52 protein-coding genes, 2 tRNA genes, 1 other RNA gene and 1 pseudogene (1 of these 56 only partly in view) are annotated in these 57,671 nt (G+C 50.4%); 33 read left to right on the top strand and 23 right to left on the bottom strand.

The genetic code is table 11. The annotated features are described in order from the left end of the window. Positions 1–563: 563 nt before the first annotated feature. The 4 genes from AC3G3F_RS04740 to AC3G3F_RS04755 all read left to right on the top strand — a co-directional run bounded on the left by AC3G3F_RS04740 (position 564) and on the right by AC3G3F_RS04755 (position 4,203). Positions 564–2,036, top strand: coding sequence for a hypothetical protein (locus tag AC3G3F_RS04740; protein ID WP_488394554.1), 1,473 nt, complete (start codon positions 564–566; stop codon positions 2,034–2,036). A 245-nt stretch (positions 2,037–2,281) separates the two neighbouring features. Then, the gene (locus tag AC3G3F_RS04745) at positions 2,282–2,989 is read left to right on the top strand and encodes a hypothetical protein (RefSeq protein ID WP_049269369.1); all 708 of its coding nucleotides are present in this window, start codon (positions 2,282–2,284) and stop codon (positions 2,987–2,989) included. A 293-nt stretch (positions 2,990–3,282) separates the two neighbouring features. Further along, positions 3,283–3,618 (top strand): DUF8087 domain-containing protein, encoded by a 336-nt coding sequence (locus tag AC3G3F_RS04750; RefSeq protein WP_049269370.1) that lies wholly within the window; start codon positions 3,283–3,285, stop codon positions 3,616–3,618. Between the two features lie 201 nt (positions 3,619–3,819). Continuing rightward, the gene (locus AC3G3F_RS04755) at positions 3,820–4,203 is read left to right on the top strand and encodes a hypothetical protein (protein ID WP_099660065.1); all 384 of its coding nucleotides are present in this window, start codon (positions 3,820–3,822) and stop codon (positions 4,201–4,203) included. 538 nt (positions 4,204–4,741) lie between these two features. On the opposite strand, the gene AC3G3F_RS04760 is transcribed toward AC3G3F_RS04755, so the two are convergent. From AC3G3F_RS04760 to pth, 5 genes are all read right to left on the bottom strand, one after another. Continuing rightward, positions 4,742–5,365 (bottom strand): restriction endonuclease PLD domain-containing protein, encoded by a 624-nt coding sequence (locus AC3G3F_RS04760; protein ID WP_488394556.1) that lies wholly within the window; start codon positions 5,363–5,365, stop codon positions 4,742–4,744. A 314-nt stretch (positions 5,366–5,679) separates the two neighbouring features. After that, positions 5,680–6,573, bottom strand: coding sequence for a hypothetical protein (locus AC3G3F_RS04765; RefSeq protein WP_049269376.1), 894 nt, complete (start codon positions 6,571–6,573; stop codon positions 5,680–5,682). A gap of 138 nt (positions 6,574–6,711) precedes the next feature. After that, positions 6,712–7,905, bottom strand: coding sequence for a tyrosine-type recombinase/integrase (locus tag AC3G3F_RS04770; protein ID WP_488394559.1), 1,194 nt, complete (start codon positions 7,903–7,905; stop codon positions 6,712–6,714). Positions 7,906–8,119: 214 nt separating this feature from the next. Further along, positions 8,120–9,211 (bottom strand): redox-regulated ATPase YchF, encoded by a 1,092-nt coding sequence (gene ychF / locus AC3G3F_RS04775; RefSeq protein WP_000505853.1) that lies wholly within the window; start codon positions 9,209–9,211, stop codon positions 8,120–8,122. A gap of 116 nt (positions 9,212–9,327) precedes the next feature. After that, complete coding sequence (pth, locus tag AC3G3F_RS04780) at positions 9,328–9,912, bottom strand: aminoacyl-tRNA hydrolase (RefSeq protein WP_079813867.1); 585 nt, start codon at positions 9,910–9,912, stop codon at positions 9,328–9,330. Positions 9,913–10,188: 276 nt separating this feature from the next. Between pth and ychH the strand changes: the two genes are divergently transcribed. Further along, a complete protein-coding gene (ychH, locus tag AC3G3F_RS04785; RefSeq protein ID WP_023247657.1) occupies positions 10,189–10,467 on the top strand; it encodes a stress-induced protein YchH in 279 nt (92 codons plus the stop codon). Positions 10,468–10,511: 44 nt separating this feature from the next. On the opposite strand, the gene dauA is transcribed toward ychH, so the two are convergent. Together dauA and prs are read right to left on the bottom strand one after the other, a co-directional pair. After that, positions 10,512–12,197, bottom strand: a complete 1,686-nt coding sequence (gene dauA, locus AC3G3F_RS04790) for a C4-dicarboxylic acid transporter DauA (RefSeq protein WP_023247656.1) — start codon at positions 12,195–12,197, stop codon at positions 10,512–10,514. A gap of 124 nt (positions 12,198–12,321) precedes the next feature. After that, the gene (gene prs / locus AC3G3F_RS04795) at positions 12,322–13,269 is read right to left on the bottom strand and encodes a ribose-phosphate diphosphokinase (RefSeq protein WP_001518537.1); all 948 of its coding nucleotides are present in this window, start codon (positions 13,267–13,269) and stop codon (positions 12,322–12,324) included. 98 nt (positions 13,270–13,367) lie between these two features. On the opposite strand from prs, the gene AC3G3F_RS04800 reads away from it, so the two are divergent. Then, entirely contained in the window at positions 13,368–13,538 is a 171-nt protein-coding gene (locus AC3G3F_RS04800; protein WP_154707545.1) for a hypothetical protein, read from the top strand. Here the strand turns inward: AC3G3F_RS04800 and ispE are convergent. Both ispE and lolB read right to left on the bottom strand, forming a co-directional pair. Beyond that, positions 13,535–14,386, bottom strand: a complete 852-nt coding sequence (ispE, locus tag AC3G3F_RS04805) for a 4-(cytidine 5'-diphospho)-2-C-methyl-D-erythritol kinase (RefSeq protein ID WP_000988253.1) — start codon at positions 14,384–14,386, stop codon at positions 13,535–13,537. The two genes, AC3G3F_RS04800 and ispE, sit on opposite strands and share 4 nt — an antisense overlap. After that, on the bottom strand, positions 14,383–15,006 hold the full coding sequence (gene lolB / locus AC3G3F_RS04810; protein ID WP_000174484.1) for a lipoprotein insertase outer membrane protein LolB: 624 nt from the start codon (positions 15,004–15,006) through the stop codon (positions 14,383–14,385). The genes ispE and lolB overlap by 4 nt, the downstream gene beginning before the upstream one ends. 313 nt (positions 15,007–15,319) lie before the next feature. Between lolB and hemA the strand changes: the two genes are divergently transcribed. Genes hemA through kdsA form a run of 6 tightly spaced genes read left to right on the top strand, consistent with a single transcriptional unit; the run spans position 15,320 to position 20,623 of the window. Next, a complete protein-coding gene (gene hemA / locus AC3G3F_RS04815) occupies positions 15,320–16,576 on the top strand; it encodes a glutamyl-tRNA reductase (protein WP_000173208.1) in 1,257 nt (418 codons plus the stop codon). Positions 16,577–16,616: 40 nt separating this feature from the next. Next, complete coding sequence (gene prfA, locus AC3G3F_RS04820; RefSeq protein ID WP_000804703.1) at positions 16,617–17,699, top strand: peptide chain release factor 1; 1,083 nt, start codon at positions 16,617–16,619, stop codon at positions 17,697–17,699. Continuing rightward, a complete protein-coding gene (prmC, locus tag AC3G3F_RS04825) occupies positions 17,699–18,532 on the top strand; it encodes a peptide chain release factor N(5)-glutamine methyltransferase (RefSeq protein ID WP_023247653.1) in 834 nt (277 codons plus the stop codon). Before prfA ends, prmC begins: the two co-directional genes overlap by 1 nt. Further along, a complete protein-coding gene (gene sirB2 / locus AC3G3F_RS04830) occupies positions 18,529–18,918 on the top strand; it encodes an invasion regulator SirB2 (protein WP_079795899.1) in 390 nt (129 codons plus the stop codon). The genes prmC and sirB2 overlap by 4 nt, the downstream gene beginning before the upstream one ends. Positions 18,919–18,921: 3 nt before the next feature. Continuing rightward, complete coding sequence (gene sirB1 / locus AC3G3F_RS04835; protein ID WP_023247651.1) at positions 18,922–19,731, top strand: invasion regulator SirB1; 810 nt, start codon at positions 18,922–18,924, stop codon at positions 19,729–19,731. 37 nt (positions 19,732–19,768) lie between these two features. Next, the gene (gene kdsA, locus AC3G3F_RS04840; RefSeq protein WP_000811044.1) at positions 19,769–20,623 is read left to right on the top strand and encodes a 3-deoxy-8-phosphooctulonate synthase; all 855 of its coding nucleotides are present in this window, start codon (positions 19,769–19,771) and stop codon (positions 20,621–20,623) included. A gap of 53 nt (positions 20,624–20,676) precedes the next feature. Here kdsA and chaA read toward each other — a convergent pair whose 3' ends face one another. After that, positions 20,677–21,777: a sodium-potassium/proton antiporter ChaA gene (gene chaA / locus AC3G3F_RS04845; protein WP_053528995.1), complete on the bottom strand. Its 1,101-nt coding sequence runs from the start codon at positions 21,775–21,777 to the stop codon at positions 20,677–20,679. A gap of 267 nt (positions 21,778–22,044) precedes the next feature. Here chaA and chaB point away from each other — a divergent pair, with 267 nt between their 5' ends. Both chaB and AC3G3F_RS04855 read left to right on the top strand, forming a co-directional pair. Then, a complete protein-coding gene (gene chaB / locus AC3G3F_RS04850) occupies positions 22,045–22,275 on the top strand; it encodes a putative cation transport regulator ChaB (protein ID WP_023176685.1) in 231 nt (76 codons plus the stop codon). Positions 22,276–22,471: 196 nt separating this feature from the next. Next, positions 22,472–22,549: pseudogene (locus AC3G3F_RS04855) on the top strand (gamma-glutamylcyclotransferase); the annotation flags it as partial. A gap of 85 nt (positions 22,550–22,634) precedes the next feature. Here the strand turns inward: AC3G3F_RS04855 and AC3G3F_RS04860 are convergent. Then, positions 22,635–22,988: a DsrE/DsrF/TusD sulfur relay family protein gene (locus AC3G3F_RS04860; protein WP_001179794.1), complete on the bottom strand. Its 354-nt coding sequence runs from the start codon at positions 22,986–22,988 to the stop codon at positions 22,635–22,637. A gap of 176 nt (positions 22,989–23,164) precedes the next feature. Here AC3G3F_RS04860 and AC3G3F_RS04865 point away from each other — a divergent pair, with 176 nt between their 5' ends. Continuing rightward, complete coding sequence (locus AC3G3F_RS04865) at positions 23,165–24,589, top strand: YchO/YchP family invasin (RefSeq protein WP_488394563.1); 1,425 nt, start codon at positions 23,165–23,167, stop codon at positions 24,587–24,589. Here the strand turns inward: AC3G3F_RS04865 and narL are convergent, their stop codons facing one another. After that, positions 24,590–25,240 carry a two-component system response regulator NarL gene (narL, locus tag AC3G3F_RS04870; protein ID WP_001064598.1) on the bottom strand — a complete coding sequence of 217 codons (651 nt, stop codon included), beginning with the start codon at positions 25,238–25,240 and terminating at the stop codon, positions 24,590–24,592. It abuts the gene before it with no gap. Next, the gene (narX, locus tag AC3G3F_RS04875) at positions 25,233–27,029 is read right to left on the bottom strand and encodes a nitrate/nitrite two-component system sensor histidine kinase NarX (protein ID WP_203438230.1); all 1,797 of its coding nucleotides are present in this window, start codon (positions 27,027–27,029) and stop codon (positions 25,233–25,235) included. Before narX ends, narL begins: the two co-directional genes overlap by 8 nt. 339 nt (positions 27,030–27,368) lie before the next feature. On the opposite strand from narX, the gene narK reads away from it, so the two are divergent. From narK to narI, 5 genes are all read left to right on the top strand, one after another. Continuing rightward, positions 27,369–28,766: a nitrate transporter NarK gene (gene narK, locus AC3G3F_RS04880; protein ID WP_070803905.1), complete on the top strand. Its 1,398-nt coding sequence runs from the start codon at positions 27,369–27,371 to the stop codon at positions 28,764–28,766. A gap of 387 nt (positions 28,767–29,153) precedes the next feature. After that, positions 29,154–32,897 carry a nitrate reductase subunit alpha gene (locus tag AC3G3F_RS04885; protein ID WP_053507915.1) on the top strand — a complete coding sequence of 1,248 codons (3,744 nt, stop codon included), beginning with the start codon at positions 29,154–29,156 and terminating at the stop codon, positions 32,895–32,897. Beyond that, on the top strand, positions 32,894–34,429 hold the full coding sequence (gene narH / locus AC3G3F_RS04890; RefSeq protein ID WP_023247645.1) for a nitrate reductase subunit beta: 1,536 nt from the start codon (positions 32,894–32,896) through the stop codon (positions 34,427–34,429). The genes AC3G3F_RS04885 and narH overlap by 4 nt, the downstream gene beginning before the upstream one ends. Next, on the top strand, positions 34,426–35,136 hold the full coding sequence (gene narJ, locus AC3G3F_RS04895; RefSeq protein ID WP_063390498.1) for a nitrate reductase molybdenum cofactor assembly chaperone: 711 nt from the start codon (positions 34,426–34,428) through the stop codon (positions 35,134–35,136). Before narH ends, narJ begins: the two co-directional genes overlap by 4 nt. Then, positions 35,136–35,813: a respiratory nitrate reductase subunit gamma gene (gene narI, locus AC3G3F_RS04900; protein WP_023178830.1), complete on the top strand. Its 678-nt coding sequence runs from the start codon at positions 35,136–35,138 to the stop codon at positions 35,811–35,813. The genes narJ and narI overlap by 1 nt, the downstream gene beginning before the upstream one ends. Before the next feature lie 226 nt (positions 35,814–36,039). On the opposite strand, the gene AC3G3F_RS04905 is transcribed toward narI, so the two are convergent. The 5 genes from AC3G3F_RS04905 to AC3G3F_RS04925 form a co-directional block, all read right to left on the bottom strand. Next, positions 36,040–36,170: non-coding RNA, RtT sRNA (locus AC3G3F_RS04905), on the bottom strand. 43 nt (positions 36,171–36,213) lie between these two features. Continuing rightward, a tRNA-Tyr gene (locus AC3G3F_RS04910) sits at positions 36,214–36,298 on the bottom strand. A gap of 139 nt (positions 36,299–36,437) precedes the next feature. Further along, positions 36,438–36,522: transfer RNA gene (locus AC3G3F_RS04915), tRNA-Tyr, on the bottom strand. A 158-nt stretch (positions 36,523–36,680) separates the two neighbouring features. After that, entirely contained in the window at positions 36,681–37,523 is an 843-nt protein-coding gene (purU, locus tag AC3G3F_RS04920) for a formyltetrahydrofolate deformylase (RefSeq protein ID WP_001191153.1), read from the bottom strand. 50 nt (positions 37,524–37,573) lie between these two features. Next, a complete protein-coding gene (locus tag AC3G3F_RS04925; RefSeq protein WP_053507918.1) occupies positions 37,574–38,032 on the bottom strand; it encodes a YchJ family protein in 459 nt (152 codons plus the stop codon). Between the two features lie 110 nt (positions 38,033–38,142). Between AC3G3F_RS04925 and rssA the strand changes: the two genes are divergently transcribed. From rssA to galU, 3 genes are all read left to right on the top strand, one after another. Further along, positions 38,143–39,048, top strand: coding sequence for a patatin-like phospholipase RssA (gene rssA, locus AC3G3F_RS04930; RefSeq protein ID WP_070801291.1), 906 nt, complete (start codon positions 38,143–38,145; stop codon positions 39,046–39,048). 90 nt (positions 39,049–39,138) lie between these two features. Beyond that, positions 39,139–40,152: a two-component system response regulator RssB gene (gene rssB, locus AC3G3F_RS04935; protein WP_053507919.1), complete on the top strand. Its 1,014-nt coding sequence runs from the start codon at positions 39,139–39,141 to the stop codon at positions 40,150–40,152. A 202-nt stretch (positions 40,153–40,354) separates the two neighbouring features. Next, complete coding sequence (gene galU, locus AC3G3F_RS04940; RefSeq protein WP_000729452.1) at positions 40,355–41,263, top strand: UTP--glucose-1-phosphate uridylyltransferase GalU; 909 nt, start codon at positions 40,355–40,357, stop codon at positions 41,261–41,263. Positions 41,264–41,393: 130 nt separating this feature from the next. Here the strand turns inward: galU and hns are convergent, their stop codons facing one another. After that, complete coding sequence (gene hns, locus AC3G3F_RS04945) at positions 41,394–41,807, bottom strand: histone-like nucleoid-structuring protein H-NS (protein ID WP_001287383.1); 414 nt, start codon at positions 41,805–41,807, stop codon at positions 41,394–41,396. Between the two features lie 537 nt (positions 41,808–42,344). On the opposite strand from hns, the gene tdk reads away from it, so the two are divergent. Beyond that, positions 42,345–42,962, top strand: coding sequence for a thymidine kinase (gene tdk, locus AC3G3F_RS04950; RefSeq protein ID WP_023246938.1), 618 nt, complete (start codon positions 42,345–42,347; stop codon positions 42,960–42,962). A gap of 195 nt (positions 42,963–43,157) precedes the next feature. Here tdk and adhE read toward each other — a convergent pair whose 3' ends face one another. Beyond that, positions 43,158–45,836 carry a bifunctional acetaldehyde-CoA/alcohol dehydrogenase gene (gene adhE, locus AC3G3F_RS04955; RefSeq protein ID WP_053507920.1) on the bottom strand — a complete coding sequence of 893 codons (2,679 nt, stop codon included), beginning with the start codon at positions 45,834–45,836 and terminating at the stop codon, positions 43,158–43,160. Between the two features lie 476 nt (positions 45,837–46,312). On the opposite strand from adhE, the gene ychE reads away from it, so the two are divergent. The 7 genes from ychE (at position 46,313) to AC3G3F_RS04990 (ending at position 54,231) form a co-directional block, all read left to right on the top strand. After that, positions 46,313–46,960, top strand: coding sequence for an NAAT family transporter YchE (ychE, locus tag AC3G3F_RS04960; protein WP_000616775.1), 648 nt, complete (start codon positions 46,313–46,315; stop codon positions 46,958–46,960). Positions 46,961–47,723: 763 nt separating this feature from the next. Further along, positions 47,724–49,355, top strand: a complete 1,632-nt coding sequence (oppA, locus tag AC3G3F_RS04965) for an oligopeptide ABC transporter substrate-binding protein OppA (protein ID WP_139386950.1) — start codon at positions 47,724–47,726, stop codon at positions 49,353–49,355. A 122-nt stretch (positions 49,356–49,477) separates the two neighbouring features. Next, on the top strand, positions 49,478–50,398 hold the full coding sequence (gene oppB, locus AC3G3F_RS04970; protein ID WP_000911097.1) for an oligopeptide ABC transporter permease OppB: 921 nt from the start codon (positions 49,478–49,480) through the stop codon (positions 50,396–50,398). A gap of 14 nt (positions 50,399–50,412) precedes the next feature. Beyond that, entirely contained in the window at positions 50,413–51,321 is a 909-nt protein-coding gene (gene oppC / locus AC3G3F_RS04975; RefSeq protein ID WP_000979653.1) for an oligopeptide ABC transporter permease OppC, read from the top strand. Between the two features lie 11 nt (positions 51,322–51,332). Further along, on the top strand, positions 51,333–52,346 hold the full coding sequence (gene oppD / locus AC3G3F_RS04980) for an ABC transporter ATP-binding protein (RefSeq protein WP_023246935.1): 1,014 nt from the start codon (positions 51,333–51,335) through the stop codon (positions 52,344–52,346). Beyond that, entirely contained in the window at positions 52,343–53,347 is a 1,005-nt protein-coding gene (gene oppF / locus AC3G3F_RS04985) for a murein tripeptide/oligopeptide ABC transporter ATP-binding protein OppF (protein WP_023246934.1), read from the top strand. Before oppD ends, oppF begins: the two co-directional genes overlap by 4 nt. A 47-nt stretch (positions 53,348–53,394) precedes the next feature. Continuing rightward, positions 53,395–54,231 carry an ion transporter gene (locus AC3G3F_RS04990; protein ID WP_154807695.1) on the top strand — a complete coding sequence of 279 codons (837 nt, stop codon included), beginning with the start codon at positions 53,395–53,397 and terminating at the stop codon, positions 54,229–54,231. Positions 54,232–54,278: 47 nt separating this feature from the next. Here AC3G3F_RS04990 and AC3G3F_RS04995 read toward each other — a convergent pair whose 3' ends face one another. Together AC3G3F_RS04995 and cls are read right to left on the bottom strand one after the other, a co-directional pair. Further along, positions 54,279–54,608, bottom strand: a complete 330-nt coding sequence (locus tag AC3G3F_RS04995) for an HI1450 family dsDNA-mimic protein (RefSeq protein ID WP_000425070.1) — start codon at positions 54,606–54,608, stop codon at positions 54,279–54,281. A gap of 33 nt (positions 54,609–54,641) precedes the next feature. Then, positions 54,642–56,102, bottom strand: coding sequence for a cardiolipin synthase (cls, locus tag AC3G3F_RS05000; RefSeq protein WP_000206886.1), 1,461 nt, complete (start codon positions 56,100–56,102; stop codon positions 54,642–54,644). Between the two features lie 142 nt (positions 56,103–56,244). On the opposite strand from cls, the gene AC3G3F_RS05005 reads away from it, so the two are divergent. Next, a complete protein-coding gene (locus AC3G3F_RS05005; protein ID WP_023180195.1) occupies positions 56,245–56,418 on the top strand; it encodes a YciY family protein in 174 nt (57 codons plus the stop codon). Positions 56,419–56,461: 43 nt separating this feature from the next. Here AC3G3F_RS05005 and AC3G3F_RS05010 read toward each other — a convergent pair whose 3' ends face one another. Continuing rightward, a complete protein-coding gene (locus AC3G3F_RS05010) occupies positions 56,462–56,758 on the bottom strand; it encodes a YciI family protein (protein WP_023246932.1) in 297 nt (98 codons plus the stop codon). Positions 56,759–56,979: 221 nt separating this feature from the next. On the opposite strand from AC3G3F_RS05010, the gene tonB reads away from it, so the two are divergent. Continuing rightward, positions 56,980–57,671: the 5' portion of a TonB system transport protein TonB gene (gene tonB / locus AC3G3F_RS05015; RefSeq protein WP_053507943.1), read on the top strand. Its footprint extends 31 nt past the window's final position; 692 of the gene's 723 nt are visible here — the first part of the coding sequence; its start codon is at positions 56,980–56,982; its stop codon lies beyond the right edge, outside the window.

Raw genomic sequence — 57,671 nt, forward strand, 5'->3', positions numbered from 1 at the left:
TTCTTCCCTCAATACCGCCTAACGTGGCTGAGTTTTGGCATGGTAGATCGGCTAACTACCGCTGCTGTTTAGTGTCAGATCCGCACCTCGTACAATGGTAGGGGAAAACCGGCGATGGCTTTCTCTGACTCTGATAGTTGCAAGGATCGGCGGTTTTGAGCAAATTCGAGGTTTCAAAAGATCAAATTCCATAATGTGTACATGTGTCTACAACCGCTATTGAATATTACCGGGGAGAAGTCGTTCCGCTTTATAACCGGTAACGTTTTACGTATCCGCTAATCCCATTCTGATCAAGCTGATATTTAATCTCTATTTACGTCTACAAGGTATATAGACGTATCTATTATGCTCTGTATACACTCTATCTCTATATTATTGTATATATGTCATTACATACTATAGCCATTATCAAGTATCAGCTATCATGAGGCTCCAGCCTCCAATATTATGATCATTATCCAGCATCTGAACCTTGTTGGGTTCACACAAGATTTGAGTAATTCAGTTGTAAATAAATGGGGTCAGGGCATGGTGCTTTGATCTCTATATACAGGTGGATTATGGAACCATACATTACGCGTAACAATATCCTTGTGACAGGTTCAACGCTGGACTATTTCAAATCGGTCGTTTTCAATATTCCTTATAATGGTGTGCCAAGTTTACGGCGCCCCTTTTATCGTAATATTGCAGTATTTCTCCAGCACGTTATTTGTGTTGCTACCTGTAGTCATAAGAACAAGAAGAAAGCAAAGATCAAAGCGAATAAAAAATGGTCTTATTCTGTGCCAGTACCATTTGAGCTGGGTAGAGAGAAACTTCCCGGAGTATTTAAGAAAAGTGGGCCTACGCATGAACGTGCAATGGAGGCACTGGCAAGCGCGGGAATCATAAAACTAACCGGGTATTCAAATACTAATCATTTATGCCGGGAATATGCTGTTTCTCAACGTTTCCTGCGTAAGCTGTTTGGCAACGACCGCGAGGCATACCTTAGCCGCCAGGATCGTTACCATTATCTGACTGACATTTTCACCAAGCGTAAAAGCTACTCATTTGATGATCTGATTGGAGTTGCGATCGACCGTGGGCAGAACGCTAAACATCACCAGTCTAAACGCGATATCCCTAACGCTGCCTTCAGAGAACTGGTAGTAGATGTCTGGGACAACCTTGAGCCGCTTGAAATCAATCTGGATGCACTGTTGGATTTCTATAACGAGTATCCCACCAAGAAGAACAAAATATTCATTTTCAACTTCCTGTCGCGACTGGCTGAAACAGGCGTGGATTTGGTGAAGGAGTCACCGTTAACGGTTTCTTACAGGCAATCGTATAAAACCGCGTTCATTGGCGGAAGATCCTTTGAGGTTGGTACGGGCTTTCAAAGTCTGCCGTCTGGCATGAAGTGGGCGAGTCTGGCTCGTGGTGTGAACTATGATATTAAGGGATGCCAGCTTGAGATACTACGACATGAGTTGTTGAGTATTGGCATTTCGGCCAAGTCGCTGGAAGTGCTGGAAACAGGCTATATCTGCCGGGTATTGCGTATTGCTGAAGAACTGGTGAAACAATTCAGGTTTTCTAGCGTATTCAACGCCGGGTTCGTTACTCTATCACTTAAATCCAGTACCCGACGCTTGCTGAACCGTGAGCTAGGTAAGGTAGAAGCAAAGCGAGTACTGAAACGCTGGAAGCACCTTCTGAAACCCCTGAGGCGAGATCTGGCTTTACTGCTGGATCATTACGAAGGCATAGCAAAAACCAATCGTTACGGCAAATGCGTTACCAACGCGGTAGGGCAGCCATTCAACATTACCTACAAAGATGTGGCTACGCGTAAACGCAGGAAGTCAGATGTGATGCGCCGAAAGCTGCTTTCGCACATGTTACAGGGACTGGAAAGCCGGGCTGTTTACGATTACGTTGCCAGTCATAAGGGCGTTTGCGCACTGGAGCACGATGGGTTTGTTTCATATAAAGAGGTCACTGACTGGTCCCATCCATATCTGTTGATTGAGAAAAAGCATTAAGGGGAGCCACTCAGTCAATTACAGCTTATCCCGGTTGATAAACAAGACGGGACATTTAGCACTTTCATGATATGCATAGCCGGCAGGTGATCTTAGCCTGCTTTCAGCGATGAACCACAAAATATTCCCCTTTTGTTACTTTGATATGATTGCTCAAAATGGGTGGTAACACTGAGATCGTTGAAATGACTGCATGTTACATTGTTACTTTTGTTACCGTTGAAAACATCAAGTTGGAGAGCTAAATGGATTGGCCAAAGGAGTACAGCAAGACGACTCAAGCGGTAAGAGATGCGGCGTATAAACACTACTATGTTGAAGCAATCACCCGGTCGGTTCTACTACCGGGACAGGAGAAAACCGCTTATCACGATGGACTACTAACGACGGATTATTACCTTTTCCTGTTTACCAGCAGGGAGAATCCGAAGCTTACAGGATATTTTACCTGTGGCATGTACGCAGCAAAGGGGTGGTTCGAGTTGAACGGACAGCGACCTGAGGAAATTTCATCGTACAATCCCCTTACGGGCGAGTCCTCCGGTGGTAGTAAAAAGAGTGGCTGCGGGATTACTAAACCGCTGAAAGCTGAATCAGATCCAAGAATGAAACGTCTTATCAGGGTACTCCAGACGTTCATTTCTCTGACGGACGATGAGAAAAGGAAAATCAAAGGTGAATCAACCACACTGACTGTTCTACAGAAGCTCATAAAAGCGTCAAAAGATGCCCCCAGCACGTCAAATATCAGGTCGGTAAATACCACTCTGTACAAAGCGCTCAAGGATGGTCGTCATGGTGGTGCCCGTACATTCACTCAACTAGTTGATCATTACGAGGTTCTTCTTGGTGTGACTTTCAAGAAGATATCTATTGATGATTTCAATCAGGAGATCGACGATACCCGCAACAAGTCAGCGACATATCCGTATATTCCTTTGGCATCATTCTGAAATGGAGGGCTCCGGTCCTGTCTGCTATTGGCCCATCGATCAAGCACAGTGGGCGGCAGCTCTACTAGAAGCGAGGGGCAGGGGACCGCTTCTGGTTCGAGGCGGCCGAAGTCACTGAGCAGAAGGTCCGCAGTGAGCGAGGAATGGAAGTTCGTTTTCAGGTAACATACTCCCTCTGAAAGAGAATGGGGCGTCTAAGCGGGATACTTATAACGATTCTTGCCGTATTCACAGTAAGCACACTGTTTGGCGTATTTTTATTCGAATAGCAAACACTAATAAAAGGAATTCTCATGAACAATATTCCCTCTATGCCGCAGTTAGGGATTTATGTCTCAAAAATCGATCCCACCCTTCGCATCACTGTAACCGACGTTGATATTGTTGATGACGATGATGAGTCTCCTGATGATGAATTGTTTTATTTAGTCCGCTGGATCGAGGGGGAAGATGAAAGTGATATGTCGGCGATGGAATTTGAGCTAGACCCAGTAGAGTGGCATGCTTTTGTTGAGTCTGAGCAATTAGTGTTTGAGCGCGATCCATACATGGATTCAGCCCCCGAAAATTCAAACCTTGCGAAAATCCGGGATTTACTCATGAAGACTAAACAGAATGATCGTTCGTAAGCACCTATCAGGAAAGTGGTTTAGCGAGTGTTATCTATTTAGGGCAAGCGGCAAACTGATTCGCATGCAATTTGCCACCAAAGGTGAAGCACTTTCACATGAACGCTGTATAATAAATAGCGTATTCGACCTGCAGTTTAATACCCGACTTGTACGGGGTTTGTATTTTACGAACCTCAATCTTAATTCAGGAGTAAGATAGTGGACACTTTGTCTATTAAAGGTATTTTTGAAGTTTTTGTTAACAATTGGGTTCCTGGTATCTTCACCTTCTTTTTAGGTATCTGTTACTCAAATATCGTTGAAAAAAAGAAACTTAAGCAGAAGCTAAAGAACGATATTCTTGAGATCTTCATACCGGTCTTTAATGCAGGGAACGAGATCTCATTCGAAATCGCGGAAAATGCTTGCAGGAAGATGAAAGGTACCTTTCAGGCATACAAGAGAATATATCCAGGTATCTTCAACAAAGAGGTAGAGAGTGAACTTGAAGACCTACTTAAAGATGGTTTCCTCATAAATGGTGAAGTTAATCCGCATTACTTTGAACCAGCCAATATTGAGAATCTGATTAAAAAATTGTAGTTTCGTTCAAACCCCCGCTCTTGCGGAGTATTTGCATCATGTGTCAATAGCGGCTATTTGATTTGCTTTCAGTTGTTCCACTCAATCGACTATTAGCTACTGCCGCTTTCGGCACGAAGCGGAGTGGGCTTAAGGTCCGCTGTGAGCAATAAGAGGAAGTTCACAGCGTTTAATATATTGGCGAAAGCTTTACTAAAATAGTGGTGTATAAATAGTTAGTATCATATGTCGTGCGTATTTTTATGTAAAAATTAAATCGTTCAACCTGAAATTAATTTTCATACTATCATGCATCCTTGGGAATATTTATTCTAGCAGTAGCCAGCAACCCTCAATTTATTATTCACACACATTCCCTTAGGATAACAATTTAGATTTTATCGCATTTTATATTTTAATAACACATCGAATTTAACCATAAAAAATCCAAGAGCTCACTTTCTTCAAATATAGAAATAATAAAATATAACCTAAATAATATTTATTATTATTCAGGAATGTAAAAAAACAAGTTCCTTTTTACGAAGAGGAACTATTTTTAGAAATCCACAGATCTAGCTAGAATCTCTTTTTCTAAATTAAGAAGTCTTTTCTCAAGAGGTAGTTGATTAACTCTATGACTCTCATCATAATTCGTTACTATAACTCCTGATGAATCTCCATCATCACCAATAACTGATTCAATAATTCTATTTACCCTAGAGTTTTTTTCTTCCCAAAAAATAACGTCACACTCATAATTAAACGATGCATGCTCACCAAAGGCTCTACTGGTAATGTTGCTACTCCCGATGATTGCCACTAATGGATTTGAATGTTTTTTTGCAATAAAAACTTTCGCGTGCCACCTCATTCCTTTCATTTTCTTTTGAGTCGCACTAAATAACCCACCCGCATTTATTGCGCTTAATTGATTGAAAAAATCAATATATTGCTGTTTCCAAGTGTAGGAGTATATCCCCATAACAGTCAATTTCAGTGGAGTTGAATTCCTGTGTTTAGATATATCTAAATCCAACCCAGCCTGATAATTATGAGTGTGCTGAAAAAAACCGCTGCAAAGAAGTGCCTCATCAACTTCTTCGGATTTCAATGTCTCAATAATTGCGCGCCGAAATTTATTAACAATGTCTTTCCTTAGGAAGATTGCCACTCTTTTCACAGGTGATTCCTCATATACTTCAACATCAAAGTAGTCTAACATGAAATATTAATATCGGCATATTTGGTAAAGACTTTAGGAAATTCTTAAACAATTCAAAAAGCGTGACTATCTGAAAATTGATAAATCACCTTCATCTATTGAACCACGTTATTTGACTCGTTAATGATGCATACGTCAGCTCCTGGCACGAAGTTGCCGTAGGAAAACCAAGGGCAGCTTTGAGCGAAAAGCGGACGTTATTCAATCATCATGAGTGGCATTGAAACGCCTAAATCACTTGAAGCTATTTAATAACATAAAATTGTGAGATTCTAAACAACATTGAGATGTTCACTCATAATCTGTAAAAGTTCATCTTTGGGATATGAGTAATACAACTCTTTGAAATTAGGAGTCCTAATTTTTTTAGGATATCCATCCTGGAAAATACCATATTTTTTAAATGGCTGATCACGCATCAAATAAAAAATGTTACAATGTTTATCACCGTCTTGATAAGTGGTAAAACTACAAGCTAATCCTGCCTCATATAGCTCCCAGTTAGGTATTTCACTATCTATGGTCATTTTACATGCTTTAAGCATGAATCGTGCAGAATCAACAAAACATATTGACTCAGGATTAGTAGTTTTGACAATATTGTATGCTTTCTGAATCAGTTCTTCATTGATAACAAATCCCAACCCATAAACCAATACTTCAGTAGCAGGCTTTGTATCACTACCCCAATAGGTAGTATTGGCAAGATAACATTTAATATCTTCAACAGTCATAATGTCTTTTGCTTTCATGGAGAACCACGTTGAATCATAGTAAGCTATATCCTCATCGTTTTTATAATACACTTCTACTTCTGAAAGATAATTAGGATTAAATCCTCCCCATCCATAGCATCTAACTATATTTATTGCATCCTCTTTACTTTTGAAGAAGAAGCTACCTCGGAGTCTTGAAACCTTATGAGTATAAAATCGGTGTCTCACAGATTCTATTCTGAACTCATTGATTAACGCTATTTTGTTTGTAGGTTCATTGCAAAAAGCATTCTTTAGACGAGAGTATTGCCATTGAGATAAAAACCATCTTTTCTCTTGTCCCTGAAGAGAAGGTAATGCCTCTAGAGAAGCTATTCTTCCAATTGCAACTTCCCAAGCGACAAGAGGGTTTTCAATGTTGAGATAGCACCAAAGCCTTAACTTTTTCATAACAGACTCCTTGAGAAGAATTCGTATTTTAGCCTTATGATATGTTAATCCTTGGATTGATTAACGTAAGGAATTTTTGCTACGTCCGCTCCTGGCACTCAGCGGACTAATTAGTGTTAACATACCAATGCATTATGCTTACGAAACATTAATATTGCTGTGTGCGCTCCCTACCCATTCATCAAGCTTATCCGTCCATTCCTGCATCATCACTTTACGCTCATCAAGATAAGTTGCATGGTTGTATGTGCGACGAACATTGTTGGTATCAGCGTGTGCAAGTTGGGCCTCAATAGCATCAGGTCGATAGCCCATTTCGTTTAAACGTGTACTTCCTGTTGTTCGGGTAGCATGGGGACTATAAATGCCACTCCATCCGAGGCTTTTAAGTAGCTGGCGCAGCGAGTGCGATGTCATTGGCCCTAGCGGATTATCTCTGCCCGGGAAAAGGTGCTGCCGATGCCCGGTTAACCCCTGTAGTGTTCTGAGCATTTTGACAGCTTGGAAGGGTAGGGGAATAACGTGTTCTCTGCGGGCTTTCATTCGCGCTGCCGGAATGGTCCATAGGGCGTTATTAAGATCGAATTCTGTCCATTCTGCTTCGGTGGCTTCTGCAGGACGCGCCAATGTCCACCACATAAGCCACATGCAATAATTAACCTGATACGAGCCACGACTATTGTCAAAACAGCTTAGTAACTTTCCGATTTGCTGAGGATTTAGTGCCTGTTTGTGCTGTGTCTTATTAGCCGGAAGGGCCTTGCGCACAGGCCATACGGGATCGCTATCAGCTCTAAGCGTCGCGACTGCCAACTCAAAAACTGATGAAATGGTGCGACGGGCTTCAGCGGCAACTGTTGGTGCTCCTCGTTTAGCGGTTTCCTGAAGAATTTTAAGTATATGGTGTGGAGTGATCTCCCTGACAGGTAGCTTACCGATTGCGGGGAAAACCACTCGTTCAAGCATATCCAGTCGCCGCGTTTTGGTGATTTCGGCCCAGTCTTTCATCTGCAACCACTCTTTGGCGATCAGCTCAAAGGTGTTGGATGCGTCATTGACCTTGCGGATCTTATCTAATTGACGAGCCTGTGTCGGGCTAACTCCATCTGCGACTTGCTTACGCGCTTGCTCGCATTTCTCGCGAGCTTCGGCAAGTTTGACCGTCGGGTACTCACCCAGCGCGAACATGCTGGATTTGCCGTTGAGTTTAAACCGATAGCGCCATGCCTTTTTGCCGTTGGGTTTCACTTCGAGGTAGAGCCCATTGAAGTCATTGAGTCGATAGAGTTTTTCTTTAGGCTTAGCAGTGCGGCATTGCGTATCAGTGAGCATAGCGAGTCCTTGTTTATTTCTTATACCGCTATTGTACTCACCAATAATGAAGATGGAAACTGATTGTACTCATTCCTATACTCATTTTTGGCTGCGCTATTATGAGATGAACTGAGACGTTATGAAAAGAAAAATCCACGCAACTGCGTGGATTTTATGAGGTTTTATATTTTTTATGCGATTCAGTGAGATCGAATGAGACAACAGAAACGAATTAGACGTTGAACAGGAAGTTCATCACATCGCCATCTTTAACGATGTAATCTTTCCCTTCCGCTCGCATCTTACCGGCTTCTTTCGCGCCTTGTTCACCTTTGTAGGTAATGAAGTCGTCAAAGGCGATAGTTTGGGCGCGGATAAAACCTTTTTCAAAGTCGGTATGGATTTTACCGGCCGCCTGCGGCGCGGTTGCGCCAACCGGAATAGTCCATGCGCGGACTTCTTTCACGCCGGCGGTGAAGTAGGTCTGAAGGTTGAGCAGACGGTAACCTGCACGAATAACACGGTTCAGTCCTGGCTCTTCCAGTCCCAGTTCTGCCATGAACTCATCGCGCTCTTCATCATCCAGCTCAGCAATATCGGCCTCGACGGCGGCACACACCGGAACCACTACCGAGCCTTCTTTCGCGGCGATTTCACGAACCTGGTCCAGATACGGGTTGTTTTCAAAACCGTCTTCATTGACGTTAGCGATATACATTGTGGGCTTCAACGTCAGGAAGCTTAAATAGCGGATAGCCGCTTTATCTTCATCCGTCAGGTCCAGCGAGCGCAGCATCCCCGCTTCGGCCAGGTGCGGCAGGCATTTCTCCAGCGCAGCCAGTTCCGCTTTGGCGTCTTTATCGCCGCCTTTTGCTTTCTTTTGCACGCGATGGATAGCGCGCTCGCAGGTATCGAGGTCAGCCAGCGCCAGTTCGGTATTGATAACATCAATATCTTCTGCCGGGTTTACTTTACCCGCCACGTGGATGATATTGTCGTTCTCAAAGCAGCGAACAACGTGACCGATAGCTTCGGTTTCACGGATGTTGGTCAGGAACTGATTGCCCAATCCTTCGCCTTTGGACGCGCCTTTTACCAGACCGGCGATATCCACGAACTCCATCGTGGTTGGTAGAATACGCTGCGGTTTAACAATCTCAGCCAACTGGTCCAGACGCGGATCGGGCATCGGCACGACGCCGGTATTCGGTTCGATGGTGCAGAACGGAAAGTTTGCCGCTTCAATACCGGCTTTTGTCAGCGCGTTGAACAGGGTGGATTTCCCAACGTTGGGCAGACCGACGATACCGCATTTGAATCCCATGATTTAACTCACCTTAATATCTTAATAATCAACCTGTTATAGAAAACAGATTGCAGAAATGGAAATAACTTCGCCTATTATACACGGCGTGCGGCAAAAATGCCGCACATCACTGGTTATTGCGCCTTAAAGGTATGCAAACGGCTTGTTGCTTTGGCCAGACCTTCTTTGAACCACATTTCCGTACAGCGTGCCGCTTCGTCAATGGCCTCATCAATTAATTTTTGTTCAGAAACAGGGGGTTTACCCAGTACGAAACCAACAACTTTATTTTTATCGCCTGGATGACCGATTCCAACGCGTAATCGATGAAAGTTGGGATTATTGCCCAGCTTGCTGATGATGTCTTTCAGACCATTATGGCCGCCGTGGCCGCCGCCAAGTTTAAATTTCGCGACGCCCGGTGGGAGATCCAGCTCATCGTGAGCGACCAGCATTTCGTCCGGCTGAATACGGTAAAAACTGGCCATTGCGCCAACTGCTTTACCACTGAGGTTCATGAACGTGGTGGGTACCAGCAGGCGAACATCTTCCCCTTCCAGCATGATGCGTGAGGTATAGCCAAAGAATTTAGGCTCTTCACGCAACGGCGCACGCAGACGCTCCGCCAGTAAATCGACGTACCATGCGCCTGCATTGTGTCGCGTCGCGGCATATTCCGCACCGGGATTCGCCAGACCAACAATCAATTTAATTGCCACGTTTTTTTGTCCTGAGTAGATCCATAACTGGCGCGTAGTTTACTGTCTGTCTGCCCGCTTGACAAAATACAGCGACACTCTGAAGTAAATTAAATAATTGCCAGTGAAAATTATTAAAAAAGTAAACTGTTCAGTGTGTTATTTGTAAAGTTTTGTTAAATGAAACTTTACATTTGTGATCGCACCCGCACTTACAAACGGCAGTGTTGTCTATACTTTACACATAAAGTTTAGGGGGATTTCCTTAAAACAACCCAAAAGTTCCGGAGGTGACATATGAAACGCAAAAACGCTTCGTTATTCGGTAACGTGCTGATGGGGTTGGGGCTGGCAGTGATGGTTGTCGGCGTTGGTTACTCTATTTTAAACCAATTGCCGCAGTTTAATTTGCCGCAATTTTTTGCACATGGCGCTGTACTCAGCATTTTTGTCGGTGCGGTTCTTTGGCTGGCGGGGGCTCGCGTAGGGGGGCATGAGCAGGTGAGCGACAAATACTGGTGGGTACGTCACTATGACAAACGTTGCCGCCGTAACGACAATCGTCGTCATAGCTAACCGGTTCAGGCCCGGTAAGCGTTATCGCCACCGGGCATTGCCCATTAACTGCTCAAGTCTGCTAACGCCGCTGTCCTGTTCGGGAAGAAGGTCAGACGGCCTGGAATGGGTTTGATACCGGCGCGCGCCATTGTGCGCAGTGGTTGGAACTCCAGGTTACTGATACGCAATTCGCAACCCTCCGGCAGACGTTTCACAAAACGCTGAAAAGCATCCAGCCCGCCTGCATCCAGCACTGGCACTGCATCCCATTTCAAAACCACGATACGTTTACCGTTAATACGCGACTCAAGCTCGGTAAACAGCCCTTCCGCCGCGGCGAAAAAGAGCGGACCGATAACGCGCAGCACCAGCACATCATCAGGCACATCGACATTGACCGGCGCAAGTCGTGTCATACGCGCAATACGGCGCATAAATAGCAGGGAGGCAAGAACAATCCCCACGCTGATGGCGATGACCATATCAAACAGTACCGTTAATGACATGCACAGCAGCATAACGATGATGTCATCTTTCGGCGCATGGCGTAACAGATCCACCACTTTATGGGCTTCACTCATATTCCATGCCACCATCAGCAGTAGCGCCGCCATCGCGGAAAGCGGCAGCCAGGAGAGTAGCGGAGCCAAGACCAGTAGCGCCAGAATGACCAGGATGGCGTGAATCACCGCCGAGACGGGAGAGGTTGCGCCAGCGCGGACGTTGGCGGCAGAGCGGGCAATCGCGGCGGTGGCGGTGATGCCGCCAAAGAACGGCGCGACCATATTCCCCAGCCCCTGGCCGATAAGTTCGCTGTTCGCTTTATGTTTGGTGCCGGTCATGCCGTCCAGCACGACGGCGCAGAGCAATGATTCGATTGCCCCCAGCATTGCCATCGAGAAGGCCGCCGGCAACAGCGCGCGCAGTGAATCCCAGCTTAGCGTGAAATCGGAGCCAGGAAGATTCCACGGCAGCACCAGTTGCGGCAGGAGCTGCGGGATGCCGTTGCCCCGGGTGCCGTCAGCCAGAACGTAGTGGAACTGTGAACCGATAGTCGCCACATTGCCGCCCAGCAGATTAACGATCCCCATCACGGCGCAACCGGCCAGCAGCGCGGGAAGATGTCCCGGCAGACGAATGCCGAGACGCGGCCAGAAAATCAACGTTCCCAGCGTCACCACGCCAATGGCGGCATCGCCAATATTGACGGTGGGCAACGCCATAAACAGCGCGCCGACTTTCTGCAAATAGTGCTCAGGCACATGTGCCATCTGCAGACCAAGAAAATCTTTAATCTGCATGGTACCGATGGTAATACCAATCCCTGAGGTAAAACCCAACGTGACCGACACCGGGATATATTCAATCAATCGCCCCAGTCTCGCCAGGCCGAAAAGGATCAGGAAGAAGCCCGACATCAGCGTGGCGACCAGTAGACCCGCCAGACCAAACTGTTGCGACACCGGATACAAAATCACCACAAACGCGGCGGTAGGGCCGGAAACGCTAAAGCGCGAGCCGCCGGTTAGCGCGATCACGATCCCGGCGACAGCGGAGGTATAGAGGCCATATTGCGGCGCAACGCCACTGCCAATTGCCAGCGCCATCGCCAGCGGGATAGCAATAATCCCGACGGTGATCCCGGCTATCACATCGCGGGTGAACCGGGAGGCGGTATATTTTTCTTTCCAGCAAGCATCGATGAGAGCGCGGAAAGGCATCACATGTGAGGAAAATAATTTGTTCACAATAATGTTTCATCCATGAGCGCATCATCTGTCAACTAAATGGCAGGTGAAGGAGGCATAAGTCATACAAAAGGGTATTACAGACAAAAAAACCCGCCGCAGCGGGTTTTAGATCCGGGTTCGATCAATGCTCGAACATGGCGGAAATCGATTCTTCGTTGCTGATACGGCGAATCGCTTCGGCCAGCATACCTGACAGGGTCAAGGTACGCACGTTCGGCAGTGCTTTGATTTCGTCGGTCAGCGGAATGGTGTCGCAGACAACGACTTCGTCAATGACGGAGTTGCGCAGGTTGTTTGCCGCATTGCCTGAGAAGATCGGGTGCGTCGCGTAAGCAAACACGCGTTTAGCGCCACGTTCTTTCAATGCTTCTGCTGCTTTGCACAGAGTACCGCCGGTATCGATCATATCGTCAACCAGCACGCAGTCACGGCCAGCGACGTCGCCGATGATGTGCATCACCTGAGAAACGTTCGCACGCGGACGACGTTTATCAATGATAGCCATATCGGTATCGTTCAGCAGCTTAGCGATAGCGCGGGCACGAACCACGCCGCCGATATCCGGGGAAACCACGATCGGGTTATCCAGATTCAGTTGCAGCATATCTTCGAGCAGGATTGGGCTACCGAACACGTTATCAACCGGAACGTCAAAGAAGCCCTGGATCTGTTCAGCATGCAGGTCTACGGTGAGAACGCGGTCAACGCCGACGCTGGACAGGAAGTCAGCGACAACTTTTGCGGTAATCGGCACACGGGCGGAACGTACGCGACGGTCCTGACGTGCATAGCCAAAGTAGGGGATAACGGCGGTGATACGACCTGCGGAAGCACGACGCAGGGCATCAACCATAACGACCAATTCCATCAGGTTGTCGTTGGTTGGGGCACAAGTGGACTGGATGATGAAAATATCACCACCGCGTACATTTTCGTTGATTTGTACGCTGACTTCGCCGTCGCTAAAGCGACCTACGGCGGCGTCGCCGAGAGAAGTGTACAGGCGGTTGGCAATACGTTGTGCTAGTTCCGGGGTGGCGTTACCAGCAAAAAGCTTCATATCAGGCACGAGAAGAACCTCAGGCATGCGTCCATTGGTGGAAAAGATTTGCCGAAAACTGTGCGGGCCAGGCAAAATCCTATCCAGGCGGTGTATTAAAGAGCGCGATGCAACGTCTGGAACAAGGTGACGTTGTCACCGAAGCTCAGCTTGCCCGGCTTACTCATCTTCATTCACGTTTCATGTGCGCTGGCATCGATGCCTCACACCAGTCAAATACGGCGTATATGACTGGCGACTCGTCATTTCGCCATCTTCCTGAAACCCGAATGCTTTAAAGTAACTCTCGATGCAATGGGGAGAGGTTGACACCCTTCGCCACAAAAGCATTGAGCCATTCCGGGGCTTGCTCAAGCACCTGGCGAGCACAAGACTCTGTATCGAATTCAGCAAAGACACAGGCTCCTGTCCCAGTCAGGCGCGACGGCGCGTATTCTAACAGCCAGGAAAGCGCCGCATCAACCTCGCGAAAACGTTTTCTTGCGATAACCTCGCAATCATTGCTGAATTCACATTTTAGTAACGTATCTATTGACCTTTTTGGCGTATTACGCGGCAATTGGGGATCTTTAAAGATAACCGGTGTGGGAATGCTTACGCCAGGGTGCGCGACCAGATACCATTTTTCCGGCGGATTCACCGGCGTTAATATTTCGCCTACGCCTTCGGCAAACGCGGCGTGGCCACGAACAAAGACCGGGACGTCGGCGCCGAGCGTCAGGCCGAGCGTCGCCAGTTCATCAATGGAAAGCCCGCATTGCCAAAGATGATTGAGCGCCACCAGAACGGTCGCGGCGTTAGACGAACCGCCGCCCAGACCGCCGCCCATGGGAAGGCGCTTCTCAATGCTGATATCCGCGCCGCTTCCGGCGGGCAGGCGTCCACTCTCCGAGGCGACTTTCATCAACAGCCGCGCGGCGCGGACGATCAGGTTGTCTTCATTTTCAACGCCGGTTACCGGCGTTAATAAATGGATTTCGCCATCGTGACGCGGTTCGATGTGGAGTGTGTCGCCATAATCCAGAAACTGAAACAGCGTCTGCAGCGTGTGGTAGCCGTCTGCACGCTGTCCGGTGATATATAAAAACAGATTTAATTTTGCCGGAGAAGGCCAATGGGTCATCATTTCACAATCCAGTTATCCATTTTCAGCTTAATGCGCTGACTGCCGTCTGAAAGCTCCATATTGGCTGGCATGGCAGGCTGCGTTTTGCTGTCATAGCCACCGTAAACCACTTTCCAGTTTTTACCATCCTGGCGGTAGTTCACTTCGCTCAGGCGGTACTGGTCGTCCAGTTTGTAGTCGGTGGCATCGCCAGGCAGACCGAGGATCCACTGCCGCAGGCTGTTTAACGGAATCGGCATCCCGGTAAGTTTGCCGATCATCTCTTCGGCGTCATCGGCGGTATAACGCTGGCCTTTGTTATCCACCAACTGGACGTTGCCCGGCTGGGCGTTAAGCTCCAGCTCGGTGCTGCCCAGCGGGTTGGTAAGCAGCAGGCGGTAGCGATCCTGTCCGGTCTGTTGCCAGAAGAAGCGCGCATAGACTTTCTGATCATCTGAGATGTAAGCAAAGGCGCCGCGCGTCTGGTATTGATTCAGATGACGCACCTCTTGCTGATGCTGGCGCCACTGAGGGGAATCCGGGCTCTTGCCCGGGCCTTTATGCCCAGGAAGCGTACAGGCGGTGAGAACCAGGCTTGCTAACGGCAGTAGACGAATCAGGCGAAAATCGGGCAGGGTCATAGTGATGACGAATCCTTGTGATACGGTGCAATAATTGCCTGATGGCGTTACGCTTATCAGGCCTGAAAACTGAACCTGCAGGCTGTAAAAACGTTCGCGCCGCGATTCGGCAAATTTTTGCTATCGGTTACAGTTATAGCCTTTAATGCTAGCGCCGCCTGGTGACATCGTCTACTTTCAAGTTGTCTTAAATCATCAAATTAGCGAGCGCTGCCAATTACTCCAAAAGGGGGCTCTCTCTTTTATTGACCACGCGCATCCTGTATGATGCAAGCAGACTAACCATATCAACGCTGGTACTACTCCCGCAGACATGACCCTTTTAGCGCTCGGTATTAACCATAAAACGGCACCTGTATCGCTGCGAGAACGCGTAACGTTTTCGCCGGACACGCTTGATCAGGCGCTGGACAGCCTGCTTGCGCAGCCAATGGTGCAGGGCGGGGTCGTGCTGTCAACCTGTAACCGTACAGAACTGTATTTGAGCGTGGAAGAGCAGGATAACCTGCAAGAAGCGTTGATCCGCTGGTTATGCGATTACCATAACCTGAACGAGGACGATCTGCGCAACAGTCTGTACTGGCATCAGGACAATGACGCCGTCAGCCACCTGATGCGCGTCGCCAGCGGTCTGGATTCACTGGTGCTGGGCGAACCGCAAATCCTCGGTCAGGTGAAAAAAGCGTTTGCGGATTCGCAAAAAGGCCACCTTAACGCCAGCGCGCTGGAGCGAATGTTTCAGAAGTCTTTTTCCGTCGCCAAGCGAGTGCGGACTGAAACTGATATCGGCGCCAGCGCCGTCTCCGTCGCGTTTGCCGCCTGTACGCTCGCCCGCCAAATCTTTGAATCGCTCTCGACGGTCACTGTACTGTTAGTTGGCGCGGGCGAAACTATTGAACTGGTGGCGCGTCACCTGCGCGAGCATAAAGTACAAAAGATGATTATCGCCAACCGAACCCGCGAGCGCGCGCAAGCCCTGGCGGATGAGGTAGGCGCCGAGGTTATCTCGCTCAGCGATATCGACGCCCGTTTGCAGGATGCCGATATTATCATCAGCTCGACCGCCAGTCCGCTGCCGATTATCGGCAAAGGCATGGTGGAGCGCGCACTAAAAAGCCGTCGTAACCAGCCGATGCTGCTGGTGGATATCGCCGTACCGCGCGACGTTGAGCCGGAAGTCGGCAAACTGGCGAACGCTTATCTTTATAGCGTCGATGATTTACAGAGCATCATTTCGCATAATCTGGCGCAGCGTCAGGCTGCGGCGGTAGAAGCGGAAACGATTGTTGAGCAGGAAGCCAGCGAGTTTATGGCCTGGCTACGTGCCCAGGGGGCCAGCGAGACCATTCGGGAATACCGTAGTCAGTCGGAGCAGATTCGTGACGAACTGACTACCAAAGCGCTGTCAGCCCTTCAACAGGGCGGCGATGCGCAAGCCATCTTGCAGGATCTGGCATGGAAACTGACCAACCGCCTGATTCATGCGCCAACGAAATCACTTCAACAGGCTGCCCGTGACGGGGATGACGAACGCCTGAATATTCTGCGCGACAGCCTCGGGCTGGAGTAGCAGTACACACCACACTTTTTTACAGGGTGAATTTACGCCTATGAAGCCTTCTATCGTTGCCAAACTGGAAGCCCTGCACGAACGCCATGAGGAAGTTCAGGCGTTGCTGGGCGATGCGGGAATTATCGCCGACCAGGACCGCTTTCGCGCATTGTCGCGTGAATATGCGCAATTAAGCGACGTTTCTCGCTGTTTTACGGACTGGCAACAGGTTCAGGACGATATCGAGACGGCTCAGATGATGCTCGACGATCCTGAAATGCGAGAAATGGCGCAGGAAGAACTGCGCGAAGCGAAAGAAAAAAGCGAACAACTGGAGCAACAGTTACAGGTACTGCTGCTGCCGAAAGATCCGGACGATGAACGAAACGCGTTCCTTGAGGTTCGCGCCGGCACCGGCGGCGATGAAGCCGCGCTGTTTGCCGGCGATCTGTTCCGCATGTACAGCCGTTATGCCGAAGCGCGCCGCTGGCGTGTGGAGATCATGAGCATGAGCGAAGGCGAGCATGGCGGTTATAAAGAGATCATCGCCAAAATCAGCGGCGACGGTGTGTATGGCCGACTGAAATTTGAGTCTGGCGGACACCGCGTACAGCGTGTTCCGGCGACCGAGTCGCAGGGGCGTATCCATACCTCCGCCTGTACCGTCGCCGTGATGCCGGAGCTACCGGAAGCCGAGCTGCCGGATATAAACCCGGCGGATCTGCGCATTGATACGTTTCGTTCTTCCGGCGCGGGCGGTCAGCACGTCAACACCACCGACTCCGCTATCCGTATTACCCACTTGCCGACCGGGATTGTCGTGGAATGCCAGGACGAGCGTTCGCAGCATAAAAACAAAGCGAAAGCGCTCTCGGTGCTCGGGGCGCGTATTCACGCCGCCGAAACGGCAAAACGCCAGCAGGCCGAAGCGTCAACGCGCCGCAACCTGCTCGGCAGCGGCGATCGCAGCGATCGTAACCGGACCTATAACTTCCCGCAGGGACGCGTGACCGATCATCGTATTAATCTGACGTTATATCGCCTTGATGAAACGATGGAAGGTAAGCTGGATATGCTGATTGAGCCGATTGTTCAGGAACACCAGGCAGATCTGTTAGCCGCGTTGTCCGAGCAGGAATAATGGATTTTCAGCACTGGCTGCGTGAGGCGGTAAACCAGCTCCGGGATAGCGACAGCCCGCGGCGTGACGCCGAGATCCTGCTTGAGTACGTTACGGGCAAGGGGCGGACGTATATCATGGCCTTTGGCGAAACGCCGCTTACCGATGTCCAGCAACAACAGCTCGCGGATCTGCTGCAGCGGCGTAAACAGGGCGAACCGATTGCGTACCTGACGGGCTTACGCGAATTCTGGTCGCTGCCGTTCTTCGTTTCTCCTGCCACGCTAATCCCGCGCCCGGATACCGAATGTCTGGTTGAACAGGCGCTGGCGCGATTGCCGGTAAAAAACTGTCGTATTCTGGATTTAGGCACTGGAACTGGCGCGATTGCGCTGGCGCTGGCCAGCGAGCGACCGGATTGCGAGGTGACTGCGGTCGATCGTATGCCTGATGCGGTCGCGCTGGCGGTACGTAACGCGAAACATTTGGCTATCCGGAATGTGCGTATACTGCAAAGTTGTTGGTTCAGCGCGCTATCGGGGCAGCAGTTCGATATGATTGTCAGTAATCCACCCTACATTGACGCGCAGGACCCGCATCTTAGCGAAGGCGATGTACGCTTTGAACCGCTCTCGGCGTTGGTGGCGGATGAAAACGGTATGGCGGATCTTACGCATATTATCGACCACGCCCGCCAGATGTTAACGCCCGGCGGCTGCCTGTTGCTGGAACACGGTTGGCAGCAAGGCGAAGCGGTAAGAGCGGTTTTCAGGCGGTCTGGTTACACGGATGTGGAAACGTGTCGTGATTATGGTGGTAATGAACGCGTGACCTGCGGACGTTTTACGCTATGACAATTGCGATGTTGCTCACGTTTCACCTTATCTGCGTTGCGCTCTCCGTCAGTTTGTTTGTCGCCCGTTACTGGTGGCGCTATTGCGGTCACGCGTTGGCCGCCGCGCGCTGGACGCGAAACGCGCCTCCCGTCATAGATACCCTGTTACTGCTTAGCGGCATCGGGTTAATCGTTAAAACGCACATCCTGCCATTCACGGAGTCGGGCTCATGGCTGACTGAAAAACTGTTTGGCGTTATCATCTACATCGTTTTGGGTTTTATTGCGCTTGATTATCGTCAGGCGCGCAGCCAGCAGGCGCGTTTCATCGCCTTCCCGCTGGCGCTGGTGGTGCTGTACATCATCATTAAACTCGCCACCACAAAAATACCGTTACTGGGGTAAGTCATGAGGTCGTTAGCTGATTTCGAATTTAACAATGCGCCGCTGTGTGATGGCATGATCCTGGCATCAGAGAGGATTCGCCTGGATTTTCCCACGCAGTTTGTCTACGACGAACTGGAACGTCTGGTCAGTCTGGCGCAGGAAGAAATTAGCCAGCTCCTGTCTCAGGATGAGCAACTGGAAAAATTGCTGGCACTTTTTTACGGCGAGTGGGGGTTCACGGACGCCCGCGGCGTCTACCGTCTTTCTGATGCTTTATGGCTCGATAAAGTCCTGAAAAACCGCCAGGGTAGCGCGGTATCGTTGGGCGCTATTTTATTATGGATAGCAAACCGTCTTGATTTGCCGTTGGTGCCCGTTATCTTCCCGACGCAGTTGATTTTGCGTATTGAATCGCTGGAAGGGGAAATGTGGCTGATTAACCCGTTCAACGGTGAAACGCTTGATGAACATACTCTGGAAGTCTGGTTAAAAGGCAATATTAGTCCGGTCGCCGAGTTGTTTAACGAAGATTTGGACGAGGCCGATAACGCTGAAGTGATCCGTAAGCTACTTGATACACTGAAATCCTCTCTGATGGAGGAACGGCAAATGGAGCTGGCGCTGCGCGTTAGCGAAGCGTTGTTGCAATTTAACCCGGAAGATCCTTACGAAATCCGTGACCGCGGGTTGATTTACGCGCAGCTTGAGTGTGAACACGTTGCGCTGACTGATTTAAGCTACTTCGTTGAGCAGTGTCCGGAAGACCCGATCAGCGAAATGATTCGTGCGCAGATCAACACCATTGCGCACAAGCAAATTGTTCTGCATTAATTAACCGACATTTTACCTATAAGTGTAAGGCGATCCTATGAAACAAAAAGTGGTTAACATTGGCGACATTAAGGTGGCAAATGACCTGCCGTTTGTGCTGTTTGGCGGTATGAACGTGCTGGAGTCACGCGATCTGGCAATGCGCATTTGTGAGCACTACGTGACCGTTACCCAGAAGCTGGGTATCCCTTACGTGTTCAAGGCCTCTTTTGATAAAGCCAACCGTTCCTCTATTCACTCTTACCGTGGGCCGGGTCTGGAAGAAGGGATGAAGATTTTCCAGGAACTCAAGCAGACATTTGGCGTAAAAGTGATCACTGACGTCCATGAGGCCAGCCAGGCGCAGCCTGTGGCTGATGTGGTTGACGTGATTCAGCTCCCGGCGTTTCTGGCGCGCCAGACCGACCTGGTGGAAGCGATGGCGAAAACCGGCGCTGTGATTAACGTGAAAAAGCCGCAGTTCGTAAGCCCAGGTCAGATGGGCAATATCGTGGATAAGTTCCATGAGGGCGGTAACGATAAGGTGATTCTGTGCGACCGCGGCGCGAACTTTGGTTATGACAACCTGGTTGTGGATATGCTGGGTTTTGGCGTGATGAAGAAAGTCTCCGGCAACAGTCCGGTAATTTTTGATGTTACCCATGCGCTGCAATGCCGCGATCCGTTTGGCGCCGCCTCGGGTGGTCGTCGTGGTCAGGTGACCGAGCTGGCGCGTGCCGGTATGGCTGTCGGTCTGGCGGGGCTGTTCCTGGAATCGCATCCGGACCCGGCTAACGCGAAGTGCGACGGTCCTTCCGCGCTGCCGCTGGCGAAACTGGAGCAGTTCCTGACCCAGATAAAAGCGATTGATGATTTGGTGAAAAGCTTCGACGAGCTGGATACCGAGAACTGATTGCGGTTTTTTGCTTGTGTAGGCCGGATAAGACGCTATCCGGCTTTTTTATCTCAGGCAAAAATCGTCATCAGATAGGCGGCAAACAAAGCCAGATGCGCTGCGCCGTTTAGCACGTTGGTGCGTCCGGTAGAGAACGATATATGGCACAGCACTAACGAGGCCACCATCACTACCATTTCCGGCGCGCCTAATCCAAACACCAGATCATTACCTGTCGCCCAGGCGATAAGCGTGACGACCGGCACGGTTAATGAAATCGTCGCCAACACCGATCCGAAGAACAGATTCATTGCCCGCTGAACCTGATTATTCAGTACCGCCTTCAACGCGCCCAGTCCTTCCGGCGAGAGAATTAACAGCGCGACCAGGAAGCCGGTAAAGGCGACCGGGGCGTTCATGCTGGTCAGCAGCGCCTCCAGCGGGCTGGCATTCATTTTGGTAACGGCAATGACCGCAATTAAATGAATGAGTAACCAGACAGTATGCCAGCTGCTACTGTGCGCTGAGGGTTTACCGTGGTGTGGATTGCCATCATCGCCTTCATCTTCATGTTCATAGATAAATAAGCTCTGGTGCGTTTTGGTTTGAATCAACAAAAATACGCCGTACATCGCGGCGGAAATTAACGCGACCAATAATGCCTGACCGGTAGAGAAATTGGCTTGCGGCAATGCCATTGGAAAAACCAGCACAATAATCGCCAGCGGAAACAGCGCGATAAGATACTGCTTAATCCCGAATAAATTCATATATTGCGTTGCGAATTTACGCCCGCCCAACAACAACGAGAAACCGACCAGTCCGCCGGTGACAATCATAATAATAGAGTAGAGCGTATCGCGCATAAGCGTTGGCGCAGCATCGCCGGTGGCCATTAGCGCTGAAATTAAACTTACCTCAAGAATAACGACGGACAGGCTTAAAATAAGCGATCCGAAGGGTTCGCCGAGTCGGTGCGCTAATACATCCGCATGGCGGACCACGCTAAATGCACTGCTTAAAATACCAATAAGTGCAAGGATATTGATGCCAATAACCACTGGTAGTGACTGGCTGCTTCCCCAAAGGAACAGCACTACCAGCGCAAGAACCGGGAAAATAAGCGAAGTCTCCTTATGGCGGGTTTTCACCGCCTCACAGGCATGTGTCATTAGGGTCTCCCTTGTGCAGGTGTTAATATTTTTGGAAATAGTAAAGAAGATAAAAATAGCAGAACTTTGTATTTTTTCAGTGGTTTTTTACGTAATTTTACGGCATAGACTATCTTTTTCTTTCAAAACCCTAAAAAAAAGCATCTTGTTTTAACCGTATTTAAATAACAAAAAGTTAATTTCCGTAAAAAGCAAAAATATCCCTCGACTGGCGTGATAACGCATTGTTTACCACACTTAATGTTTTCCCTGAAGACGGAGGCGCTGATGCCGTATAAAGCCAAAAGTGATTTACCCGATAATGTGCGGAATGTTCTCCCAGCCCATGCCCAGGAAATTTACAAAGAAGCGTTTAATAGCGCCTGGGAGCAATATAAAGATAAAGCCGATCGTCGTGATGACGCCAGCCGGGAAGAAACCGCACACAAAGTCGCCTGGGCGGCGGTTAAAAACGATTATGAAAAAGGCGAGGATGATAAATGGCATAAGAAAAAATAAATGCTGCATTACTCACGTGTTAGCCTGATTTTCTTACTGAAATTCCGCTACCCGCGCGGTGCTTAACACCAGACGGCTTGCAACCTGGCGGTGAATTGCCTATGGTCCAGCAGGTGGTTGCAAAATAAGCAGCAAAAGCGCCCGAAAGGCGTCAGAAAATGTCGTGCAGGAAAGCGGGCAGTGGCGGAGATGTAAGGTGTTAACGCGTGATTTTTTAGTCAATGCCGATTGTAAAACGGCATTTGGCGCGATTGAAGAATCGTTGCACTGGTCGCGAACGTTAAAGCGTTGCCTGGCGTGAAGGAAGAGCAGGGGATAGCGAGTTTATCCTGACGCGGGAGGTTTTCCCGCGTACGGATTTAAAATGTCAGCACTTTGTCCGCAGCCAGCGTCCATTGCGCCAGCTCGACCAGCGTTCCGATTTCCACACCGTCAATCAGCGGCAGGGGGGTGATACCACGCCCATCCGCACAGGTTTTGCATAATTTTACCGGCACGTTTTGTGCGGTCAGAATTTCCAGCATTTGCTGAATATTATAGCCTTCGGCTGGTTTTTGACCGCGTAACCCTGCGGTTACGGCATCTGACATCAAAAACAGACGTAAATCGAGATGGCTTTCCTGCTCGCGCAGCGCAATGGCCAGACGCAGGCTATTAAATAATGATTCGCTGCCGTAGGCGGCGCCGTTAGCGATAATGACGATATTTTGCATGGGTAACCCTCCTCCTGGAGAAATTTTGTCGGCAATGGCGTTATGTTACCTCGGGAACCGAGTGCCGCCAAATGCGTGGATAAAATCCCGGGACGCCCTGCGGAAGAAATAAGGATATTCCTGGAAGCACGAGAAAAGGCTGCAAAACCTGTCTCGACACGTTATGGTTTACTCTGATGCCATTCCTCTCATTTTTTGTTGTAGAAGTTGCCGACACGTTGAGCCGTATTGTTTTTCGTTCATTCTCACTCTCCCTTCTCTTGCTGGCTGTCAGCGGTACGATCTGTGCGCAGGTGCAAGACCCTTTCGATCAAAACCGTCTGCCGGATTTAGGCATGACGCCGGAATCCCACGAAGGGGAAAAGCATTTTGCCGAGATGGCCAAAGCGTTTGGCGAAGCCAGCATGAAAAATAACGCTCTGGATACCGGTGAACAGGCGCGGCAATTTGCTTTCGGACAGGTGCGTGATGTGGTCAGCGAGCAGGTTAACCAGCAGCTTGAAAGCTGGCTGTCGGCCTGGGGCAGCGCCAGCGTTGATGTTAACGTCGATAACGAAGGTCATTTTAATGGCAGTCGCGGAAGCTGGTTTATCCCTTTACAGGATAAACAGCGTTATTTGACCTGGAGCCAGCTTGGTCTTACGCAACAGACTGACGGACTGGTAAGCAACATTGGCGTGGGGCAGCGCTGGGCGCAGGATGGCTGGTTTCTTGGCTATAACACCTTTTACGATAATCTGCTGGATGAAAACCTGCAGCGCGCCGGCTTTGGCGCGGAGGCGTGGGGAGAATATTTGCGTTTATCCGCCAACTATTATCAGCCTTTTGCCGACTGGCAGACGCATACAGCGACCTTAGAACAACGAATGGCGCGCGGGTATGATATCAACGCGCAAATGCGGCTGCCGTTTTACCAGCATATCAATACCAGCGTTAGCCTGGAGCAGTACTTTGGCGATAGCGTGGATCTGTTTGACTCCGGTACGGGGTATCACAATCCTGTCGCGTTAAAACTGGGTCTCAACTATACGCCAGTACCTTTGCTTACCGTGACCGCCCAGCACAAACAGGGCGAGAGCGGGGTCAGCCAGAATAACCTGGGACTGACGCTTAACTACCGCTTCGGCGTGTCGCTCAAAAAGCAGCTTGCCGCCAGTGAAGTGGCGCAAAGCCAGTCATTACGCGGTAGCCGCTATGATACGCCGCAACGTAACTCGCTGCCGACAATGGAGTATCGACAGCGTAAAACGTTAACGGTTTTTCTGGCGACGCCGCCCTGGGATCTTACGTCTGGCGAGACGGTGGCGTTAAAATTACAGGTGCGCAGCGTGTACGGCATTCGCCATTTGAACTGGCAGGGCGATACACAGGCATTAAGTTTGACGGCGGGAGCGGACACCGGCAGTACCGAGGGCTGGACAATCATTATGCCGGCCTGGGATCACCGCGAAGGCGCGGCAAATCGCTGGCGTTTATCGGTGGTTGTTGAAGATGAAAAAGGTCAGCGTGTCTCTTCCAATGAGATCACGCTCGCGCTGACTGAACCGTTTATCACGATGCCGGACGATAATCCGCATTGGCAACAGTTCCGGGAGCAATAATTAAAAGATGCGTTCCTGATGCACCCAGACGGCGGCTTCCACGCGCGACTTCAGCTTCATTTTTTTGAGCATATGTTTCACATGCACCTTGACCGTACTTTCGGTGATATCCAGACGCCGGGCAATCATCTTATTCGGCAATCCCTGCGCGATGAGCTTCAGAATATCGCGCTCACGCGGGGTGAGTTGCGTCACATCGCGATCGGTGGTGGCGCGGTTGGCCCGCAGGCTGGCCGCCAGTACCGGCGTTAACGCTTCACTTAATACCATTTCTCCGGCGGCGGCCTGTTGTAACGCTTTGAGCAAGTCCTCAGGCTCCATATCTTTCAACAGATAACCATCCGCGCCGCGCTTTAGCGCCGTGACGACATCTTCTTCATGGTTGGATACGCTGAAAACGACAATACGCCCTGACAGCGCTTTTTCGCGTAATTTATCCAGCGTTTCGAGACCATTCATTCCCGGCATATTCAAATCAAGGAGGATCAGATCGGGATCGAGCGATTCCGCCAGGTCAATACCCTGCTCACCGTTGCTGGCTTCTCCGACCACGCTGATATCGGGCGCCATACTCACAAGCTGCTTTACACCCGTCCGTAACATCGGATGGTCGTCGATTAACAGGATGGTTGCCGGTTCCTGATTATTCATGGGTATCTCCCTGGGTTTCTGTGAAGTTTGTTTCTGGAATAAAAGTAACAGTGACCTCTGTTCCGCCAGTCTCACGTCGGCGTACCTGGCAATCGCCGCGCAAACTTTGCGCCCGATCGCGCATGATGATCATGCCGTAGTGATTACTGCGTTCGGCGTTTTCCGGGACGCCGCAGCCATTATCCTGCACTTTTAGTTTGACCTGTTTGCCACATTGCGTCACTGTCACCACCACATCGTCGGCATGAGAGTGTTTAAGGGCGTTGCTGAGGGCTTCCCTGGCAATTTGCAGCAGGTGTATCGCCTGGTGTGATGGCACCAGGCGGGGGGGAAGCTGATAATCCAGTTTTACCGTAAAGCCAAACCGGGCGCTGAACTCCTGACAGCTTGCCTCCAGCGCCGGACGTAGCCCGGGTTCCGTCAACTGTAACCGGAAAGTGGTTAACAGTTCGCGCAGTTGCGCCCAGGAACAATTCAGCTCATTGCGAATTTGGCTGAGTAACTCACGGCTGCTTTCCGGTAACGCGTCGCCCTGCATTTGCAGGCAGCTCACCTGCATCTTCATACAAGAGAGCGACTGGGCAATAGAATCATGCAGTTCGCGGGCAATGGTGGCACGCTCTTCCATGACAATCAACTGCTGCTGGCGCTCCTGATGCCTGTCGAGCGCCAGAGTCGCGGTAAGCTGTTCAACCAGCGTGTCCACCAACTGTTGCTGATCGTGGCTGAGATGGCGTCCATAGGGCAGCGTCGCCAGCAAAATACCGTATTGGGTGTGAGAGTCGGTGAGCCGCCATTTTAAGGTGGTGCCGCCGTTAATCATCGGCAGGGCGCTACGTGGGCAAAGGTGGCAGCCTTTATCATCGCAACTGATGTCCGACTGACAGGTAAATTCCTGGTGATTATCTTCATCTTCCAGGTCATAGACCCGCAGCTCAATATCATGCAACTGGGTTAAATTTTGCAGGCCATTCAGTACCGGTGAAAGACGTTCACATAGCGGAGCCTGTGAATGCAGTCGGCGGTTGGCTTGCCACAAAAACGAGAGAATCTGGTTTTTATGTTCCAGACCGGCTGTTTTTTCCTGTACGCGCTGTTCCAGTACCGCATAACTTTCGGCCAGTTCTTCAGACATATTATTGAGCGCAGAACCCAACGCGGCCATCTCATTGCGTCCACTGATATTGGCACGTTGGGTAAAGTCGCGCTGACTGACGGCGCGCGCCATTGATAACAACTGTTTCCAGGGCTGCAAAAGGCGAACACGTAGCCAGATAATCGTAAATACCAGCAATAGCGCCATAAAGATCGCCATTACCCGGTGAACTAATACCACGCGTTCGATACGCAATTCAGTCGTATGGTCGAACGACGTCACCAGGCGATCCAGGCCCGCCACAAAGCGCGTGACATCTTCTGCGACCGCGTGCGCGTTTTGCGCGTGCTGTAGCCCTGGCGAGAGTTCGTTATGCCAGTAATCCTGCAACGCTTTAAGCTGCTTCTGCTGCCCGTCTCGCTCAGCGGCGCGGGTCAGTTCCGGGCTGAATGCCGTTTGCTCCATCTCATCCAACAACTTTTGATCTTTAGCATCCAGCGGGACAGCGGCCAGTAGTCGATAGCTTTGCATACGCAATGAGCCCGCTTTATTAATCGCATGAGCGCTACCCTGCACGCCCTGAACCAGCCAGCCGGAAACCGCCATCCCCGCCACGCCGATAGCGGTAGAGAGCATGACAATCAGCGCCAGTTGGTTAACCAGCGTAAGAGGAGAGAAACACCGTTTAAACATGTTACCTTCTTTCTTCGGGGTAATGTCGCCGAAAAAACGTAGCAAAAAAGGGGGCGTCAATCGGCTGTGCCGCTATTCTCAACGATACAGCGGAGTATACCCATACCTATAACGAGTTACTCCTTAATTGCCGCTGTAGAGAGGTATCTGCGACGGGAAGGAGTAGACAGACACAGCATGGTGAAAAACCACAGCTTTTTTACCAAAATAGCCTACTCATTAAGGGTAATAACTATTTTTAGTCGCCGGTGATGACGACTTTTCCTTTGATTTATATCAACTTACCTTCGGCAGTAAACCCTAATGTGGCAGACATCAAATCAAGAATCAGAGGTGTCTATGAGTCACTCATCCGCCCCGGAAAGGGCAACTGGCGCTGTTATCACGGAATGGCGTCCGGAAGATCCGGCATTCTGGCAGCAGCGCGGCCATCGTGTCGCCAGCCGTAATTTGTGGATTTCTGTGCCGTGTTTACTGCTGGCGTTTTGCGTCTGGATGCTATTTAGCGCAGTGGCGGTGAACCTGCCGAAAGTGGGATTTAATTTTACGACCGATCAGCTCTTTATGTTGACTGCGCTGCCATCTGTTTCCGGCGCGCTGCTACGGGTGCCTTACTCCTTTATGGTTCCGCTATTCGGCGGACGTCGCTGGACAGCGTTCAGTACCGGTATCCTCATTGTGCCTTGCGTATGGTTAGGCTTTGCCGTTCAGGATACCAGTACGCCATTTAGCACTTTCATCATTATTTCCTTGCTGTGCGGTTTTGCCGGCGCGAACTTTGCCTCCAGTATGGCGAACATCAGCTTTTTCTTTCCTAAACAAAAGCAGGGCGGTGCGCTGGGTCTGAACGGCGGTCTGGGTAATATGGGCGTGAGCGTGATGCAGTTGGTTGCGCCGCTGGTGGTTTCGCTCTCTATCTTTGCCGCCTTTGGCAGCCAGGGTGTAGAGCAGCCGGACGGTTCTCAGCTCTATCTGGCGAACGCGGCCTGGATTTGGGTGCCTTTCCTGGCCATTTTTACGCTGGCTGCGTGGTTCGGCATGAACGAACTGGCGACGTCTAAGGCCTCGCTAAAAGAGCAACTGCCGGTGCTCAAACGTGGTCATCTGTGGATCATGAGCCTGCTGTATCTGGCAACCTTCGGATCGTTTATCGGTTTCTCCGCTGGTTTCGCTATGCTGTCTAAAACGCAATTTCCGGATGTGCAGATCCTGCATTACGCGTTTTTCGGTCCGTTTATCGGCGCGCTGGCGCGTTCGGCAGGCGGCGCAATTTCTGACCGTCTGGGTGGGACTCGCGTCACGCTTATCAACTTTGTCCTGATGGCGATTTTCAGCGGTCTGCTGTTCCTGACATTACCTACTGGCGGCGTTGGCGGTAGCTTTATCGCATTCTACGGGGTATTTCTGGCGCTATTCCTGACGGCGGGGCTGGGGAGTGGTTCTACCTTCCAGATGATCTCCGTTATCTTCCGTAAACTGACGATGGACCGGGTTAAAGCGGAAGGCGGGTCGGACGAAAGAGCCATGCGTGAAGCGGCGACCGATACGGCGGCGGCGCTGGGCTTTATTTCCGCGATTGGCGCGATTGGCGGCTTTTTTATTCCGAAAGCGTTTGGTTCATCTTTAGCATTAACCGGTTCGCCAGTCGGCGCGATGAAAGTCTTTCTTATTTTCTATATCGCCTGCGTCGTTATTACCTGGGCGGTATATGGACGTCATTCTAAAAATAAAAAGTAACTTTTGATTATCCTTTGCGCGGCGTTAGACCGCGCTTTTTTTTATCTGTATTTAGTTACAACATACTTATAGTCAAGAAGAGAGACGCGGCAGGGCTAACCACGCACATCTTTATCGGTCATCCAGGGGGATACCCCTTAATACCCACTGGTTGAAAATTTAACATTCGTGTCGTGCGTAAATTTAATTTTATGTATTTAAATCAGTAAGATATATAAATAAAACTCCTCCTCCAAAAGGAGTATACAGAAGATTTGCTCGCCATTTACATCCCTGTCCGCCTTGATCGTTATCAATTCCCCCCCCCATTCAGCGCGTTACCTTCGCCCTTAGTTAAGCAATGTCGATTTATCAGAGAGCCGTGAGGCTCCACACAGGAGAAACCCGATGAGTAAATTCCTGGACCGGTTTCGCTACTTCAAGCAGAAGGGCGAAACCTTTGCCGATGGGCACGGCCAGCTTCTCGAAACAAACCGGGACTGGGAGGACGGATACCGCCAACGTTGGCAGCATGACAAAATTGTGCGCTCAACCCACGGGGTGAACTGCACCGGTTCTTGTAGCTGGAAAATTTATGTCAAAAATGGTCTGGTGACCTGGGAAACACAGCAAACCGATTACCCGCGTACCCGTCCTGATATGCCAAACCATGAACCTCGCGGATGTCCGCGCGGCGCAAGCTATTCCTGGTATCTCTACAGCGCTAACCGACTGAAATATCCGCTGATGCGCAAACGTCTGATGAAGATGTGGCGCGAGGCGAAAAAACTGCATCGCGATCCGGTAGAGGCATGGGCCTCTATCATTGAAGATGCGGATAAAGCAAAAAGTTTCAAACAGGCGCGTGGTCGTGGTGGCTTTGTCCGCTCTTCATGGCAGGAGGTTAACGAACTGATCGCCGCTTCCAACGTGTACACCGTGAAAACCTACGGCCCTGACCGGGTGGCTGGCTTCTCACCCATCCCGGCGATGTCGATGGTCTCCTACGCTTCCGGCGCACGTTATCTTTCGCTGATTGGCGGTACCTGCCTGAGCTTCTACGACTGGTACTGCGACCTGCCGCCAGCCTCCCCGCAAACCTGGGGCGAGCAGACTGACGTGCCAGAATCCGCCGACTGGTACAACTCCAGCTATATTATCGCCTGGGGCTCTAACGTGCCGCAAACCCGTACACCGGACGCCCACTTCTTTACCGAAGTACGTTACAAAGGCACCAAAACCGTCGCGGTGACGCCGGACTATGCCGAAATCGCCAAACTGTGCGATTTGTGGCTGGCGCCGAAGCAGGGGACCGATGCGGCGATGGCGCTGGCGATGGGTCACGTCATGTTGCGCGAATTCCATCTGGACAACCCACGCCAGTATTTCACCGATTATGTCCGTCGCTATACCGACATGCCAATGCTGGTGATGCTTGAAGAACGTGATGGTTATTATGCCGCAGGCCGTATGCTGCGCGCTGCCGATCTCGTTGATTCGCTGGGGCAGGAAAATAACCCGGAATGGAAAACCGTCGCCATTAGTAGCAATGGCGAGATGGTGGTGCCGAACGGTTCCATCGGCTTCCGCTGGGGCGAAAAAGGCAAATGGAATCTCGAACAGCGCGACGGGACTACTGGCGCAGAAGCAGAATTGCAGCTTAGCTTGCTGGGCAGTCAGGATGAGATTGCTGACGTGGGCTTCCCGTATTTCGGCGGCGAGGGTTCAGAGTACTTTAATCATGTGGCGCTGGATAACGTACTGCTGCATAAACTGCCGGCGAAACGTCTGCAACTGGCCGATGGTTCTTCAGCGTTAGTCACCACCGTGTATGACCTGACTATGGCGAACTATGGTCTGGAACGCGGCCTGAACGATGAAAATTGTGCCGCCAGTTATGACGATACCAAAGCGTATACGCCAGCATGGGCCGAGCAGATCACCGGCGTGCCGCGGGCGCAGATTATCCGTATCGCACGGGAATTCGCCGATAACGCGGACAAAACGCACGGGCGTTCAATGATTATCGTTGGTGCCGGTCTGAACCACTGGTATCACCTCGATATGAACTATCGCGGGCTGATCAATATGTTGGTGTTCTGTGGTTGCGTTGGCCAGAGCGGTGGCGGTTGGGCGCACTACGTCGGCCAGGAAAAACTGCGTCCTCAGACCGGCTGGCAGCCGCTGGCGTTTGCCCTTGACTGGCAGCGTCCGGCGCGTCACATGAACAGCACCTCTTACTTCTATAACCACTCCAGCCAGTGGCGCTACGAGACGGTGACCGCCGAGGAATTACTGTCGCCGATGGCGGACAAATCCCGCTATAGCGGTCATCTGATTGACTTCAATGTGCGCGCCGAACGTATGGGTTGGTTGCCGTCGGCGCCGCAGTTAGGCACCAACCCGCTGTACATTGCGCGAGAAGCGGAAAAAGCCGGCATGACGCCGGTGGATTATACCGTCAAATCACTGAAAGACGGTTCGATTCGCTTTGCCGCCGAGCAGCCGGAAAACGGCAAAAACCATCCGCGCAACCTGTTTATCTGGCGTTCTAATCTGCTTGGGTCTTCCGGTAAGGGCCACGAGTACATGCTGAAATACCTGCTGGGTACTGAGCATGGTATTCAGGGACTTGATCTGGGCAAACAGGGCGGCGTGAAGCCGGAAGAAGTGGAGTGGGTTGATAACGGCCTTGACGGCAAACTGGATCTGGTGGTGACTCTGGACTTCCGTCTCTCCAGTACTTGCCTGTATTCCGATATCGTACTGCCGACCGCCACCTGGTATGAAAAAGACGATATGAATACCTCGGATATGCATCCGTTTATTCATCCGCTGTCTGCTGCCGTAGATCCGGCCTGGGAATCGAAAAGCGACTGGGATATTTACAAAGGTATTGCGAAGAAATTCTCTGAAGTCTGTGTGGGTCATCTGGGTAAAGAGACTGACGTCGTGACGCTGCCGATCCAGCACGATTCTGCCGCTGAACTGGCGCAGCCGCTGGACGTGAAAGACTGGAAAAAAGGCGAATGCGATCTGATCCCAGGGAAAACCGCGCCGCACATCATGACCGTCGAGCGCGATTACCCGGCGACTTACGAACGTTTTACCTCTATCGGCCCGCTGATGGAGAAAATCGGCAACGGCGGGAAAGGGATTGCCTGGAACACTCAGAGCGAAATGGACCTGCTGCGCAAGCTCAATTACACCAAAGCGGATGGTCCGGCGAAAGGCCAGCCGATGCTCAACACGGCGATTGACGCGGCAGAGATGATCCTGACGTTAGCGCCGGAAACCAACGGTCAGGTGGCGGTGAAAGCCTGGGCGGCGCTGAGCGAGTTTACTGGTCGCGACCATACGCATCTGGCAACCAATAAAGAAGAAGAGAAAATCCGCTTCCGCGATATTCAGGCCCAGCCGCGCAAAATTATCTCCAGTCCGACCTGGTCTGGTCTGGAAGACGAGCACGTTTCCTATAACGCCGGTTATACCAACGTTCACGAGCTGATCCCGTGGCGTACGCTGTCTGGTCGCCAGCAGTTGTATCAGGATCACCAGTGGATGCGCGACTTCGGCGAAAGTTTGCTGGTGTATCGTCCACCGATCGACACCCGCTCGGTGAAAGCGGTGATGGGCCGTAAATCCAACGGCAACCCGGAGAAGGCGCTCAACTTCCTGACGCCGCACCAGAAATGGGGTATCCACTCGACCTACAGCGATAACCTGTTGATGCTGACCTTGTCGCGTGGCGGCCCGATAGTCTGGATGAGCGAAACCGACGCTAAAGATCTGGGTATTGAAGATAACGACTGGATTGAAGTGTTTAACAGCAACGGCGCATTGACCGCACGCGCAGTGGTCAGCCAGCGCGTACCGGCGGGCATGACCATGATGTACCACGCGCAAGAACGTATCGTAAACCTGCCGGGGTCGGAAATTACCCAGCAGCGCGGCGGCATTCATAACTCGGTGACGCGCATTACGCCGAAACCGACCCATATGATCGGCGGCTATGCGCAGTTAGCCTACGGTTTTAACTACTACGGCACCGTCGGTTCTAACCGCGATGAGTTTGTGGTGGTACGTAAGATGAAGAACATTAACTGGTTGGATGGCGAAGGCAATGACCAGGTACAGGAGAGCGTAAAATGAAAATTCGTTCACAAGTCGGCATGGTGCTGAATCTCGATAAGTGCATCGGCTGTCATACCTGTTCAGTCACCTGTAAAAACGTCTGGACCAGTCGCGAAGGTATGGAATATGCGTGGTTCAACAACGTAGAAAGTAAACCGGGCGTTGGTTTTCCAAATGACTGGGAAAACCAGGAAAAATGGAAAGGCGGCTGGATCCGCAAAATCAACGGCAAACTACAGCCGCGCATGGGCAACCGGGCGCTGCTGCTGGGTAAAATCTTCGCTAACCCGCATTTGCCGGGCATCGACGACTACTACGAACCGTTTGATTACGACTACCAGAACCTGCATACCGCGCCGGAAAGCAAACATCAGCCGATCGCCCGTCCACGCTCGTTGATTACCGGCCAGCGGATGGACAAAATTACCAGTGGGCCAAACTGGGAAGAGATTCTGGGCGGCGAGTTTGAAAAACGCGCCAAAGATCAGAATTTCGAAAATATGCAGAAGGCGATGTACGGCCAGTTCGAAAATACCTTCATGATGTATCTGCCGCGCCTGTGCGAGCACTGCCTCAACCCGGCGTGCGTGGCGACCTGCCCGAGCGGTGCGATTTATAAGCGTGAAGAAGACGGCATCGTACTGATCGACCAGGACAAGTGCCGCGGCTGGCGGATGTGTATCACCGGTTGCCCGTACAAGAAGATCTACTTCAACTGGAAGAGCGGCAAGTCCGAGAAGTGCATTTTCTGCTATCCGCGTATCGAAGCCGGTCAGCCGACGGTTTGCTCGGAAACCTGCGTGGGGCGTATCCGCTACCTCGGCGTATTACTGTATGACGCGGATGCTATTGAAAGCGCCGCCAGTACGGAAAACGAAAAAGATCTGTACCAGCGTCAACTGGACGTGTTCCTCGACCCTAACGATCCGGCAGTGATTGAGCAGGCGCTGAAAGACGGCGTGCCGCAGAGTGTGATTGACGCCGCGCAGCAGTCGCCGGTGTACAAAATGGCGATGGACTGGAAACTGGCGCTGCCTCTGCATCCGGAATACCGCACGCTGCCGATGGTCTGGTACGTGCCGCCTCTGTCGCCGATTCAGTCAGCGGCTGACGCGGGTGAACTGGGCAGCAATGGCATTTTGCCGGACGTGGATAGCCTGCGTATTCCGGTGCAGTACCTGGCAAATCTGCTGACCGCAGGCGATACCCAGCCGGTACTGTTGGCACTGAAACGGATGCTGGCGATGCGCCACTACAAACGTGCGGAAACCGTGGACGGTAAAGTGGATACGCGTGCGCTGGAAGAGGTGGGTTTAAGCGAAGCCCAGGCACAGGAGATGTATCGTTACCTGGCGATTGCCAACTACGAAGATCGCTTCGTGGTGCCGAGCAGCCACCGCGAACTGGCGCGTGACGCGTTCCCGGAAAAAAGCGGTTGCGGCTTCACCTTCGGTGACGGTTGCCACGGGTCTGACAGCAAATTCAACCTGTTCAACAGTCGCCGCATTGACGCTGTTGATGTGACCAGCAAAACGGAGCCGCACGCATGATTGAACTCGTCATTGTTTCGCGTCTACTCGAATATCCGGATGCTGCCCTGTGGCAACATCAGCAGGAGCTGTTCAATGCGCTCGCCTCATCTGAACATCTGGATAAAGAAGATGTCCGGACGTTGGTCGTTTTTCTGCGCGATTTAACCGCGCAGGAGATACTGGATGCTCAGGCAAGCTATAGCGAGTTGTTCGATCGTGGTCGTGCAACCTCATTGCTGTTGTTTGAGCATGTACATGGTGAATCTCGCGATCGCGGTCAGGCGATGGTCGATCTGATGGCCCAGTATGAGCAGCACGGCTTACAACTCGACAGCCGCGAGTTACCGGACCATCTGCCATTGTATCTGGAGTATCTGGCGCAGTTACCAAAAAACGAAGCGCTCGGTGGTCTGCAGGATATCGCGCCTATTCTGGCGTTGCTCAGTGCCCGCTTGCAGCAGCGTGAAAGCCGGTATGCGGTATTGTTCGACCTGTTATTAAAGCTGGCCAATACGACGATCGACAGCAACAAAGTCGCCGAAAAAATTGCCGATGAAGTTCGTGATGATACCCCACAGGCGCTGGATGCGGTCTGGGAAGAAGAGCAGGTGAAATTCTTTGCCGATCGGGGCTGCAATGAGTCTGAAATTGCCGCCCATCAGCGTCGTTTTGCCGGTGCCGTGGCACCGCAATATCTAAATATCACCACCGGAGGACAGCACTAATGCACTTCCTGAATATGTTCTTCTTTGACATCTACCCGTACATTGCTGGATCGGTATTCCTGATCGGTAGCTGGTTACGTTACGACTACGGCCAGTACACCTGGCGGGCGGCTTCCAGCCAGATGCTGGATCGCAAGGGGATGAACCTGGCGTCAAACCTGTTCCACATTGGGATTCTGGGTATTTTCGCCGGTCACTTCCTGGGAATGTTAACGCCGCACTGGATGTATGAATCTTTTCTGCCGGTCGACGTGAAGCAGAAGATGGCGATGATTGCCGGCGGCGCTTGCGGCGTGCTGACGCTGGTTGGCGGTATTTTACTGCTCAAGCGTCGTCTGTTCAGCCCACGAGTTCGCGCCACCACTACCGGCGCAGATATTCTGATTCTCTCGCTGTTGGTGATTCAGTGCGCGCTGGGGCTATTAACCATTCCATTCTCAGCGCAGCATATGGACGGTAGCGAGATGATGAAACTGGTCGGCTGGGCGCAGTCCGTAGTGACATTCCACGGCGGGGCGTCTGAACATCTTGACGGCGTGGCATTTATCTTCCGTCTGCATCTGGTGCTGGGGATGACCTTATTCCTGCTGTTCCCGTTCTCGCGTCTGGTACATATCTGGAGCGTGCCGGTTGAGTACCTGACCCGTAAATATCAGCTTGTTCGCGCACGTCACTGATTCCCTTTAACAGGATACTAAACCCTACTTCGGTAGGGTTTTTTTACGCCTGGTTGCTGGATGGCGGTTACGCCTTATCCAGCCTACAGGGAAGCAGGGTTATAGTTTGATGGCGCGATCAGGCGTAGCCGCCATCGGCAATGAGTTCAGGCAATATAATCCAGGTGGGGGATGAAGAAATATGATGTCGTGTGCTTAACGGGGATAACATACGCGACGGAAGTGATGGTGGTGGGGGAAGGATTATTCGTCGCTCCGCTCCTCACCCTTCGGGTCGTTGCCTGCGGCAACGCTTTCTCGCTGCGCTCGAATCGAACCTTAGTCAAAGCTTCTCATCCTTCCCGTACGGAGAGATATGAGGCAGTGTGCTTAACGGGGATAATCTACGCGACGGAAGTGATGGTGGTGGGGGAAGGATTCGAACCTTCGAAGTCGATGACGGCAGATTTACAGTCTGCTCCCTTTGGCCGCTCGGGAACCCCACCAGGGGTAATTCATATTGTAGGTCGTGCTTTGAGATGGTGGTGGGAGAAGGATTATTTGTCGCTCCGCACCTCACCCTTCCCCGATAAGGGCAAACTTCTGCATCGCTCATCGAGTTAACTACATCACTGTAGCGAATAATGGTGGTGGGGGAAGGATTCGAACCTTCGAAGTCGATGACGGCAGATTTACAGTCTGCTCCCTTTGGCCGCTCGGGAACCCCACCACGGGGTAATGCTTAATACTGGCCGGCTTCCTTTTGGGAAGCGGGGCGCATCATATCAAATGACGCGCCGCTGTAAAGCATTCCTTTGCCTGAAATGAACTGTTTGCGTACTTTTCATCCGTAACGGATTAAAGCTAATCAATTCATATTACTGACGATTAAAGAATAATCGTCCGGTTGCCGTAAACAAAGACCCGCTGCGCCAGAACCTGATACAGCGCGCGGCTTAACACGTTTTTCTCAACGTCGCGCCCGGCACGCATCATATCTTCTGCGGTGTAGGTGTGATCCACGTGAATCACATCTTGCATAATGATCGGACCTTCATCCAGATTGTCATTCACATAGTGCGCGGTAGCGCCGATGATTTTCACGCCGCGCTCATAGGCCTGGTGATAAGGACGCGCGCCAATAAACGCAGGCAGAAATGAGTGGTGGATATTGATAATTTTGTTCGGGAAGCGCGCCACAAAATCTGGCGTTAAAACACGCATATACTTGGCCAGCACCACATAGTCTGGTTGATGGGCATCAATGGCGTCCGCCATCTTCCGGTCGTGCTCTTCACGCGTTAATCCCTCATGGCTGACCAGTTCGAAAGGGATCTCAAAACGCTCAACCAGTGAGCGTAACGTCTCATGGTTGCCAATGACCGCGGCGATTTCAACATCCAGTCCGCCATAGTTGGCCTTCATCAGCAGATCGCCCAGACAATGGGCCTCTTTGGTTACCAGAATCACTACCCGACGGCGTCCGGCGGGATTGAGTTCACGAACAGATCCTTCGGGTAAGGCGCTATCCAGATCGGCCAGGAGAGTGGAATCATTGAAGATGCCTTCCAGCTCGGTCCGCATAAAAAAGCGTCCGGTACGATGGTCAACAAATTCATTGTTTTGCACGATATTAAGCTCATGCTTATAGCAAATGTTGGTAATCCGCGCGATAAGACCTTTTTGATCGGGACAAATAGTACGCAGAACTTTACGTTGTAGTGATTGCATTGCCGGAAAAATCCTGTTGAGAGTGTTTGCTGTATCGATACTGTCAGGCGTCACTGGCCGCAGCACTTTTTAAATTTTTTGCCTGAACCGCACGGGCAAGGATCATTTCGACCCAACTGCGGGCGGGTACCGTCAATATAATACCACTTACCGTTTTCTTTGATAAAACGGGAGCGTTCCATAATCGCCCCGGTTTTCCCTTGTTCGGAAAAACGCGCGATAAAACTAACATACCCTGTATTTTCTGCTTCTGACCAGGTATGTTCAAAAATAGTCAGGCCGAGCCACCTGGTATTGGCAAATCCGGCGATGATATCATCGCGAAACGCGGCCGCATTGCAGGTTGGATGCCAGCTCTTAATTAAGTAATCTGCGTCTTTCATCACAAAAGCGCAGTAACGAGAGCGCATGAGATGTGACGGATCGGGTGCTACTCGTTCTCCGGACACAATACGACCACAACATAGGCTATACTCGTCAGCGCTACCACAGGGACAAGGCTGAGACACAATAATCTCCCTGAATATAAAAAACGGCGTTGAACGCCAGGGTGGCGTTATGTTAACTGAGCAGTGGCGATGTTGCTACGTCTTGAAGCCAGGGGAAATCGTTAAATACGATGAGAAAAATGAAAATAGGGCTAGCGCTGGGGTCTGGCGCGGCGAGAGGATGGTCTCATATTGGGGTCATCAAAGCCCTCAAGCAAACAGGCATTGATATTGATATCGTTGCAGGATGCTCAATAGGTTCACTGGTCGGTGCCGCGTATGCCTGTAATAAATTATCGGCGCTTGAACAGTGGGTATGCTCATTCCGCTACTGGGATGTTTTACGCCTGATGGATTTATCATGGGGCAGAGGAGGGTTGCTTCGCGGCGAACGCGTATTTAATCACTATCGGGATATTATGCCCGTTACGGATTTTGACCACTGTTCAAGACGTTTTGGCGCGGTCGCGACGAATCTTAGCACTGGACGAGAGTTATGGTTTACTGAGGGCGATCTACACCTTGCTGTACGTGCGTCGTGCAGTATGCCAGGGCTGATGTCTCCGGTTGAACATAACGGTTACTGGCTGGTGGATGGCGCGGTCGTCAATCCGGTTCCTGTTTCGTTAACCCGGGCGATGGGCGCTGATATCGTTATTGCGGTAGACCTGCAACATGATGCCCACCTCATGCAGCAAGATTTGCTCTCTGTAAATGTAGGGCATATAAATGAAGAGAGTGATGATTCGCTGCCCTGGCATAAGCGTTTAAAAGAACGTTTCAGTATCCTGACTTCACGCCGTGGCGTGAGCTCGCCTGGGGCAATGGAAATCATGACAACGTCCATTCAGGTGTTGGAAAATCGTCTTAAACGTAACCGTATGGCTGGCGATCCGCCTGATATTCTTATTCAACCTTTCTGTCCGCAAATCTCTACGTTAGATTTTCATCGCGCCCATGCCGCTATTGCGGCGGGTCAATTAGCCGTAGAGAAAAAGATGGACGAACTTATACCCTTGGTGCGTACCGTCGTTTAATGTACCTTTTACGATCACTTAAGCAAATTCTGACAGGCGTGAGCGGCAATACCATGCCACTATTGATCAAAGCCAGTCAGGGGAGAGAACATGACGCAGCCATTGGTCGGAAAACAGATTCTTATTGTTGAAGACGAGCCTGTATTTCGCTCGCTTCTGGATTCGTGGTTTTCCTCTTTGGGAGCGACAACGGCATTGGCAGGCGACGGGGTAGATGCCCTGGAGTTGATGGGGAGTTTTACGCCCGATCTCATGATATGTGATATCGCCATGCCGAGAATGAACGGTCTCAAACTGGTAGAAAACTTACGTAATCGCGGAGACCAGACACCTATTCTGGTTATTTCTGCAACAGAAAATATGGCCGATATCGCCAAAGCATTACGCCTTGGGGTTGAAGATGTCTTGCTGAAGCCGGTAAAAGATCTCAACCGCTTGCGGGAAACCGTATTCGCTTGCTTGTACCCCAATATGTTTAATTCGCGGGTTGAAGAGGAAGAACGCTTGTTTCGTGACTGGGATGCGATGGTGAGCAATCCGACTGCCGCAGCGCAATTATTGCAAGAGCTACAGCCCCCGGTACAGCAGGTGATTTCCCACTGCCGCATTAATTACCGGCAGCTTGTCTCTGCCGAGCAGCCTGGACTGGTGCTGGATATTGCGCCGCTTTCTGATAACGAACTGGCATTTTATTGCCTGGACGTCACCCGGGCGGGTGATAACGGCGTGTTAGCTGCATTGTTGCTGCGGGCGCTATTTAACGGTTTATTGCAGGATCAGCTCGGTCAACAAAAGCACCGTTTACCGGAGCTAGGCGCCCTATTAAAACAGGTAAATCATCTGCTCAGACAAGCTAATTTACCCGGTCAATTCCCGTTATTTGTCGGTTACTATCACAGTGGACTCAAAAATTTGATTCTCGTCTCCGCCGGATTGAATGCCACCTTAAATACGGGCGCTCATCAGGTTCAAATCAGCAATGGCGTGCCGTTAGGAACATTGGGCAATGCCTATCTTAACCAATTAAGCCAGCGTTGCGACTCATGGCAGTGTCAAATATGGGGCGCAGGAGGACGTCTGCGATTGATGTTGTCTGCGGAATGACCAAACGGGAGAACGGGAGAAAATTGCTTTACCGGCCTTTCCCGACGAGTGTTACTATCTGCGGCAGATTTATAAGTATTTGTCTTAATTATACCAATATAAGTCCTTTTTGGACCTGAGGCTTGTTCTGGTACTGATATACTGGAACACGATACAGATTAATGAACACGTTCAATACATGAACAGTCCAGGAGAATTTTAAATGGCTGCCCTTAATTCGAAAGTCAAAAAAGCCGTTATCCCGGTTGCGGGATTGGGAACCAGGATGCTGCCAGCGACCAAAGCTATCCCGAAAGAGATGCTGCCGCTGGTTGATAAGCCATTAATTCAGTACGTCGTGAACGAATGTATCGCTGCTGGCATTACTGAAATCGTGCTTGTTACGCACTCGTCTAAAAACTCCATTGAAAACCACTTTGATACCAGTTTTGAACTGGAAGCTATGCTGGAAAAACGCGTTAAGCGTCAGCTTCTGGAAGAAGTTCAGTCTATTTGCCCTCCGCATGTCACTATTATGCAGGTACGTCAGGGGCTGGCAAAAGGCCTGGGTCACGCCGTATTATGCGCACATCCCGTTGTCGGAAACGAACCTGTCGCCGTTATTCTGCCAGACGTTATTCTTGACGAATATGAGTCCGATCTGTCTCAGGATAACCTCGCTGAAATGATCCGCCGTTTCGACGAAACCGGAAATAGTCAAATTATGGTTGAGCCTGTAGAAGATGTGACTGCTTACGGTGTTGTCAATTGCAAAGGCGTTGAGCTGGCGCCGGGTGAAAGCGTGCCTATGGTTGGCGTAGTTGAAAAACCCAAAGCGGATGTCGCGCCGTCTAACCTTGCGATTGTCGGGCGTTATGTACTGAGTGCGGATATCTGGGCGTTATTAGCGAAAACCCCTCCGGGTGCCGGGGATGAAATTCAGTTGACCGATGCTATCGATATGCTGATCGAAAAAGAAACGGTTGAAGCTTACCACATGAAGGGTAAAAGCCATGACTGTGGTAATAAGTTGGGATATATGCAGGCATTCGTTGAATATGGCATCCGTCATAATTCGTTGGGGGCTGAATTTAAAGCCTGGCTTGAAGAAGAAATGGGTATTAAGAAGTAACGTTACGTTATAAATTTTTTAACAGAAGCGCTGGAAAATCCGGCGCTTTTTTTATGTATGTTTGCGTCAGGGGAGAACGCAGACAAAAAAATCCCGCCAGCGGCGGGATTTTAAGCAACCAGGGAGTAAATTATTCCTTGATCAGGAAGTCTTCCAGCTGCTTACCTTGTTCTTCCATTGCTTTTTTGATTACAGCCGGTGTACGACCCTGGCCAGTCCAGGTTTTAGTTTCACCGTTTTCGTCAACATAGCTATATTTAGCCGGACGAGCTGCGCGTTTAGCTTTGGTACCGGATTTAGCGGCAGCCATGCTATTCAGCAGTTCATTCGGGTCAATGCCATCGGCAATTAACATTTCACGGTACTGTTGCAGTTTACGAGTGCGCTCTTCCACTTCAGCAGCAGCAGCGCTTTCTTCTTCACGACGCTCGTTAACGACAACTTCTAATTTCTCCAGCATTTCTTCAAGCGTTTCCAGAGTGCATTCTCTTGCCTGCGCACGAAGAGTACGGATGTTGTTCAGAATTTTAAGTGCTTCGCTCATTGTAGTAATCTCAAACTTATATTGGGGTGGTTTGTTGAGCTAATAATAGAGCGATAAATTCAGTTGTGCAATAGCCAGGAATGTAAGGAATTCAAAATTACGCTTTATTAAGTACACGTCTTAATTATCTCAACTTAAATTTTCCTTGAAGCGACGCACAAAAAAGAGCTTATTGACAGGGGGGATACTCACCTCCGGTCACTAAAAATTTAGGATTCAGGTCACATTTTATCACGATGAAATACGATCTCATTGCAGAGATATCAACCCTTTGTATTAGCTTTCCTTACAAGAAACACCTATTACTTTGCACCAGGTATGAGTAACGGTAACAATAAGTGCAAGGTTTTCATATTGGTGAGGGATGTTAAGCATTGTTGATGAATTTTAACGGCATAATTTGTGAAGGAATGTGTATAGTGAACGATGTTTGCACAATTCTTAATACTCACCGGAGCGCGAGCCGCGCTGTCGCGTGGGTAAATTATGGTACAATCCCGCCAATCTTTATTTCACTCAGGTGAGGTCCTGCGACCAATGGCACAGCTATATTTCTACTATTCGGCAATGAATGCGGGTAAGTCGACTGCACTGCTGCAATCTTCATACAATTATCAGGAACGCGGGATGCGTACCGTCGTATATACGGCAGAAATCGACGATCGTTTCGGCGCAGGCAAAGTCAGCTCTCGTATCGGTTTGTCGTCGCCGGCAAAATTGTTTAACCAAAATACATCCTTGTTTGAAGAGATTCGTGCCGAGAACGCGCGACAGACAATACATTGCGTGTTAGTCGACGAAAGCCAGTTTTTGACTCGCCAGCAGGTTTATCAATTATCCGAGGTTGTCGATAAATTAGATATTCCGGTACTTTGCTATGGGCTACGAACAGACTTTCGTGGGGAGCTTTTTGTCGGCAGTCAATACTTACTGTCATGGTCAGATAAATTGGTGGAATTAAAAACCATCTGTTTCTGCGGTCGTAAAGCCAGTATGGTTCTGCGCCTCGATCAGGATGGCAGACCTTATAACGAAGGCGAACAGGTGGTTATTGGTGGGAATGAACGCTACGTTTCGGTTTGTCGTAAGCATTATAAGGACGCGCTGGAGGAGGGCTCACTGACGGCGATTCAGGAGCGCCATCGGTACATGTGATACCAGGACAGCGTTAGGCTAATAAAATGCCCTGTAGCGCTTTGGGCGTTATTATTCAGGCATACTGGTGGCAGGGGAGTGGCGTGAACACGTAGGTCTGATAAAGCGCAGCGCCATCAGGCATCTGATAAACAGGTAAAACAAAAAAACGGCCTCAATTGAGGCCGTTATAGTCATGCTAAAGCGGATAACGAATTAAGCGGATTTTTTCGCTTTCTTCTCTGCTTTCGGTGAGGCAACGACATCTTTCTTCGCTGTAACTTCACCTTCGGTGAAATCACGACCGTAGTAGGTGTCCAGCAGAATCTGTTTCAGTTCGGAGATCAGCGGATAACGCGGGTTCGCGCCGGTGCACTGGTCATCGAAGGCATCTTCAGACAGTTTGTCCACATTTGCCAGGAAATCAGCTTCCTGAACGCCTGCTTCACGAATGGATTTAGGAATGCCCAGTTCAGCTTTAATATTTTCCAGCCATGCCAGCAGTTTTTCAATCTTAGCGGCAGTACGGTCGCCCGGCGCGCTCAGACCCAGATGGTCAGCGATTTCCGCATAACGACGGCGTGCCTGCGGACGATCGTATTGGCTGAAAGCGGTCTGCTTAGTCGGGTTGTCATTCGCGTTGTAGCGGATAACATTACAAATCAGCAGCGCATTCGCCAGACCGTGGGGAATGTGGAACTGAGAACCCAGCTTGTGCGCCATTGAGTGACATACACCCAGGAAGGCGTTCGCAAACGCGATACCGGCGATAGTGGCTGCACTGTGTACACGCTCACGAGCTACCGGGTTCTTAGAACCTTCATGGTAGGATGCTGGCAGGTTTTCTTTCAGCAGTTTCAGTGCTTGCAGAGCCTGACCGTCAGAGAATTCAGATGCCAGTACAGAAACGTAGGCTTCCAGGGCGTGAGTTACGGCATCCAGACCACCAAATGCGCACAGAGACTTCGGCATTTCCATGACCAGGTTGGCGTCGACAATCGCCATATCCGGGGTCAGCGCGTAGTCTGCTAACGGATATTTCTGACCGGTGGCGTCGTCGGTGACAACGGCGAACGGCGTCACTTCAGAACCAGTACCGGAGGTGGTGGTGACGGCGATCATTTTCGCTTTCACGCCCATTTTCGGGAACTTATAGATACGTTTACGGATGTCCATAAAGCGCAGCGCCAGCTCTTCGAAGTGGGTTTCCGGATGTTCGTACATGACCCACATGATTTTCGCCGCGTCCATCGGGGAACCGCCGCCCAGCGCGATGATCACGTCTGGTTTGAAGGAGTTAGCCAGCTCAGCGCCTTTGCGAACAACAGAAAGGGTCGGGTCAGCTTCAACTTCGAAGAATACTTCGGTTTCAACCCCAGCCGCTTTCAGAACAGATGTGATCTGGTCAGCGTAGCCGTTGTTGAACAGGAAGCGGTCAGTCACGATGAGCGCACGTTTGTGGCCATCGGTAATCACTTCATCCAGCGCGATGGGCAGAGAGCCGCGGCGGAAGTAGATAGATTTCGGAAGTTTGTGCCACAACATGTTTTCAGCTCGCTTAGCAACGGTTTTCTTGTTGATCAGGTGTTTCGGACCAACGTTTTCAGAGATGGAGTTACCACCCCAGGAACCACAACCCAGAGTCAGGGAAGGTGCGAGTTTAAAGTTGTACAGGTCGCCGATACCACCCTGAGAAGCCGGGGTGTTAATCAGAATACGCGCGGTTTTCATCTTCTGACCGAAGTAGTTAACGCGATCCTGCTGGTTGTCCTGGTCGGTGTACAGGCAAGAGGTGTGACCGATACCGCCCATAGCGACCAGTTTTTCTGCTTTTTCTACCGCTTCTTCGAAATCTTTCGCACGGTACATCGCCAGAGTCGGAGACAGTTTTTCGTGTGCGAACGGTTCGCTTTCGTCAACAACCGTGACTTCACCGATCAGAATCTTGGTGGTCTCTGGTACGGAGAAGCCTGCCAGTTCAGCGATTTTGTAGGCTGGCTGACCCACGATAGCGGCGTTCAGCGCGCCATTTTTCAGGATAACATTCTGAACCGCTTTCAGCTCTTGACCCTGCAGCATATAGCCGCCGTGGCTGGCGAAACGTTCGCGAACGGCGTCATAGACGGAGTCAACAACGACCACAGACTGTTCAGAAGCACAGATTACGCCGTTATCGAAGGTTTTGGACATCAGAACAGACGCAACAGCGCGTTTGATATCAGCGGTTTCATCAATAACAACCGGGGTATTGCCTGCGCCTACGCCGATAGCAGGTTTACCGGAGCTGTATGCTGCTTTAACCATACCCGGACCGCCAGTGGCGAGAATCAGGTTAATGTCCGGGTGGTGCATCAGCGCATTAGACAGTTCTACGGAAGGTTGATCGATCCAGCCAATCAGATCTTTTGGCGCACCGGCAGCGATAGCAGCTTGCAGAACAATGTCTGCCGCTTTGTTGGTCGCTTCTTTTGCACGCGGATGCGGGGAAAAAATGATGGCGTTACGGGTCTTCAGGCTAATCAGAGATTTGAAGATAGCGGTAGAGGTCGGGTTAGTGGTTGGAACGATACCGCAAATAATGCCGATAGGTTCTGCGATGGTGATGGTCCCGAAGGTGTCGTCTTCAGACAGCACGCCGCAGGTTTTTTCATCTTTATAGGCGTTGTAAATATATTCAGAAGCGAAGTGGTTTTTAATCACTTTATCTTCGATGATACCCATACCCGATTCGGCAACGGCCATTTTGGCCAGCGGAATTCGGGCATCAGCGGCTGCCAGAGCGGCGGCGCGGAAGATTTTGTCGACCTGTTCTTGAGTGAAACTGGCATATTCACGCTGGGCTTTTTTTACACGCTCTACGAGTGCGTTAAGTTCAGCGACATTAGTAACAGCCATAATGCTCTCCTGATAATGTTAAACTTTTTTAGTAAATCATCTGCGCGATACGTGAGTATAGACAGATCGACGATACTTTGTATAAATACCTGAAATTCAGGTGGTTACTTAACGTCCGTTTCGCTCTGATTTACTAAAAGAGCTTCTGCGTCAGTATCGTTTAACGCTAACGCATTACGTCCAGGTGGCGTTAGCAAGATTACTCACTTCTGAGTAGTGATTGTGTGATCTAAATCAAGTTTACGCAAAGCTGACACCTTTCAGCAGGCCATTTCAACGTTTTACGTTAAGTGTTAATAAAATGTTGTCATGAAGAGTGGGTGGATTAGCATAACTAGTACATATTAATAACAGCGAAGAATGGATGAAATTAGGTGTAGATAAGAGGTGAACTATGCGAATAAAAGGCGTATCTTCTGCGCGTTTTGATCATTAACGAACATTGACTTCATCCGGCTAACGCTTCGGAGCTAACCGTGATTCAAACGCTTTTTGATTTTCCTGTTTACTTTAAGTTTTTTATCGGGCTCTTTGCGCTGGTTAACCCGGTGGGGATTATTCCCGTTTTCATCAGCATGACCAGCTACCAGACGGCCACGGCGCGTAATAAAACTAACCTCACCGCGAATCTGTCGGTGGCGATTATCTTGTGGAGTTCCTTATTCCTCGGAGATGGCATCCTGCAGCTATTTGGCATTTCTATTGATTCGTTCAGAATTGCGGGCGGTATCCTGGTTGTCACCATTGCGATGTCGATGATCAGCGGTAAGCTGGGGGAAGATAAACAAAACAAGCAAGAAAAATCAGAGACGGCCATACGCGAGAGCATTGGCGTTGTGCCGTTAGCGCTACCGTTAATGGCGGGGCCTGGGGCGATTAGCTCCACTATCGTCTGGGGGACGCGTTATCACAGCATCGCGCATTTGCTTGGTTTTTCAGTTGCCATTGCGCTTTTTGCGCTTTGCTGCTGGGGCGTGTTCCGTATGGCGCCGTGGCTGGTCCGTTTGCTGGGGCAAACCGGTATCAACGTTATTACCCGAATCATGGGGTTGTTGTTAATGGCGCTCGGCATCGAATTTATTGTCACAGGAATAAAAGGCATTTTCCCCGGCTTGCTCAATTAAACTCCCTCATTGATTTACAGGCGGCGCCCTAAGGGGCTGCCTTGTGACATTCCCACGTAACACTTCTTACTTTGATACGCATTCAGCATTTAAATGATAAAGAATATTAATATAGCCTAATGCTATTTATTTTTATTAATCAAATCATTATGAACATTACTCAGTCCGTGAGAAGCGGTGCGTCTGTTATTTTATTCACATCATACTCTGGGGCTTGATGAAGGATTATTGAAATGTTATTAGTTGTTTCAGCGCCATCGTAGATTAATGTGCTAAATAATGAGCATTTGTTAAATTTGTGTGTTTTTTTTTTGAGGCGGGCATATCACTACAGAGTGACAAAGAGAGGTTTTTCTACTAACTCATTGATTAAAAATAATAAATTAAAGTTTTTTAACATTGTTTAGCCGTTTTTTGGGCAGGGAATTTTCCATAAAAGAGAATTGGTTAACAAATTTGTAAAATGAATTGGCGGTTCAGAAACGCATTTGATACTTTCCGGCCAAACATTTTGCAGAAGATTTTACATTGTTGATAACTATTTTCATTTAGATGGTTGTCAGGAATAACGTGCGACGTGGGCAGGTACGTCGTATACCGAATCGACGAAAGGCGATCAAACGAATCGTCAGAATAAATAAAGTCGGTGATAGCAAAAGCAGTGACAGACCTGGCAGTACACCACCAGTGCTGTACAGGAACCCTGACGGGATTAAACAGGCTGGTAAAAACCAGTAATTATAATGAGTGGAGTACAAACACAATGTCTAACATCACGAAAAAAAGTTTGATTGCAGCGGGAATACTCACTGCGCTCATCGCCGCCAGCGCCGCGACTGCGGCAGACGTGCCCGCCGGCGTTCAGTTAGCCGACAAGCAAACGTTGGTACGTAATAATGGCTCGGAAGTGCAGTCTCTCGACCCGCATAAAATTGAAGGCGTGCCGGAATCGAACGTCAACCGTGACCTCTTCGAAGGCTTATTAATTAGCGATGTAGAGGGACATCCTTCACCGGGCGTTGCGGAAAAATGGGAAAATAAAGATTTTAAAATCTGGACATTCCATCTGCGTAAAAATGCGAAATGGTCAGACGGTACGCCCGTCACCGCCAATGATTTCGTTTATAGCTGGCAACGCCTGGCCGATCCTAATACGGCATCGCCGTACGCCAGCTATCTGCAATACGGTCATATTGCTAATATTGATGATATTATCGCCGGTAAAAAACCCGCCACCGATCTGGGGGTAAAAGCGCTTGATGATCACACCTTTGAAGTGACCTTAAGTGAGCCGGTGCCTTATTTCTACAAATTGTTGGTTCACCCTTCAGTGTCTCCTGTACCAAAATCAGCGGTCGAAAAATTTGGGGATAAATGGACGCAACCAGCCAATATTGTCACCAACGGTGCCTATAAGTTAAAAAACTGGGTAGTGAACGAACGTATCGTGCTGGAACGTAACCCGCAATACTGGGATAACGACAAAACTGTCATCAATCAGGTGACTTATTTGCCTATCTCTTCGGAAGTGACGGATGTGAACCGCTATCGCAGCGGCGAGATCGACATGACTTATAACAACATGCCGATCGAGTTATTCCAGAAACTGAAAAAAGAGATCCCGAATGAAGTCCGTGTAGACCCTTATTTGTGTACCTATTATTACGAAATTAATAACCAAAAAGCGCCGTTTAACGATGTCCGCGTGCGTACCGCGCTGAAACTGGCGTTAGATCGCGATATTATTGTTAATAAGGTTAAAAATCAGGGTGATTTACCCGCTTATAGCTACACGCCGCCGTATACCGATGGCGCGAAACTGGTAGAGCCTGAGTGGTTCAAATGGTCCCAGGAAAAACGTAACGAAGAAGCGAAGAAATTGTTGGCTGAAGCCGGCTTTACGGCGGATAAGCCCTTAACATTCGACCTGTTGTATAATACCTCCGATCTGCATAAAAAACTGGCGATTGCCGTGGCGTCTATCTGGAAGAAAAATCTGGGCGCCAATGTGAAGCTGGAGAATCAGGAATGGAAAACCTTCCTGGACACCCGGCATCAGGGCACGTTTGATGTTGCGAGAGCCGGGTGGTGCGCAGATTATAATGAACCGACCTCATTCCTCAACACCATGTTATCCGACAGTTCAAACAATACTGCGCATTACAAGAGCCCTGCGTTTGACAAGCTGATTGCCGACACGCTGAAGGTGACGGACGACGCGACGCGCAGTGAACTGTACGCTAAAGCGGAGCAGCAGTTAGATAAAGACTCCGCCATTGTGCCGGTGTATTACTACGTTAACGCGCGCCTGGTGAAACCCTGGGTGGGCGGGTATACCGGTAAAGACCCGCTGGATAATATCTATGTGAAAAATTTATATATTATCAAACATTAATGGCAAGACATGGGACAACAGCGGTTGTCCCATGGTGTCTTTTTTCATCGCACTATAACTTTCCCTGGCGGACCTGTTTGTCACGCCCGGGAAGTAAAGGCACACGCCAGAAGGTACGGGCAATGTTGAAATTTATTTTACGCCGCTGTCTGGAAGCGATTCCGACGCTATTTATTCTTATTACCATCTCTTTCTTTATGATGCGCCTCGCGCCGGGCAGTCCTTTTACCGGCGAGCGCGCATTGCCACCGGAAGTACTGGCCAATATTGAAGCAAAATATCATCTGAACGATCCCATCATGACGCAGTACTTCAGCTATTTGAAACAGTTGGCGCATGGCGATTTTGGACCCTCATTTAAATACAAAGATTACACGGTCAACGATCTGGTTGCCGCCAGTTTCCCCGTTTCGGCGAAACTTGGCGCCGCCGCTTTTTTGCTGGCGGTCATTATTGGCGTCAGCGCTGGCGTGATTGCCGCGCTAAAGCAAAATACGCGATGGGATTATACGGTCATGGGATTTGCCATGACCGGCGTCGTTATCCCCAGTTTTGTGGTGGCGCCGTTACTGGTGATGGTCTTTGCGATAACCTTGCAATGGCTGCCTGGCGGCGGCTGGAACGGCGGGGCGTTAAAATTTATGATCCTGCCTATGGTCGCGCTTTCACTGGCCTATATTGCCAGCATCGCTCGTATTACGCGCGGCTCAATGATTGAAGTTCTGCATTCGAACTTTATTCGTACCGCGCGGGCAAAAGGATTACCGATGCGCAGAATCATCTTCCGCCATGCGTTAAAACCTGCGCTGCTGCCGGTTTTATCCTATATGGGGCCAGCCTTTGTCGGCATTATTACCGGCTCAATGGTGATTGAAACTATTTATGGCTTACCGGGCATTGGGCAGCTTTTCGTTAATGGCGCGCTCAACCGAGATTACTCGCTGGTGTTAAGTTTGACCATTTTAGTCGGGGCGCTGACCATATTGTTTAACGCCATTGTCGATGTGCTCTATGCCGTTATCGACCCGAAAATTCGCTACTGATACTGGAGCTCGCGATGATGTTAAGTAAGAAAAACAGCGAGACGCTGGAAAATTTCAGTGAAAAGCTGGAGGTGGAAGGCCGTAGCCTTTGGCAGGATGCCCGCCGACGCTTTATGCATAACCGCGCGGCGGTGGCCAGTCTTATTGTCCTGTTCCTGATTGCCTTATTCGTGACAGTGGCGCCTATGCTGTCGCAATTTACCTATTTCGATACCGACTGGGGCATGATGTCCAGCGCGCCGGATATGGCGTCCGGCCACTATTTCGGCACTGACTCTTCCGGGCGCGATCTGCTGGTACGCGTTGCCATCGGCGGGCGTATCTCATTGATGGTCGGTATTGCCGCCGCGCTGGTGGCGGTCATTGTCGGAACGCTGTATGGCTCGCTGTCCGGGTATCTGGGCGGCAAAATTGATTCCGTGATGATGCGTCTGCTGGAGATCCTCAACTCGTTCCCGTTTATGTTCTTTGTTATTTTGCTGGTGACGTTCTTTGGACAGAACATTCTGTTGATTTTCGTCGCCATCGGCATGGTCTCCTGGCTTGATATGGCGCGTATCGTGCGTGGTCAAACCCTAAGTCTTAAACGTAAAGAGTTCATCGAAGCCGCGCAGGTTGGCGGTGTGTCGACCGCCAGCATTGTGATCCGCCATATTGTGCCTAACGTCCTGGGCGTAGTGGTAGTGTATGCGTCGTTGCTGGTACCCAGCATGATTCTGTTTGAGTCTTTCCTCAGTTTCCTGGGGCTTGGGACGCAGGAGCCGTTAAGTAGTTGGGGAGCGTTGTTGAGCGATGGCGCGAATTCAATGGAAGTCTCACCGTGGCTGCTGCTGTTTCCGGCTGGCTTTCTCGTGGTGACGTTATTCTGTTTTAACTTTATTGGCGATGGCCTGCGTGATGCCCTCGACCCGAAAGATCGTTAAGGAGTACAGCCATGAGCTTATCAGAAACTGCAAGCGTGACTCAGGCGCAGCAACCGGCGAATGTACTGCTGGAGGTAAAAGATCTTCGTGTCACGTTCACCACGCCTGATGGCGATGTAACGGCGGTCAACGATCTGAACTTTACGCTTCACGCCGGAGAAACGTTAGGCATTGTTGGCGAGTCTGGATCGGGGAAATCGCAAACTGCGTTCGCATTAATGGGATTGCTGGCGACTAATGGCCGAATCGGCGGTTCTGCGACCTTCAACGGACGTGAAATTCTTAATCTACCTGAACGCGAACTGAATACGTTGCGCGCGGAACAGATTTCGATGATTTTTCAGGACCCGATGACCTCGCTAAATCCTTATATGCGCGTTGGGGAGCAGTTAATGGAAGTCCTGATGCTGCATAAAGGGATGAGCAAAGCGGAAGCTTTTGAAGAGTCCGTCAGAATGTTGGATGCCGTAAAAATGCCGGAAGCGCGCAAACGGATGAAAATGTACCCGCACGAATTTTCCGGCGGAATGCGTCAACGTGTGATGATTGCGATGGCGCTGTTGTGCAGGCCGAAACTGCTTATTGCCGATGAGCCTACCACCGCGCTTGATGTTACCGTGCAGGCGCAGATTATGACCTTGCTTAATGAGCTAAAGCGCGAATTTAATACCGCCATTATCATGATTACCCATGATCTGGGCGTGGTCGCAGGCATTTGCGATAAGGTCCTGGTGATGTATGCCGGGCGTACAATGGAATACGGTAAGGCGCGCGATGTCTTTTATCAGCCCGTTCATCCGTATTCGATCGGCCTGCTTAATGCGGTGCCGCGTCTGGATGGCGAAGGGGAGGAAATGTTGACGATTCCGGGCAACCCTCCCAATTTATTGCGTTTGCCTAAAGGTTGTCCGTTCCAGCCGCGTTGTCCTCATGCGATGGAGATCTGCAATAATGCGCCGCCACTTGAAGCGTTCAGTCCTGGTCGGTTGCGCGCCTGTTTTAAACCGTTGGAGGAGCTGCTATGAATGCTGTGATTGAACAACGTAAAGTCCTCCTCGAAATCGCCGATCTGAAAGTACATTTCGATATCAAAGAAGGAAAGCAATGGTTCTGGCAACCGCCGAAAACCCTGAAAGCGGTGGATGGCGTTACGCTACGTCTGTATGAAGGCGAAACGCTGGGCGTGGTGGGCGAATCCGGCTGCGGTAAATCGACGTTTGCGCGTGCCATTATTGGTCTGGTGAAAGCGACAGACGGTAAAGTCGCCTGGCTGGGAAAAGATCTGCTGGGCATGAGAGCGGATGAGTGGCGCGCGGTGCGCAGCGATATCCAGATGATTTTCCAGGACCCGCTGGCGTCACTTAACCCGCGAATGACGATTGGCGAAATTATCGCTGAACCGCTGCGCACTTATCATCCTAAGCTTTCGCGCCAGGACGTGCGTGACCGCGTGAAAGCCATGATGCTGAAAGTGGGGCTCCTGCCGAATCTCATCAACCGTTATCCCCATGAGTTTTCCGGGGGGCAGTGCCAGCGCATCGGTATCGCCCGGGCGTTGATCCTGGAACCTAAGCTCATTATTTGCGATGAGCCGGTGTCGGCGCTGGACGTTTCTATTCAGGCGCAGGTGGTGAATTTGCTCCAGCAGTTACAGCGAGAGATGGGGCTGTCGTTGATTTTTATTGCGCACGATCTGGCGGTCGTAAAGCACATATCCGATCGTGTATTGGTGATGTATCTCGGTCATGCGGTAGAATTGGGCACCTATGATGAGGTGTACCATAATCCACTGCATCCTTATACCAAAGCGCTGATGTCGGCGGTACCGATTCCCGATCCCGATCTGGAGCGAAATAAGAAGATACAATTGCTGGAGGGCGAATTACCTTCGCCCATTAACCCGCCTTCCGGCTGCGTGTTCCGTACACGCTGTCCGCTAGCCGGACCAGAATGTGCGCAAACGCGACCGGTGCTGGAAGGGAGTTTTCGCCATGCCGTTTCCTGCCTTAAAGTAGACCCGTTATAATCGCAAGGGCTGACAATTCGTCAGCCCTTCTTTTAGGTGAGGTTACCGTGTCACTTTCTTTGTCGTCGGTTCGCCGTCGTCTTTATCATAATCTGTTCAATCTGACTACGCGCTCAGGCCGCCGTTTTGAAGGGGTATGCGCGCTGTTTGCGCTGCTTAGCGTACTGGTCATTTTTGTTGAATCCGGCGTAGGAACGGAATATCACCTGACATTTGATGAATGGCATATTTTTGTCTGGCTGGAGCTCTGTATTACCCTGATCTTTACCGGCGAATACTTGCTCAGACTGTTTAGCTGGCCCGCCCCGGCACAATACGTTTTTAGTTTCTGGGGATTTATTGATCTGGTGACGATTTTGCCGCTGTACGTCATGTGGCTGTGGCCGGAAATTAGCCTGAACTATATGTTTGCCTGGCGCGCTATGCGAGCGATTCGCGTGCTGCGCATTCTTAAACTCCTACGCTTTATGCCATCCCTGCGGGTATTCTGGAGCGCCATTATTAGCGCGCGTCATCAGCTTATTCTGTTCTATTCATTTATTGCGATCGTGATGATTATTTTCGGTGCCCTGATGTATCTTATTGAGGGACCGAAATATGGCTTCACGACGCTTAATGCCTCGGTGTATTGGGCGATAGTGACAGTCACAACCGTGGGGTATGGTGATATTACGCCGCATACGCCGCTGGGACGTATTGTCGCGTCGGTGCTTATTTTGATTGGTTATTCGGTGATTGCGATTCCTACAGGACTGATTACCACGCACATGAGCAGCGCGTTTCAGAAACGTCACTGGCAGCGAAAATGTCCGCAGTGCCAGCAAAGCCAGCATGAACATAGCGCGCAATATTGTAACCGATGCGGCAGTAAGCTACCGGATTAAGTACGCTTGCCGGAGGGCGCAATCAGACGCCATCCGGCCTGAACAGCTTATTCGCGCCAGAGAATATGGCACAGCTTGTGGTCCTTTTCCCGGCACAGCAGAACGCGGGCGAAAATGTCGTTAATTTCGCCGTCTTCGGTATCCGCCAGGCCAATAACCACCTCGGCAAAAAAGTCTGGATTCAGGTCAAAATCGACGTGCTCTTGCCAGTCTTCTGCCGGATCAAACAATTCCGCGCCGCCGCGCTCTTCGAATTGCAAATTGAACAGAATGATGTCAGCCGGATCAAGATTATCCGCTGCCAGCTCAAGAAAAATATCGTAAGCCTGCTCAAGCGTTTCGTCTTCAGTCAGGCGATTGTTCAGATCCATTTCCATAGTGACTACCTGTTTACTCATGTTGGTCACGTTTTACAGCAATGGACTAAAGAAGTAAAACAATCGCTCGGTAATCCGCTGCCATAGCGGACGTTTTACCCACAAACGCGCATCTAACAGGCGGGAGCGCGAAATATAATCGTCCTGCACCGCAGCCAGATCGGCGCCGAAACCCGTATCATCAATGACCAGCGTAATCTCGAAATTAAGCCACAGGCTACGCATGTCGAGATTCACGGTACCGACCAGGCTCAGTTCGCCATCGACCAGCACGCTTTTGGTATGCAACAGTCCGCCTTCGAACTGATAGATTTTCACGCCCGCCGCCAGTAACTCGCTGAAAAAGGCGCGACTGGCCCAGCCGACGAGCAGTGAATCATTTTTACGGGGCAGGATAATACTTACGTCCACGCCACGCTGCGCGGCGGTGCAAATGGCATGCAGCAGATCGTCGCTGGGGACGAAGTATGGCGTGGTCATAATTAAATATTCACGCGCGGCATAGGTGGCGGTTAATAATGCCTGGTGAATGAGATCTTCCGGAAAGCCAGGACCGGAGGCAATGGTATGAATGGTATGCCCGCTGGCCTGCTCAAACGGCATAATATTCACATCCGGCGGGGGAGGCAGAATGCGTTTACCCGTCTCGATCTCCCAATCGCAGGAGTAAACTATCCCCATTGCTGTCGCGACGGGGCCCTCCATCCGCGCCATCAAATCAACCCATTGCCCAACGCCGGCATCCTGTTTGAAAAAACGCGGGTCTACCATATTCATACTGCCGGTATAGGCGATGTAATTGTCAATCATCACCATTTTACGGTGCTGGCGAAGATCCATACGGCGTAAAAAGACGCGCATCAGATTCACCTTCAGCGCTTCTACGACTTCAATGCCAGCGTTACGCATCATGGCCGCCCAGGGGCTGCGGAAGAAAGCGACGCTACCCGCGGAATCCAGCATAAGCCGGCAGTGGATGCCGCGGCGGGCGGCGGCCATTAACGATTCAGCGACCTGATCCGCCATGCCGCCTGGTTGCCAGATGTAAAACACCATTTCGATATTATGCCGCGCCAGTTGGATATCGCGAATAAGCGCCTGCATGACATCATCGGAGTCGGTAAGCAATTGCAACTGGTTGCCTTTGACGCCCGCAATCCCCTGACGTCGTTCGCACAGCTTAAACAAGGACGATGCGACGCTACTGTTTTCTTGCGCGAAAATGTGTTTGCAGGCTTTGAGGTCATTGAGCCATTTGGCGGTAGACGGCCACATAGCGCGGGCACGCTCGGCGCGACGTTTACCTAAATGCAATTCGCCAACGGACAAATAGGCGATGATCCCGACCAGCGGAAGGATATAGATGATTAACAACCAGGCCATTGCGGAGGGAACTGCGCGCCGTTTCATTAGAATACGTAATGTGACGCCGGCAATGAGAACCCAGTATCCCAAAATGACCAGCCAACTCACCACGGTGTAGAAGGTTGTCATAACTTTAAAAATCCTTTAGAAAGCGTGTTGTTAAGAGTTTACGCGTCAGGATTCACATGGCAAATAAAAACACGGGAAAAGCGCTGGTCTGCATCCGGCGAGGGGGTATAATGGCGCTTCTGTTACAGTGAGAGTCGTAAACATGAAGCGTAGTAGAACGGAAGTGGGGCGCTGGCGAATGCTACGTCAGGCTGGCCGCCGTAAAGCGCGTTGGCTTGAAGGGCAATCACGCCGTAATATGCGTATCCATACTATCAGGAAATGTATCTTTAATCGTCAGCGTAATTCATTACTCTTTGCGATTCACGGTGTGTAAGCCAGAAAGGGCACCGTATGCGGTGCCCAACAGATCCTTCTTTTTAAAAAACCTTCTTATACGGTTTGACCGAAACCTGCGCATAGACGCCCGCTGCGACGTAGGGGTCCGCATCAGCCCAGGATTGCGCCGCTTCTAAAGATTCAAATTCAGCGATCACCGTTGACCCGGTAAATCCGGCTACCCCAGGATCGTTGCTGTCCACTGCGGGCATCGGTCCGGCAGTTAATAATCGCCCTTCATCATGAAGAAGTTGCAGGCGCGCCAGATGCGCTGGCCGTACCGAGAGGCGTTTTTCAAGCGAGTTGGCATTATCCTGAGCGTAAATGACATACAGCACGGGTAGAGCTCCTTAATCGGTAAAAGTCGCTGATTACGTTATTGGAAAGGGCATTTGACTGCAATGTAAAGATAACGACTTTGTTAAACATGCACATTTTGTGGTGTTTATGTACGATATCATCTTTTAAATGCCTCTATCGGCAATGCCTTATTGAATATGATTGCTATTTGCATTTAAAATTCAGCTCTGGTTTTTCAACTGAAACGATTATGACTTCAATGACCCTTGATTTACCTCGTCGCTTTCCCTGGCCGACGTTACTTTCCGTAGGCATTCATGGTGCTGTAGTGGCAGGTTTGCTCTATACCTCGGTACATCAGGTTATTGAATTGCCTGCGCCAGCGCAGCCTATCACGGTGACAATGGTTTCACCCGCCGACCTGGAGCCGCCCCAGGCGGTTCAACCGCCGCCGGAGCCGGTGGTTGAACCAGAACCGGAGCCAGAGCCGATCCCTGAACCGCCTAAAGAAGCGCCCGTGGTAATTGAGAAACCCAAACCTAAGCCAAAACCCAAGCCGAAACCGAAGCCGGTGAAAAAGGTTGAAGAGCAGCCGAAGCGCGAAGTCAAACCGGCCACGCCGCGTCCAGCCTCACCCTTTGAAAATACCACGCCAGCGCGCTCAACAAGCAGCACCGCGTCGGCGACCAGCAAGCCTGCGGTGAGCGTGCCGGCCGGACCTCGCGCTCTGAGCCGTAACCAGCCGCAGTATCCGGCGCGGGCGCAGGCGTTACGCATTGAAGGACGGGTAAAGGTGAAGTTTGACGTGACCTCTGCCGGGCGAGTGGAGAATGTACAGATTCTGTCCGCACAGCCAGCCAATATGTTTGAGCGTGAAGTTAAGAATGCGATGCGCAAATGGCGCTATGAAGCAGGCAAGCCGGGTTCCGGGCTGGTGGTCAATATTATCTT

The organism is Salmonella sp. FC25216, assembly GCF_057751355.1.

What these genes read in the sequence shown, in the direction of transcription:
- narJ (WP_063390498.1), top strand. Translation starts at nt 34,426, where the DNA reads ATGATTGAACTCGTCATTGTTTCGCGTCTACTCGAATATCCGGATGCT.
- purU (WP_001191153.1), bottom strand. Translation starts at nt 37,523, where the DNA reads ATGCAATCACTACAACGTAAAGTTCTGCGTACTATTTGTCCCGATCAA.
- chaB (WP_023176685.1), top strand. Translation starts at nt 22,045, where the DNA reads ATGCCGTATAAAGCCAAAAGTGATTTACCCGATAATGTGCGGAATGTT.
- ychF (WP_000505853.1), bottom strand. Translation starts at nt 9,211, where the DNA reads ATGGGATTCAAATGCGGTATCGTCGGTCTGCCCAACGTTGGGAAATCC.
- rssB (WP_053507919.1), top strand. Translation starts at nt 39,139, where the DNA reads ATGACGCAGCCATTGGTCGGAAAACAGATTCTTATTGTTGAAGACGAG.
- AC3G3F_RS04765 (WP_049269376.1), bottom strand. Translation starts at nt 6,573, where the DNA reads ATGAAAAAGTTAAGGCTTTGGTGCTATCTCAACATTGAAAACCCTCTT.
- narI (WP_023178830.1), top strand. Translation starts at nt 35,136, where the DNA reads ATGCACTTCCTGAATATGTTCTTCTTTGACATCTACCCGTACATTGCT.
- AC3G3F_RS04745 (WP_049269369.1), top strand. Translation starts at nt 2,282, where the DNA reads ATGGATTGGCCAAAGGAGTACAGCAAGACGACTCAAGCGGTAAGAGAT.
- ychH (WP_023247657.1), top strand. Translation starts at nt 10,189, where the DNA reads ATGAAACGCAAAAACGCTTCGTTATTCGGTAACGTGCTGATGGGGTTG.
- prfA (WP_000804703.1), top strand. Translation starts at nt 16,617, where the DNA reads ATGAAGCCTTCTATCGTTGCCAAACTGGAAGCCCTGCACGAACGCCAT.
- sirB1 (WP_023247651.1), top strand. Translation starts at nt 18,922, where the DNA reads ATGAGGTCGTTAGCTGATTTCGAATTTAACAATGCGCCGCTGTGTGAT.
- narL (WP_001064598.1), bottom strand. Translation starts at nt 25,240, where the DNA reads ATGAATAATCAGGAACCGGCAACCATCCTGTTAATCGACGACCATCCG.
- AC3G3F_RS04995 (WP_000425070.1), bottom strand. Translation starts at nt 54,608, where the DNA reads ATGGAAATGGATCTGAACAATCGCCTGACTGAAGACGAAACGCTTGAG.
- AC3G3F_RS04770 (WP_488394559.1), bottom strand. Translation starts at nt 7,905, where the DNA reads ATGCTCACTGATACGCAATGCCGCACTGCTAAGCCTAAAGAAAAACTC.
- ispE (WP_000988253.1), bottom strand. Translation starts at nt 14,386, where the DNA reads ATGATGACCCATTGGCCTTCTCCGGCAAAATTAAATCTGTTTTTATAT.
- AC3G3F_RS04865 (WP_488394563.1), top strand. Translation starts at nt 23,165, where the DNA reads ATGCCATTCCTCTCATTTTTTGTTGTAGAAGTTGCCGACACGTTGAGC.
- sirB2 (WP_079795899.1), top strand. Translation starts at nt 18,529, where the DNA reads ATGACAATTGCGATGTTGCTCACGTTTCACCTTATCTGCGTTGCGCTC.
- AC3G3F_RS04740 (WP_488394554.1), top strand. Translation starts at nt 564, where the DNA reads ATGGAACCATACATTACGCGTAACAATATCCTTGTGACAGGTTCAACG.
- cls (WP_000206886.1), bottom strand. Translation starts at nt 56,102, where the DNA reads ATGACAACCTTCTACACCGTGGTGAGTTGGCTGGTCATTTTGGGATAC.
- AC3G3F_RS05005 (WP_023180195.1), top strand. Translation starts at nt 56,245, where the DNA reads ATGAAGCGTAGTAGAACGGAAGTGGGGCGCTGGCGAATGCTACGTCAG.
- narH (WP_023247645.1), top strand. Translation starts at nt 32,894, where the DNA reads ATGAAAATTCGTTCACAAGTCGGCATGGTGCTGAATCTCGATAAGTGC.
- hns (WP_001287383.1), bottom strand. Translation starts at nt 41,807, where the DNA reads ATGAGCGAAGCACTTAAAATTCTGAACAACATCCGTACTCTTCGTGCG.
- adhE (WP_053507920.1), bottom strand. Translation starts at nt 45,836, where the DNA reads ATGGCTGTTACTAATGTCGCTGAACTTAACGCACTCGTAGAGCGTGTA.
- oppC (WP_000979653.1), top strand. Translation starts at nt 50,413, where the DNA reads ATGATGTTAAGTAAGAAAAACAGCGAGACGCTGGAAAATTTCAGTGAA.
- chaA (WP_053528995.1), bottom strand. Translation starts at nt 21,777, where the DNA reads ATGACACATGCCTGTGAGGCGGTGAAAACCCGCCATAAGGAGACTTCG.
- kdsA (WP_000811044.1), top strand. Translation starts at nt 19,769, where the DNA reads ATGAAACAAAAAGTGGTTAACATTGGCGACATTAAGGTGGCAAATGAC.
- oppD (WP_023246935.1), top strand. Translation starts at nt 51,333, where the DNA reads ATGAGCTTATCAGAAACTGCAAGCGTGACTCAGGCGCAGCAACCGGCG.
- narX (WP_203438230.1), bottom strand. Translation starts at nt 27,029, where the DNA reads ATGTTTAAACGGTGTTTCTCTCCTCTTACGCTGGTTAACCAACTGGCG.
- oppB (WP_000911097.1), top strand. Translation starts at nt 49,478, where the DNA reads ATGTTGAAATTTATTTTACGCCGCTGTCTGGAAGCGATTCCGACGCTA.
- AC3G3F_RS04750 (WP_049269370.1), top strand. Translation starts at nt 3,283, where the DNA reads ATGAACAATATTCCCTCTATGCCGCAGTTAGGGATTTATGTCTCAAAA.
- AC3G3F_RS04800 (WP_154707545.1), top strand. Translation starts at nt 13,368, where the DNA reads ATGCAACGTCTGGAACAAGGTGACGTTGTCACCGAAGCTCAGCTTGCC.
- oppA (WP_139386950.1), top strand. Translation starts at nt 47,724, where the DNA reads ATGTCTAACATCACGAAAAAAAGTTTGATTGCAGCGGGAATACTCACT.
- oppF (WP_023246934.1), top strand. Translation starts at nt 52,343, where the DNA reads ATGAATGCTGTGATTGAACAACGTAAAGTCCTCCTCGAAATCGCCGAT.
- lolB (WP_000174484.1), bottom strand. Translation starts at nt 15,006, where the DNA reads ATGACCCTGCCCGATTTTCGCCTGATTCGTCTACTGCCGTTAGCAAGC.
- prmC (WP_023247653.1), top strand. Translation starts at nt 17,699, where the DNA reads ATGGATTTTCAGCACTGGCTGCGTGAGGCGGTAAACCAGCTCCGGGAT.
- galU (WP_000729452.1), top strand. Translation starts at nt 40,355, where the DNA reads ATGGCTGCCCTTAATTCGAAAGTCAAAAAAGCCGTTATCCCGGTTGCG.
- narK (WP_070803905.1), top strand. Translation starts at nt 27,369, where the DNA reads ATGAGTCACTCATCCGCCCCGGAAAGGGCAACTGGCGCTGTTATCACG.
- AC3G3F_RS04885 (WP_053507915.1), top strand. Translation starts at nt 29,154, where the DNA reads ATGAGTAAATTCCTGGACCGGTTTCGCTACTTCAAGCAGAAGGGCGAA.
- AC3G3F_RS04860 (WP_001179794.1), bottom strand. Translation starts at nt 22,988, where the DNA reads ATGCAAAATATCGTCATTATCGCTAACGGCGCCGCCTACGGCAGCGAA.
- rssA (WP_070801291.1), top strand. Translation starts at nt 38,143, where the DNA reads ATGAGAAAAATGAAAATAGGGCTAGCGCTGGGGTCTGGCGCGGCGAGA.
- hemA (WP_000173208.1), top strand. Translation starts at nt 15,320, where the DNA reads ATGACCCTTTTAGCGCTCGGTATTAACCATAAAACGGCACCTGTATCG.
- tdk (WP_023246938.1), top strand. Translation starts at nt 42,345, where the DNA reads ATGGCACAGCTATATTTCTACTATTCGGCAATGAATGCGGGTAAGTCG.